The organism is Pseudomonas sp. XWY-1, assembly GCF_002953115.1.
GTDB classification, from domain to species: Bacteria; Pseudomonadota; Gammaproteobacteria; order Pseudomonadales; family Pseudomonadaceae; genus Aquipseudomonas; species Aquipseudomonas alloputida.
In genome coordinates this window covers 5,067,234-5,124,904 of sequence record NZ_CP026332.1, presented here as the reverse complement: position 1 = coordinate 5,124,904, position 57,671 = coordinate 5,067,234, and the positions used below count along the sequence as shown (strand labels likewise).

The following is a 57,671-nucleotide window of genomic DNA, read 5'->3' as shown; positions in this document are numbered from 1 at the left end:
CTGGGTGACGGCAAAGCTCAGGCCGGCGACCAGGGCGGCAGGCCAGGTTTCCTTCACGCCACGCAGGCCATCCATCATGAACACCAGCCAGAACGGCACGAACAGCGACAGCAGCGGCAGCTGGCGGCCGGTCATGGCGCCGATGTGGAAGGCGTCGATACCTGTGACCTGGCCGGCCACGATGATCGGGATGCCCAGGGCGCCGAAGGCCACTGGCGCGGTGTTGGCGATCAGGCACAAGCCGGCAGCGTACAGCGGGTTGAAGCCCAGGCCCACCAGCAGTGCGGCAGTGATGGCCACCGGTGCGCCAAAGCCTGCCGCACCTTCGAGGAAGGCGCCGAAGCAGAAGCCGATCAGCAGCACTTGCAGGCGCTGGTCGTCGGTAATCGACAGCACCGAGCTGCGGATCACTTCGAACTGGCCGCTCTTGACCGTGAGTTTGTACAGGAACACCGCGGCAACGATGATCCAGGCAATTGGCCAGAGGCCATAGAGGAAGCCGTAACCCGCGGCGGCGAGGGCCATGTCGACAGGCATCTGGAAGGCGAAGATCGCCACCAGGATCGACAGCGCGAGGGTGATGCTGCCCGCTACGTGGCCCTTGAGGCGGAACACGGCGAGGGCCAGGAAGAAGAACACGATAGGGATGACCGCCGCCAGTGCGGACAGGCCAAGACTACCAAGCGGGCTATAGAGTTGTTGCCAGGTTTGCATATGGGGTGGCCCCTAATTGTTGTTGGTCAGGCACTGGCATTGGATAATTGGTAAGACCAATTTACAATGGCTGGACGCTAGGTTAAAAGCGCTGCCGTGGGTGTGTCAATTTGTCCTGTGCAAAACTTTGGTCGCGTACCGATGAGCGGGCATCTGATGTGCTGGGAAAATCGCGGCTTGATGGGTGTTTGCGTGGCCTGGATCGGCGAGAATAGACACCCCCTGAAATTTGCCGGGGGTTTGTGGAGAGCATGTGATGGTTTTTGATCAGGTACGCCAACGGCGCCTGTCCGACGACATTGTCGATCGGCTGGAAGGGATGATTCTGGAAGGCACGCTGACCTCGGGGCAGCGGCTGCCGGCCGAGCGCGTCCTGGCCGAGCAGTTTGGTGTGTCCCGCCCGTCACTGCGTGAGGCGATCCAGAAGCTGGTGGCCAAGGGGCTGCTGGTCAGCCGTCAGGGCGGGGGCAATTTTGTGGCGGAGTCGTTGGGGTCCACCTTCAGCGACCCGTTGCTGCAGTTGCTCGAGCACAGTGCCGAAGCGCAGCGTGACCTGCTCGAGTTCCGCCATACCCTGGAGGCGTCCTGCGCCTATTACGCTGCCCAGCGTGCCACCGAGCCGGACCGGGCACGGTTGAAGGCGGCCTTCGATGCGCTGCAGGACTGCTATGCCAGGGTCGATGAGGTGACCCGTGCGGAGGAGGGCGCGGCTGATGCGCGCTTCCATCTGGCGATCGCTGAGGCCAGCCATAACGCGGTGTTGCTGCACACCATCCGGGGGTTGTTCGACCTGCTCAAGCGTAACGTGGTGACCAACATCGGCGGCATGTACCAGCAGCGCACCGAAACCCGGGACATGCTGATCAGCCAGCACCGGGAACTGTACCTGGCGATTGTCGAGGGTAGGGCGGAGGATGCGCGAGAGGTGTCCAGCCGGCACATTTTGTATGTGCAGGAGGTGCTGCATGAGGCGCACGAAGAAGCGCAGCGGGTGGCGCGGGCAGAGCGGCGCAGCGGGCGCTGAAACTTTTATGGGCAGTACCGGCCTCTTCGCGGGCAAGCCCGCTCCCACAGGATAGGCGCCGGGCTTGAATCTGGTGCCCTTCCTGTGGGGCGGGCGTGCCCGCGAAGAGGTCGCTCCCACAGGATAGGCGCCGGGCTTGAATCTGGTGCCCTTCCTGTGGGGCGGGCGTGCCCGCGAAGAGGTCGCTCCCACAGGATAGGCGCCGGGCTTGAATCTGGTGCCATTCCTGTGGGGCGGGCGTGCCCGCGAAGAGGCCGCTCCCACAGGATAGGCGCCGGGCTTGAATCTGGTGCCATTCCTGTGGGAGCGGGCTTGCCCGCGAAGAGGCCGGAACAGGCTGAAGAGTCGTTACTCTTCCTTGCCCTTGTTCCGCACAGCCCGCTGCAGCTCGCGGTTGGAATCGCGTTCGCGCATGGTGTCGCGCTTGTCGAATTCCTTCTTGCCCTTGCCCAGTGCGATTTCGCACTTGATCAGGTGCTTGCTCCAGTACAGCGCCAAAGCCACACAGGTGTAGCCTTTTTGCGCCACGGCCGCTTCCACGCGCTCGAGCTCGCGCTTGTTCAGCAGCAGCTTGCGGGTGCGTGTAGGGTCGGCGATGACGTGGGTGCTGGCCGTGGTCAGCGGGGTGATGTGGCTGCCGAACAGCCAGGCCTCACCGTCCTTGAGCAGCACGTAGCTGTCAGTCAGGTGCGCCTTGCCGGCTCGCAGGCTTTTTACTTCCCAGCCGGACAGGACCAGCCCGGCCTCGAACTTGTGTTCGATGAAGTAATCGTGTCGCGCTTTCTTGTTTTGCGCGATGGTCCCGGTCGGATGTTTTTTTTGCTTAGCCATAGGGGCGGCATTATAGGCAAGTCCGCGCGTCGTCCGCTATGGGATTTCGGTGTGCTTGAGCCACTGGAATGAATACCGGACAATACAAACCCTGTCATACGCACAGAACCTGTTTTCGGCACGCTGCGAAGCGCCGCCACCCAGCCTTGGAAGTGACGCCTGGATGACTACCCATATTCAACGCTCCGCCCTGCTGCCATACCCCGCCCAGGCGCTTTACGATCTGGTCAACGATGTGGCCAGCTACCCTGAGTTTTTACCGTGGTGCTCGGCCTCGACGGTGATCGAAACCAGCGATACACACATGCGTGCCAAGCTCGAAGTGGCCAAGGGTGGCATGAGCCAGCACTTCGTGACGCGTAATGTGCTGGTGCCGGGGCAGTCCATCGAAATGAACCTCGAAGAAGGGCCGTTCACCCAGCTGCATGGTGTTTGGGTGTTCAAGGCGCTGGGTGAAAAAGCCTGCAAGATCAGCCTGGACCTGTCCTTCGATTACGCTGGGCCGATTGTGCGCGCCACGTTGGGCCCGCTGTTCAATCAGGCGGCCAACACACTGGTCGATGCGTTCTGTCAGCGTGCCAAGCAATTGAATGCCTGACGGATAAGGCGCAAACAAAAAGCCCGGACCAGGTCCGGGCTTTTTTGCATCTGCTGTTCCCGCTTAGCGGGTTTCCAGCGGTGCCGGGGTCGGGACCGGGGTGGTCTCGATGGTGTCGATCTCGCGCTGGATGGACTCTTCGGTCGAACCAGGCTTGGCCGGTTTTTCTTCAGGTTGCGCTGCCGGCTGCTCGGTCTGGCCTGGCTCGGTGGCCGGGCTGACGGTGGTATCGCTGCTGCCGCCGAGGATTTCCTGATCGCGGCTGACGCCTGGCATGAAGTCGCCAGACAGGCTGACCAGTTGATCGCTTTCGTTGAAAAATACACTCATGCGTTCTTGCTGGCGCTTACCGCCACCAGGCTGCAGGCTGTACAGGTAATCCCAACGATTGGTGTTGAAGGTGTCCTGAATAAGCGGGTTGCCCATGATAAACCTTACTTGCCGGCGGGTCATTCCCGGGCGTAATTGGTCTATCATGTCTTGCGTGACGACATTGCCCTGCTGGATGTCGATTTTGTAAACCCCGGGAAACGAGCAACCGGCGAGTGCGAGCAGTCCCACTAGGGTGAGGCTGGTTAGCAAGAGCTTGGTGTTTTGCATCGGTGGGCGACTTCCACTATCTTGGCTGGACAACGTAAACCCCGATCATACCCGTATTAAGAGAAGCTGCGAAGCAGCATCGGCGAGAAAGCTGACCATGGTTGAAAATAGCGAATTGCGCAAAGCCGGTCTCAAGGTGACCCTGCCTCGAGTCAAGATCCTTCAGATGCTCGACTCTACCGAGCAGCGTCACATGAGTGCAGAGGATGTCTACAAGGCGCTGATGGAGGCTGGCGAGGATGTAGGCCTGGCCACCGTCTATCGCGTGCTGACCCAGTTCGAGGCGGCGGGTCTGGTGGTTCGCCACAACTTCGACGGCGGTCATGCAGTGTTCGAGCTGGCCGATGGCGGTCACCACGACCACATGGTGAACGTGGATACCAGTGAAGTCATCGAATTCATGGATGCCGAAATCGAGAAGCGCCAGCGCGAAATCGTGGCCGAGCATGGCTTCGAGCTGGTGGACCACAATCTGGTCCTGTACGTGCGTAAGAAGAAGTAACGATTTTTCGTTATGGATAGCAAAGGCGACCTTCGGGTCGCCTTTGTGCTTTCTGGGGCTGAAAGATGTGTTGTCCGTGCCGGCCTCTTCGCGGGCGCGCCCGCTCCCACAGGTACACCTCAGGTTTCAGATCCTGTGATCACCCTGTGGGAGCGGGCGTGCCCGCGAATCGTCCTGGAAAAGCAAGGCTCAGGCCTTGCCGCTCACCACCATCTTGCGCGCATGCGCCAAAGATTCCTTGGTCAGGTCGATACCGCCGAGCATCCGCGCCACTTCTTCCACGCGCTCACGCTTGCCAAGGCTAGCCACGGCGGTGTGGGTAGTGTCGCTGTTGCGCACCTTGTGCACGAACAGATGGTGATGCCCCTGCGCCGCCACCTGCGGCAGGTGGGTCACGGTCAGTACCTGGCCGCGCTCGCCCAGGCGCCGCAGCAGTTGGCCGACGATTTCTGCCGTTGGCCCGCCAATGCCCACGTCGACTTCGTCGAACACCAGGGTAGGAATGCGCGAGGTCTGCGCGGTAATGACCTGGATCGCCAGGCTGATACGCGACAGTTCGCCACCCGACGCCACCTTCGCCAGGGCCTTGAGCGGCTGGCCAGGGTTGGCACTGACCAGCAGTTCGATCTGCTCCAGGCCATGGGGTGACAGTTCGGAGCCTTCGTTCGCTGTCAGTTCGATGCAGAAGCGCCCGCCAGGCATGCCCAGGCGCTGGATTTCCTGCTCCACCGCGCCTGCCAGCTGCTGCGCTGCTTGCTGGCGCAGGTCGCTGAGTTCGCGTGCCTTCTCTTTATAGTGCTGGGCGTAGGCGGCAAGCTCTTCGCCCAGCCGCTCGATCGACTCGTCACTGGCGTTAAGGCCTTCCAGCTCCTCCATCAGTTGCTGTTGCAGGTGGGGCAGTTCGGTGGGGTGCACCCGGTGTTTGCGCGCCAGGGTGTAGATGGTGTCCAGGCGCTCCTCCAGGGCTTGCAGGCGCATCGGGTCGGCGTCGAAGTTGTCGAGGAAGCGGTTGAGTTCGCCCACGGCTTCCTCGACCTGAATCTGCGCGCTGGCGATCAGGTTGGCCGCTTCGCTCAGCGCCTTGGGCGAGTTGGTGGCGGCACCCAGGCGGTTGAGGCTGGAGGTGAGGGCGCTCAGCACATTGCCCGAATCACTCTCGCTGCACTGGTCGATGACCTGGCGGCAGATGCCGAACAGGGCTTCGGCGCTGGTCAGGTTCTTGTGTTCCTGCTCCAGCTGCTCCAGTTCGTGCTCGCCCAGGCCGAGGTTGTCCAGTTCTTCCAACTGGTAACTGAGCAACTGGTGGCGGGCGCGCTGCTCGTCGCCCGAGTTGGACAGGCGCTCCAGCTCCAGGCGGGTCTGGTTCCAGCGCTTGGCTGCAAGCTGTACCTGGCGGGCCAGGTCGACGGCGCCGGCATACTCGTCAAGCAGGCGACGGTGGGTGTCGGTCTTGAGCAGGGACTGGTGCTCGTGCTGGCTGTGGATATCGATCAGCAGTTCGCCCAGCGCCTTGAGGTCGCCGAGGGGGCAGGGCGTGCCGTTGATGTAACCGCGGCTGCGGCCTTCGGCGGTAATCACCCGGCGCAAGATGCACAGGCCTTCGTTGTCCAGGTCGCGCTCGGCCAGCCAGGCGTGCGCTTCGGGAATGTCCACCAGGTCGAAGGTGGCCAGGATGTCCGCCTTGTCGGTGCCGGGGCGCACCACGCCGCTGTCGGCACGGTCGCCCAGGGCAAGGCCGAGGGCGTCGAGCATGATCGATTTGCCGGCGCCGGTCTCGCCAGTGATGACGGACATGCCACGGGCGATTTCGAGGTCGAGGTGCTCGACGATGGCGTAGTTGTGAATGGACAGGTGCACCAGCATGGGGTCGGCTCCCGGAAATCAGGTCTGGTTATTTATACAGTACTTTTTTCGGGCCTGCCAATGCCCCTTCGCAGATTCTGTTGCAGCCTTGAAAACCACCTTGCCCCTTGAACCTGGTTTTTCCGGCCCCATATAGCCGACATCCAAGGCGAGCCTGGCTCGCAGTCCACAAAATTGCGCAGGAGAGACCCCATGGCTGATGAGCAGCTGAACGAGAAAGACCTTAACGTGGAAGAAACCGGTGCAGGCAATGCAGCTGATACCCGTGTTCTGGAGCTCGAGGAACAGCTGGCCGCAGCCAAGGACCAGGCGCTGCGCGCCGTTGCCGACCTGCAGAACGTACGCCGTCGTGCCGAGCAGGATGTGGAGAAAGCCCACAAGTTCGCCCTGGAGAAGTTCTCCAGCGACTTGCTGCCGGTGATCGACAGCCTGGAACTGGCCCTGGCTCACTCCAGTGCCGACGATGAGCACGTCAAGCAGATCCGCGAGGGTGTCGAGCTGACCCTGAAGATGTTCCAGGACACCCTCAAGCGCTACAACCTTGAAGCCGTCGACCCGCACGGCCAGCCGTTCAACCCTGAGCACCACCAGGCCATGGCCATGCAGGAAAACGCCGAGGTCGAGCCAAACAGCGTGTTGAACGTGTTCCAGAAGGGTTACCTGCTGAACGGCCGCCTGCTGCGCCCCGCCATGGTGGTGGTCAGCAAAGCGCCGAGCGCGGCGCAACCCTCGATCAATGAAAAGGCTTGAAATCCTTCGGGGCATCCCCATCTAGGTGTCAAGCCTTCAAGTATTACCGCAGTTGGCCAAAGTAGTCGCTGCTACCAAATTCAAGTTTCGGGAGAGTTAACATGGGTAAAATCATCGGTATCGACCTGGGGACCACCAACTCGTGCGTCTCCATTCTGGAAAACGGTAACGTCAAAGTCATCGAAAACGCCGAAGGTGCGCGTACTACCCCTTCGATCGTGGCCTACGCCAACGATGGCGAAATCCTGGTTGGCCAGTCGGCCAAGCGCCAGGCGGTCACCAACCCGCACAACACCCTGTTCGCAGTGAAGCGCCTGATTGGCCGCCGCTTCGAAGAAGATGTCGTGCAGAAAGACATCAAGCTGGTGCCGTACAAGATCGTCAAGGCGAACAACGGTGACGCCTGGGTCGAGGCTGCTGGCAAGGAAATGGCTCCGCCGCAGATCAGCGCCGAAGTCCTGAAGAAAATGAAAAAGACCGCCGAAGACTACCTCGGCGAGCCAGTCACCGAAGCGGTCATCACCGTTCCGGCCTACTTCAACGACAGCCAGCGTCAGGCGACCAAAGACGCCGGCCGCATCGCTGGCCTGGACGTAAAACGCATCATCAACGAGCCGACTGCCGCTGCACTGGCTTACGGTATGGACAAGGCCAAGGGCGACCACACCGTCATCGTTTATGACCTGGGTGGTGGTACCTTCGACGTTTCGGTCATCGAAATCGCCGAAGTCGACGGTGAGCACCAGTTCGAAGTACTGGCTACCAACGGCGACACCTTCCTGGGTGGCGAAGACTTCGACATGCGCCTGATCGACTACCTTGTCGACGAGTTCAAGAAAGAGTCGGGCATGGACCTGAAGAACGATCCTCTGGCCCTGCAGCGTCTGAAAGAAGCCGCAGAAAAAGCCAAGATCGAGCTGTCGTCCGCTCAGTCGACCGACGTCAACCTGCCGTACATCACTGCAGATGCCACCGGTCCTAAGCACCTGAACGTGAAGATCTCCCGCGCCAAGCTGGAGTCGCTGGTCGAAGACCTGGTCAAGCGTACCATCGAGCCTTGCCGCATCGCCCTGAAAGACGCCGGCATCGACGCCAGCAAGATCGACGACGTGATCCTGGTCGGTGGTCAGACCCGCATGCCGCTGGTGCAGAAAGAAGTGGCCGACTTCTTCGGTAAAGAAGCGCGCAAGGACGTCAACCCGGACGAAGCGGTTGCCATGGGTGCTGCCATCCAGGGTGCGGTACTGGCCGGTGACGTGAAAGACGTACTGCTGCTGGACGTCAGCCCGCTGACCCTGGGTATCGAAACCATGGGCGGCGTGATGACCGCGCTGATCGAGAAGAACACCACCATCCCGACCAAGAAGTCGCAGGTGTTCTCGACTGCCGACGACAACCAGAGCGCCGTGACCATTCACGTGCTGCAAGGTGAGCGTAAGCAGGCTGCGCAGAACAAGTCGCTGGGCAAGTTCGACCTGGCTGACATTCCGCCAGCACCGCGCGGCGTGCCGCAAATCGAAGTGACCTTCGACATCGACGCCAACGGCATCCTGCACGTAGGTGCGAAAGACAAGGCCACCGGCAAGACTCAGTCGATCGTGATCAAGGCCAACTCCGGCCTGTCGGACGAAGAGATCGAGCGCATGGTGCGTGACGCCGAGGCCAACGCCGAGGAAGACCGCAAGTTCGAAGAGCTGGCTGCTGCCCGTAACCAGGGTGACGCGCTGGTACACTCGACCCGCAAGATGGTCGCTGATGCAGGTGACAAGGTTACCGCTGAAGAGAAAACCGCCATCGAGGCCGCCGTTGTTGCCCTGGAAGCCGCTGTCAAAGGCGACGACAAGGCTGCCATCGACGCCAAGGTTGAAGAGCTGTCCAAGGTCTCTGCCCCGGTTGCCCAGAAGATGTACGCCGAGCAGTCGGCTGAACAGCCTCAGGGTGGCGCGCAGCAGGCCGAGCCGGAAGCCAAGCACGATGACGTGGTTGACGCCGAGTTCGAAGAAGTGAAAGACAACAACAAGCAGTAATCCCTGCATGTTGTCGGCCAGTTCCCCGTCGTTTGCCGGTGAGCTGGTAGGATGTCGCCGCGCGGGGGCTTGCTCCCGCGTTGGCGTATCTGGAATTCGAGAATTTTTACAGCATCTGTCAGTGGCTCTTAATGGGTAGCAGGCGGGTGCTGATGGCGTGGCGCAGATGCCACACGCCCAACAAGGTGCAAATGACCTATGTCCAAGCGTGATTATTATGAGGTCCTGGGTGTCGAGCGCGGCGCCACTGAAGCGGACCTCAAGAAGGCTTACCGCCGTTTGGCGATGAAATATCACCCGGACCGCAACCCGGGCGATAAAGAATCGGAAGACAAGTTCAAGGAGGCCAACGAGGCCTACGAAGTGCTGTCAGACGCGAGCAAGCGTGCGGCCTTCGACCAGTATGGCCATGCAGGTGTCGACCCAAGCATGGGTGGCGGTGGTGCCGGCTTTGGTGGTGCCAACTTCTCCGACATCTTCGGCGATGTGTTCAGCGACTTCTTCGGCGGCGGTGGTCGCGGTGGTGGTCGAGGCGGTGCCCAGCGCGGCAGCGACCTGCGCTACACCCTGGAGCTGAACCTGGAAGAAGCGGTGCGTGGCACCACGGTCAGTATCCGCGTGCCCACCCTGGTCAACTGCCAGCCGTGCGACGGTTCCGGTGCCAAGAAGGGGTCGACCCCGTCGACCTGCCCGACCTGTGGCGGCATCGGCCAGGTGCGCATGCAGCAAGGCTTCTTCTCGGTGCAGCAGACCTGCCCGCGCTGCCATGGCCAAGGCAAGATCATTACCGACCCGTGCACTTCGTGCCATGGTGAAGGTCGTGTCGAGGAATACAAGACGCTGTCGGTCAAGGTGCCGGCAGGTGTCGATACCGGCGACCGCATCCGTCTGTCGGGTGAGGGCGAGGCCGGTACTCATGGTGGCCCGACTGGCGACCTGTACGTGGTGATCAGCGTGCGTGAGCACGAGATTTTCCAGCGCGACGGCAAGCATTTGTACTGTGAAGTGCCGATCAGCTATACCGATGCTGCCTTGGGTGGCGAGCTGGAAGTGCCGACCCTGGATGGTCGCGTGAAGCTGAAGATTCCGGAAGGCACCCAGACCGGCAAGCAGTTCCGTCTGCGTGGCAAGGGCGTTGCCCCGGTGCGTGGTGGTGGTGCGGGTGACCTGCTGTGCCGTGTGGCCGTAGAAACCCCGGTCAATCTCAGTCGCCGTCAGCGCGAGCTGCTCGAAGAGCTGCGTGATTCGCTGGAAGGTGACAGTTCCCACTCGCCCAAGGCCAGCGGCTGGTTCGATGGTGTGAAGCGCTTCTTCGGCGATCTTTGACAAGGAACAGGTTATGCGACGTATTGCAGTGATGGGCGCGGCGGGTCGGATGGGCAAAACCCTCATCGAAGCCGTGCAACAAACCCCGGGCGCGGGGCTGACTGCGGCGATCGATCGCCCTGACAGCTCGTTGGTCGGGGCTGATGCCGGAGAGCTGGCGGCACTTGGCCGAATTGGCGTGCTGTTGTCCGACGACCTGGCCAAGGTTGCCGACGAGTTCGATGTGCTGATCGATTTCACTCATCCCTCGGTGACCCTGAAAAACCTCGCGTTCTGCCGCAAGCATGGCAAGGCGATGATCATCGGCACGACCGGTTTTACAGTCGAAGAGAAGCAGTTGTTGGCTGAGGCTGGCAAGGACATTCCAATCGTGTTCGCCGCCAACTTCAGCGTGGGTGTCAACCTTAGCCTCAAGCTGCTGGATATGGCTGCGCGGGTGCTGGGCGATGATGTCGATATCGAAATCATCGAGGCGCACCACCGGCACAAGGTCGATGCGCCGTCGGGTACTGCACTGCGCATGGGTGAAGTGGTTGCCAATGCGCTGGGCCGTGATCTGCAGGAAGTGGCCGTGTATGGCCGTGAAGGGCAAACCGGCGCGCGTGATCGCAAAACCATCGGTTTCGCCACCGTGCGTGCCGGCGATGTGGTGGGCGATCACACCGTGTTGTTCGCTGCCGAAGGCGAGCGCCTGGAAATCACCCACAAGGCCTCCAGCCGCATGACCTTCGCCAAGGGTGCCGTGCGTGCGGCGCTGTGGCTGGACGGGCGTGAGCCGGGGCTGTACGACATGCAGGATGTGCTTGAGCTGCGTTAAGCCGTGAGTGTGGTGTGGGCTTCTTCGCGGGCTTGCCCGCTCCCACAGCTGCGGCGTTGCTCTTGGGCTGGTGCGATCCCTGTGGAAGCGCACCAGCCCGCGTAGAAGCCAAAACAGATGTCAGTCTGTCGCATTGATGTGTTTTAGAGACACATCCGCGGTAGACCGAAAACACACTTTTCTGTAAGCTACAGCTTTAGTGTGTCCACTAAAAGCGCGCAGCGAATTGAATTCAGCACATGAAAGCGGGGTGACGTGTCCATACGTCACTCCGCTTTTTTGCAACCTGCGATCGCCCTTTCATGCTTGATTTACGGGAGGTCTTCTTGACAAAGCCAGCCATACTCGCCCTTGCCGACGGCAGTATTTTCCGCGGTGAAGCCATCGGTGCCGACGGTCAGACCGTTGGTGAGGTGGTATTCAACACCGCTATGACCGGCTACCAGGAAATCCTTACAGACCCTTCCTACGCGCAGCAAATCGTTACCCTGACCTACCCGCACATCGGCAACACCGGTACTACCCCGGAAGACGCCGAGTCGAACCGCGTCTGGTCCGCTGGCCTGGTCATCCGTGACCTGCCGCTGCTGGCCAGCAACTGGCGTAACACCCAGTCGCTGCCTGAATACCTCAAGGCCAACAACGTCGTCGCCATCGCCGGCATCGACACCCGTCGCCTGACCCGTATCCTGCGTGAAAAGGGCGCCCAGAACGGCTGCATTCTGGCGGGTGACAACATCAGCGAAGAAGCTGCCATCGCTGCTGCCCGCGGCTTCCCGGGCCTGAAGGGCATGGACCTGGCCAAGGTCGTCTCCACCAAGGAACGTTACGAGTGGCGCTCCAGTGTGTGGGAGCTGAAAACCGACAGCCACCCGACCATCGACGCTGCCGACCTGCCGTACCACGTGGTTGCCTTCGACTATGGCGTCAAGCTGAACATCCTGCGCATGCTGGTGGCCCGCGGCTGCCGCGTGACCGTGGTACCAGCCCAGACCCCGGCCAGCGAAGTGCTGGCACTCAACCCGGACGGCGTGTTCCTGTCCAACGGCCCTGGTGACCCTGAGCCGTGCGACTACGCGATCCAGGCGATCAAGGAAATCCTCGAAACCGAGATTCCGGTATTCGGCATCTGTCTCGGCCACCAGCTGCTGGCCCTGGCTTCCGGCGCCAAGACCGTAAAAATGGGCCACGGCCACCACGGTGCCAACCACCCGGTCCAGGACCTGGATACCGGTGTGGTCATGATCACCAGCCAGAACCACGGCTTCGCCGTTGACGAGGCGACCCTGCCGGGTAACGTTCGCGCCATTCACAAGTCGCTGTTCGACGGCTCCCTGCAGGGTATCGAGCGTACCGACAAGAGCGCGTTCAGCTTCCAGGGCCACCCTGAAGCGAGCCCGGGCCCGACCGACGTCGCGCCTCTGTTCGATCGTTTCACCGATGCCATGGCCAAGCGCCGCTGAGCATCCTGCTTCAAGGCCCCGGGCCGGCACACGCCGCGCCCGGCAGCGCCTGACCCAGATTGTTCAAAGCGGCTTGCCGACTGACCCCGGATTTGAGTGACCACCATGCCAAAACGTACAGACATCAAAAGCATCCTGATTCTCGGCGCTGGCCCGATCGTGATCGGCCAGGCCTGCGAATTCGACTACTCCGGCGCCCAGGCCTGTAAAGCCCTGCGCGAGGAAGGTTTCCGCGTCATCCTGGTGAACTCCAACCCAGCCACCATCATGACCGACCCGGCCATGGCCGACGCCACCTACATCGAGCCGATCAAGTGGCAATCGGTGGCCAAGATCATCGAGAAAGAGCGCCCGGACGCCGTGCTGCCGACCATGGGTGGCCAGACCGCCCTGAACTGCGCCCTGGACCTGGAGCGCCACGGCGTTCTGGAGAAGTTCGGCGTGGAGATGATCGGTGCCAACGCTGACACCATCGACAAGGCCGAAGACCGTTCGCGCTTCGACAAGGCCATGAAGGACATCGGCCTGGAGTGCCCGCGCTCCGGTATCGCCCACAGCATGGAAGAGGCCAATGCGGTCCTCGAGAAGCTCGGCTTCCCATGCATCATTCGCCCGTCGTTCACCATGGGCGGCACCGGCGGCGGTATCGCTTACAACCGTGAAGAGTTCGAAGAAATCTGCACCCGTGGTCTGGACCTGTCGCCGACCAAAGAGCTGCTGATCGACGAATCGCTGATCGGCTGGAAGGAATACGAGATGGAGGTGGTCCGCGACAAGAAGGACAACTGCATCATCGTCTGCTCGATCGAAAACTTCGACCCGATGGGTGTGCACACCGGTGACTCGATCACTGTTGCCCCGGCACAGACCCTGACCGACAAGGAATACCAGATCATGCGCAACGCCTCGCTGGCGGTGCTGCGTGAAATCGGTGTGGAAACCGGCGGTTCCAACGTCCAGTTCGGCATTTGCCCGAACACCGGCCGCATGGTCGTCATCGAGATGAACCCGCGCGTGTCGCGTTCGTCCGCCCTGGCCTCCAAGGCCACCGGCTTCCCGATCGCCAAGATCGCCGCCAAGCTGGCCATTGGTTACACCCTCGACGAGCTGCAGAACGACATCACTGGCGGTCGCACCCCGGCGTCCTTCGAGCCGTCGATCGACTACGTCGTCACCAAGCTGCCACGCTTCGCCTTCGAGAAATTCCCGAAAGCCGACGCCCGCCTGACCACCCAGATGAAATCCGTGGGTGAAGTCATGGCCATCGGCCGTACTTTCCAGGAGTCCCTGCAGAAAGCCCTGCGCGGCCTGGAAGTCGGCGCCTGCGGCCTCGACCCGAAAGTCGACCTGGCCAGCCCGGAAGCCGCCAGCATCCTCAAGCGCGAACTGACCGTGCCGGGTGCCGAGCGTATCTGGTATGTGGCTGACGCCATGCGTTCGGGTATGACCTGCGAAGAAATCTTCAATCTGACCGGCATCGACATGTGGTTCCTGGTGCAGATGGAAGACCTGATCAAGGAAGAAGAGAAGGTCAAGACCTTGGCCCTGTCGGCAATCGACAAGGACTACATGCTGCGCCTCAAGCGCAAGGGCTTCTCGGACCAGCGCCTGGCAGTACTGCTGGGTATCACCGACAAGAACCTGCGTCGCCACCGCCACAAGCTGGAAGTGTTCCCGGTGTACAAGCGCGTCGACACCTGCGCCGCCGAGTTCGCCACCGACACCGCCTACCTGTACTCCACCTACGAGGAAGAGTGCGAGGCCAATCCGTCGACCCGCGACAAGATCATGATCCTGGGTGGCGGCCCGAACCGTATCGGCCAAGGTATCGAGTTCGACTACTGCTGCGTACACGCCGCCCTGGCGCTGCGTGAAGACGGTTACGAGACCATCATGGTCAACTGCAACCCGGAAACCGTCTCCACCGACTACGACACTTCCGACCGCCTGTACTTCGAGCCGTTGACCCTGGAAGACGTGCTGGAAGTCTGCCGCGTCGAGAAGCCGAAGGGCGTGATCGTTCACTACGGCGGCCAGACCCCGCTGAAGCTGGCCCGCGCTCTGGAAGAAGCTGGCGTGCCGATCATCGGTACCAGCCCTGACGCCATCGACCGCGCCGAAGACCGTGAGCGCTTCCAGCAGATGGTTCAGCGCCTGAGCCTGCTGCAGCCGCCAAACGCCACTGTGCGCAGCGAAGAAGAAGCCATCCGTGCTGCCGGCAGCATTGGCTACCCGCTGGTCGTGCGTCCGTCCTACGTGCTGGGCGGCCGTGCCATGGAGATCGTCTACGAGCTGGACGAGCTCAAGCGCTACCTGCGTGAAGCGGTACAAGTGTCGAACGACAGCCCGGTACTGCTCGACCACTTCCTCAACTGCGCCATCGAGATGGACGTGGATGCGGTGTGCGACGGCACCGACGTGGTCATCGGCGCGATCATGCAGCACATCGAGCAGGCCGGCGTACACTCCGGCGACTCGGCGTGCTCGCTGCCACCTTACTCGCTGAGCAAGGAAGTGCAGGACGAAGTCCGCGTTCAGGTCAAGAAAATGGCGCTGGAGCTGGGCGTAGTCGGCCTGATGAACGTGCAGCTGGCCCTGCAGGGCGACAAGATCTACGTGATCGAAGTCAACCCGCGTGCCTCGCGTACCGTACCGTTCGTGTCCAAGTGCATCGGCACGTCCCTGGCGATGATCGCAGCCCGTGTCATGGCGGGTAAAACCCTGAAAGAGCTGGGCTTCACCCAGGAAATCATCCCGAACTTCTACAGCGTGAAGGAAGCCGTCTTCCCGTTCGCCAAGTTCCCAGGGGTTGACCCGATCCTCGGCCCTGAGATGAAATCGACCGGTGAAGTCATGGGTGTCGGTGACAGCTTCGGTGAAGCCTTCGCCAAAGCCCAGATGGGGGCCAGCGAAGTGCTGCCGACTGGCGGTACCGCGTTCATCAGCGTGCGCGACGACGACAAGCCACAAGTGGCCGGCGTTGCCCGCGACCTGATCGCCCTGGGCTTCGAAGTGGTTGCCACTGCCGGCACCGCCAAGGTTATCGAGGCGGCTGGCCTGAAAGTGCGCCGTGTGAACAAAGTGACCGAAGGTCGCCCTCACGTGGTCGACATGATCAAGAACGACGAAGTGTCGCTGATCATCAACACCACCGAAGGTCGCCAGTCGATCGCCGACTCCTACTCGATTCGTCGCAATGCGCTGCAGCACAAGATTTACTGCACCACTACCATTGCGGCTGGTGAAGCCATCTGCGAAGCGCTGAAATTCGGTCCGGAAAAGACCGTTCGTCGCTTGCAGGATCTGCATGCAGGACTGAAAGCATGAGCATTACCAAATACCCGATGACCGTCCAGGGCGCTCGCGCCCTGGAAGAAGAGCACCTGTTCCTGAGCAAGACCGAGCGCCCGCGCCTGAGTCAGGCCATTGGTGAAGCACGTGAGCTGGGTGACCTCAAGGAAAACGCCGAATACCATGCCGCCCGTGAGGAGCAGGGCATGGTCGAAGCGCGTATCCGTGATATCGAAGGCCGTCTGCAGAATTCGGTGGTCATCGATGTGACCACCATCCCTCACACCGGCAAGGTGATTTTCGGTACCACCGTGGTACTGGCCAACACCGAAACCGATGAAGAGGTGACCTACCAGATCGTTGGCGAGGATGAAGCTGACGTTAAGCAGGGCAAGCTGTCGAGCGGCGCACCCATTGCCCGTGCCATCATCGGCAAGGAAGAAGGTGATACTGTCGTCGTCAAGACGCCTAGTGGCACGGTCGAGTACGAGATTGTCGAAGTCAAGCACATCTGACCGACGCCTGCGGGCGCCGTCCCTCGAGGGGATCCTCTGGCAACTGGCCCAGGTTTTCTGGGTCGGTGGCCTGTGGGTGTTCCATGTAGGGCTGGTGCCTGCGCTCAAGGTCAGTGGCCTGGCCCCGCTGCTGGTGCAGGATATCGCCGGGCAGATCGACCGCTGGTTGATCGGCGTGGCGTTGCTTGGCTTGTTGACCCAGCTGGCAGTGCTGGCGAGGGTGGACGGCCTGGCGGCCTGGTGGCGGCAGTTCCGCGGCCAGATGCTGTTGCTCGGCTTCGGTGCCTGCGTGGGGTATTACACCTTGCGCTACGGTATTTCCGTGGGCGAGCGCTGGCAGATGTTCTGCTTCCTGGTGCTGGGTTTTTCCGGCATCGTGCTGGTGGCCCAGCCGGTACCGGTCAGGGCGCGGTCACCGCGCCACTGATCGGAGCTACCGTTACTTGTAACGGTGGATGTTGGACAGCTGCTTGTTCGGCTGTGGGTTCTTGCGGTAGATCAGGGCTTTCTTGCCGATGGTCTGCACCAGCTCGGCACGGCCGGCCTTGCACAGCTCGGCGATGGTCTCGGCGCGTTCTTCGCGGTCTTCCGAGCGAATCTCGACCTTGATCAGCTCATGGTCGACCAGAGCGCGCTCCAGTTCGGCGATCACGCCTTCATTCAAACCGTTGCCAGCAACGATCAGGACCGGCTTCAGGTCATGACCAATGGACTTGTATTGCTTCTTCTGCTCGTTATTGAGCGGCATAATCTGACCCTTTCCGTCTGATTCTGTAAAATTGACCGGCATTTTACCCGAGGGCCACCGGCTCCGCCCAGTCAATCACGACGCATATCATCGAGGTGCCCCGTGGTACAACGTTCCAAAAGCAGCGCAAACTGGCTGCGAGAGCATTTCAACGACCCTTTTGTGAAGCAGGCGCAGAAGGATGGGTATCGCTCGCGTGCGAGCTACAAACTGCTGGAGATCCAGGAGAAGGACCGCCTTATCCGCCCAGGCATGAGCGTGATCGACCTCGGCGCGGCCCCTGGTGGCTGGTCTCAGGTGACCAGTCGTCTGATTGGTGGCCAGGGTCGCCTGATCGCTTCCGACATTCTGGAAATGGACTCGATCGCCGACGTGACCTTCATTCAGGGGGACTTCACCCACGACGAAGTGCTGCAGCGCATTCTCGAAGCGGTCGGCGATTCGCATGTAGACCTTGTGATTTCCGACATGGCCCCCAATATGAGTGGTACGCCCGCGGTGGACATTCCGCGTGCCATGTTCCTCTGCGAGCTGGCCCTCGATCTGGCGACCCGCGTACTCAAGCCCGGGGGCGACTTCCTGATCAAGATTTTCCAGGGCGAAGGTTTTGACGTGTACCTGAAGGACGTGCGCAGCAAGTTCGACAAGGTGCAAATGCGCAAGCCATCGTCGTCACGGGACCGTTCCCGCGAGCAATACCTGTTGGGCAGGGGCTTCAAAGGGTAATGAAAGGTGTGAAGCGGGGTGGTCGATAGTTAATTCCAATCGGCCACTGCGTCAGGATCGTCCGAACTTCGTGTAGTCTAGCTTTCACAAAGGGTTACAGACGGTGCCTGCGGCTGCGTAGGTAATGTAGTAAGTTAGGGCGATGAATATCATGCGAGGCACGGCTGCGTCGTGCGCCGGCCTCAGAGGGTAGCTAATTGAACGACATGGCAAAGAATCTGATCCTGTGGTTGATCATCGCAGCTGTCCTGGTGACAGTGATGAACAACTTCTCCAGCCCTAACGAGCCGCAGACCCTCAACTACTCCGACTTCATCCAGCAGGTCAAGGATGGCAAGGTCGAGCGTGTGACCGTCGATGGCTACATCATTACTGGCAAGCGCACCGATGGCGACAACTTCAAGACTGTGCGCCCGGCCATCACCGACAATGGTCTGATCGGCGATCTGGTCGACAACCACGTGGTCGTCGAAGGCAAGCAGCCTGAGCAACAGAGCATCTGGACGCAGTTGCTGGTGGCGAGCTTCCCGATCCTGGTGATCATTGCCGTGTTCATGTTCTTCATGCGCCAGATGCAAGGGGGCGCGGGCGGCAAGGGCGGGCCGATGAGCTTCGGCAAGAGCAAGGCGCGCCTGCTGTCCGAAGACCAGGTCAAGACCACGCTGGCTGACGTTGCGGGCTGCGACGAGGCCAAGGAAGAGGTTGGCGAGCTGGTCGAGTTCCTGCGCGATCCGGGCAAGTTCCAGCGCCTGGGTGGCCGTATCCCGCGCGGTGTGCTGATGGTCGGCCCACCCGGTACCGGTAAGACCCTGCTGGCCAAGGCTATCGCGGGCGAGGCGAAAGTACCGTTCTTCACCATTTCCGGTTCGGACTTCGTGGAAATGTTCGTGGGTGTCGGTGCCAGCCGTGTGCGCGACATGTTCGAGCAGGCCAAGAAGCACGCCCCGTGCATCATCTTCATCGACGAAATCGACGCCGTTGGTCGCCATCGTGGCGCCGGCATGGGCGGCGGTCACGACGAGCGTGAGCAAACCCTCAACCAGTTGCTGGTGGAGATGGACGGCTTCGAGATGAACGATGGCATCATCGTCATCGCCGCCACCAACCGTCCGGATGTGCTCGACCCTGCGCTGCTGCGCCCCGGCCGCTTCGACCGCCAGGTGGTGGTTGGCCTGCCGGACATTCGTGGTCGTGAGCAGATCCTCAAGGTGCACATGCGCAAGGTGCCGATCGGCGAGAACGTCAACCCGGCGGTCATCGCGCGGGGTACCCCAGGCTTCTCCGGCGCCGACCTGGCCAACCTGGTCAACGAGGCTTCGCTGTTTGCCGCGCGTTCCAACAAGCGCCTGGTCGAAATGAAAGAGTTCGAGCTGGCCAAGGACAAGATCATGATGGGCGCTGAGCGCAAGACCATGGTCATGTCCGAAAAGGAAAAGAGAAACACGGCCTATCACGAGGCTGGCCACGCCATTGTCGGTCGCCTGGTGCCTGAGCACGACCCGGTCTACAAGGTTTCGATCATCCCGCGTGGTCGTGCCTTGGGTGTGACCATGTTCCTGCCGGAAGAAGACCGCTACAGCCTCTCCAAGCGTGCGCTGATCAGCCAGATCTGCTCGCTGTATGGCGGCCGTATCGCCGAGGAGATGACCTTGGGCTTCGATGGCGTGACCACCGGCGCGTCCAACGACATCATGCGCGCCAGCCAGCTCGCTCGTAACATGGTGACCAAATGGGGCCTGTCCGAGAAGCTCGGCCCGCTGATGTATGCAGAGGAAGAGGGCGAGGTGTTCCTCGGCCGCAGTGCCGGTAGCCAGCATGCCAGCGTGTCCGGCGAGACTGCCAAATTGATCGACTCCGAGGTGCGCAGCATCATCGATCAGTGCTATGCCACTGCCAAGCAGTTGCTGATCGACAACCGCGACAAGCTCGAGGCGATGACCGAAGCGCTGATGAAGTACGAGACCATCGATGCCGATCAGATTGACGACATCATGGCTGGGCGCACACCTCGTGAGCCACGTGATTGGGACGATGACAAGCACTCGGGCACGCCTGCGGCCCAGGATGAGCGTCCGGAATCGCCAATCGGCGGCCCAGCGGCTGAACACTAAGGGCATCTATGAGCTCAGTGCAGTACCCCACCCGGTTGCCTTGCGGCAGCCGGGTTCTTGATTTGTCGCATACCCATGTCATGGGTATTCTCAATATCACCCCCGATTCCTTCTCCGATGGCGGTCGCTTCAGTCAGCGCGACGAGGCCCTGCGCCACGCCGAAGCGATGGTTGCCGCCGGCGCAACGCTGATCGATATCGGTGGCGAGTCCACGCGCCCGGGTGCGCGTGCAGTCTCGGTGACCGAGGAGCTGGAGCGTGTGGCGCCAATGGTCGAGGCCATCAACAGTCGCCTCGACGTGGTCATTTCGGTCGATACCTCCACGCCTGCTGTCATGCGTGAAGCCGCGCGCCTGGGGGCCGGGCTGATCAACGACGTGCGGGCCCTGGAGCGCGATGGCGCCCTGGACGCTGCGGCGGATACCGGTCTGCCGGTGTGCCTCATGCACATGCGTGGCGAGCCAGGCAACATGCAGGACGATCCGCAGTACCAGGACGTGACCGCCGACGTCACCCGTTATCTTGAACAGCGGATGGCCGCCTGCGCAGCAGCGGGCATCGACGCTGATAGAATCATCCTTGACCCAGGCTTCGGTTTCGCCAAGACGCTGGCGCACAATCTGAGCCTGTTCAAGCACATGGAAGCGCTCTATCGCCTTGGGCGCCCACTGCTGGTGGGCGTTTCACGAAAGAGCATGATCGGCCTGACGCTGGAACGTCCGGTCGGCGAGCGCTTGTACGGCAGCCTTGCGCTGGCGGCGTTGGCCATGACCAAAGGGGCGAGCATCCTTCGGGTACATGACGTGGCCGAAACCGTTGATGTGGTACGCATGATCGCTGCGGTGCAAAACGCCGAATAAGAACATTGGAGTCCCTATGAGCAGAAAATACTTTGGTACCGACGGCATTCGTGGCCGCGTCGGCGAATACCCGATCACGCCTGACTTCATGCTGAAGCTTGGCTGGGCGGCCGGCATGGCCTTCCGCAAGCAAGGCCATTGCCGCGTGCTGGTGGGCAAGGACACGCGTATCTCCGGCTACATGTTCGAGTCCGCACTCGAAGCCGGCCTGTCCGCGGCAGGTGCCGATGTGATGCTGCTCGGGCCGATGCCGACACCGGCCATCGCTTACCTCACGCGTACCTTCCACGCCGAAGCCGGTATCGTCATCAGTGCCTCGCACAACCCGCACGATGACAACGGCATCAAGTTCTTCTCGGGCCAGGGCACCAAGCTGCCGGACGAGGTCGAGCTGATGATCGAAGAGCTGCTCGACCAACCGATGACCGTTGTCGAGTCGGGCAAGTTGGGCAAGGTTTCGCGTATCAACGATGCCGCCGGCCGCTACATCGAATTCTGCAAGAGCAGCGTGCCGAGCAGCACCAGCTTCGACGGCCTCAAGCTGGTGGTCGACTGCGCCCATGGTGCTACCTACAAGGTTGCGCCCAGCGTATTCCGTGAGCTGGGTGCCGACGTGACCGTGCTGCATGCGCAACCGGACGGCCTGAACATCAACGAAGGTTGCGGCTCGACACACATCGAATCGCTGCAGGCCGCTGTACTGGTCGGGCATGCCGATCTCGGCATTGCCTTTGACGGTGACGGCGATCGCGTGCTGATGGTCGACCACACGGGCGCCATCGTCGACGGTGACGAGCTGCTGTTCATCATTGCTCGCGACCTGCAGGAACATGGCAAGCTGCAAGGCGGGGTGGTCGGTACGCTGATGAGTAACCTGGGCCTGGAGCTGGCGCTCAAGGACCTGGACATCCCGTTTGTGCGGGCCAAGGTCGGCGACCGTTACGTCATGGCCGAGCTGTTGGAGCGTGAATGGCTGGTCGGCGGTGAAAACTCCGGTCACGTCGTGTGCTGCAACCACACCACAACGGGCGACGCGATCATTGCCGCGCTGCAGGTGTTGATGGCGCTCAAGCGCCGGGGCGAAACCCTGGCCCAGGCCCGTCAGGCCCTGCGCAAGTGCCCGCAGGTGCTGATCAATGTGCGCTTTGGCGCCAGCAAGGTCGACCCGCTGGAGCACCCCGCCGTCAAGGAAGCCAGTGCCAAGGTTACCGAAGCGCTGGCGGGGCGGGGTCGTGTGCTGTTGCGCAAGTCCGGTACCGAGCCGTTGGTGCGGGTCATGGTTGAGGGCGAAGACGAAAGCCAGGTGCGGGCCCATGCTGAAGCACTGGCCAAACTGGTCGGCGAAGTTTGTGTCTGAAGGCGCTTGCCAGCGCAGATCTGGTTGGGTAAGATCTGCGCCCACTTTGACCGACGAGGTAAAGCATGCGTCGCCCTATGGTAGCTGGTAACTGGAAAATGCACGGTACCCGCGCTAGCGTCGCTGAGCTGACCAAAGGCTTGAGTAATCTCGCCTTGCCGAGCGGAGTGGAAGTCGCCGTATTTCCACCGGCCTTGTTCATCAATCAGGTGATTGATGGCCTGGCAGGTAAAGAAATTACTGTCGGCGCACAGAATTCTGCTGTACAACCCGAACAGGGTGCGCTGACCGGGGAAGTTGCTCCCGAGCAGCTGGTTGAAGCAGGTTGCAAGTTGGTGTTGATTGGCCATTCGGAGCGTCGCCAGATTATTGGTGAAACCGACGAAGTGCTCAATCGCAAGTTTGCAGCAGCCCAGGCCAAAGGCTTGAAGCCAGTGCTTTGCATAGGGGAAACCCTTGAGGAGCGCGAGGCTGGCAAGACGCTCGAAGTTGTCGGGCGTCAACTAAGCAGTATCATCGAAGCATTCGGTGTTAAGGCTTTTGCCGATGCAGTAATTGCCTATGAGCCTGTATGGGCCATCGGTACGGGCCTTACGGCCACGCCACAGCAGGCCCAGGATGTGCACGCCGCCATCCGCGGCCAGTTGGCGGCAGAAGATGCTGAAGTGGCTGCGAAGGTGCAGTTGCTATACGGCGGCAGCGTGAAGGCGGCCAATGCGGCCGAACTGTTCGGCATGCCGGATATCGATGGGGGTCTCATTGGTGGGGCTTCCCTGAACGCAGACGAATTCGGTGCAATTTGTCGCGCCGCAGGAAACTGAACAAATGCTGGAAACAGTCATCGTTGTTTTTCATCTGTTGGCAGCGCTGTCGCTTGTAGTGCTGGTTCTGTTGCAACAGGGTAAAGGTGCTGAAGCAGGTGCATCTTTCGGCGCGGGGGCCTCAAACACCGTGTTCGGGAGCCAAGGCTCTGCAACGTTCCTAAGTAAATTAACTGCTATACTCGCTGCCACTTTCTTTTTGACAGCACTTGGGTTAGGATACTTCGCGAAGCAACAAGCTCACCAGCTTAGCCAAGCAGGTCTTCCAGATCCAGCAGTGCTAGAAGTGAAAGAGCCGCAAAAACCGGCAGTTAATGATGATGTACCGGTGCTCCAACAGCAGAAGAGCGAAACCACCAATAATACGGGTGATGTACCTCCTCCGGCTCAAGAGCAGAAGTAACGGGTTTCAAGTAGTAGTATTGCCGAGGTGGTGGAATTGGTAGACACGCAACCTTGAGGTGGTTGTGCCCATAGGGTGTAGGGGTTCGAGTCCCCTTCTCGGTACCAATTAAAGCTTGAGAGCCCGCTTTAGCGGGCTTTCTTGTAGGTGAATGTTTGGATTTGACCCTCAACAGGGTTCGGTCTTATACTTTTGCCCCAGCTTTGTCGCGGGGTGGAGCAGCTTGGTAGCTCGTCGGGCTCATAACCCGAAGGTCGTTGGTTCAAATCCAGCCCCCGCAACCAGCTTCAGCGGAGCCCCTTTTCAGGGGCTTTTTGCTAACCGAACAGTTTCGGCGTCGTTGTCCTACGGCGCTTTCAGGGATGGGCGCTTCGCCCATTTTTTATTTGCACAGCATGCACGAGGGGGTTCAGGTGTCGAGCAAGCTAGAACAGTTGCAGGCCTTGTTGGCCCCGGTTGTCGAGGGTCTGGGCTATCAGTGCTGGGGGATCGAATACGTTTCCCAGGGTAAGCATTCGGTACTGCGCATCTACATCGACAAGGAAGGCGGTATTCTGGTGGACGACTGCGAAGCAGTCAGCCGTCAGGCCAGCGCAATCCTCGATGTGGAAGATCCAATCAGCAGTGAGTACACCCTCGAGGTGTCTTCTCCAGGCATGGATCGCCCACTGTTCACGCTGGAACAGTTTGCCTCGCATGCCGGCGAACAAGTGAAGATCAAGCTGCGCTCACCCTTCGAGGGTCGTCGTAACTTCCAGGGCCTTCTCCGCGGTGTGGAGGAGCAGGATGTGGTGGTCCAAGTGGACAACCAGGAGTTCCTGTTACCGATCGACTCGATCGACAAGGCCAATATTATTCCCAGTTTTGACTGAGACGTGCCGGGCCCGGCGGACTATCCGGGCCCAATGGCTTGCGCAAGGCGAGGCGTACGATGAGCAAAGAAGTACTGCTGGTTGTTGAATCGGTATCCAACGAAAAAGGTGTACCGCCCGGCGTCATTTTCGAAGCGCTGGAAGTGGCCCTGGCCACTGCAACCAAAAAACGTTTTGAAGACGAAGTCGACCTACGTGTGGAAATCAACCGCCACACCGGTAGCTACGAGACTTTCCGTCGCTGGACCGTGGTCGACGAAGCCGATCTTGATGATCCGGCGATCGAGACCTGGCTGGACAAGATCAAGGACACCCACCCTGAAGCCAAGGTTGGTGACGTGATCGAAGAGAAGATCGAGTCCATCGAGTTCGGTCGTATTGCCGCCCAGACCGCCAAGCAGGTCATCGTGCAGAAGGTCCGTGAGGCCGAGCGTGCCCAGGTGGTCGATGCCTACCGTGAGCGCGTTGGCGAGATCATCTCCGGTACCGTGAAAAAGGTTACCCGCGACAACGTCATCGTTGACCTGGGCAACAACGCCGAGGCCTTGTTGGCTCGCGAAGACATCATTCCGCGCGAAACCTTCCGTGTTGGCGTGCGCCTGCGTGCGCTGCTCAAGGAAATTCGCACCGAAAACCGTGGCCCACAGCTGATTCTGTCGCGCACCGCGCCGCAGATGCTGATCGAGCTTTTCCGCATTGAAGTGCCGGAAATTGCCGAGGGCCTCATCGAAGTCATGGCTGCTTCCCGTGATCCGGGTTCGCGAGCCAAGATTGCCGTCCGCTCCAAGGACAAGCGTATCGATCCGCAAGGTGCCTGTATCGGCATGCGTGGTTCGCGCGTCCAGGCCGTATCCGGGGAGTTGGGTGGTGAGCGTGTGGATATCGTCCTGTGGGACGATAACCCGGCGCAGTTCGTCATCAACGCCATGTCGCCGGCTGAAGTCGCGGCGATCATCGTTGATGAAGATGCCCATGCCATGGACATCGCCGTCGCCGAGGACAACCTGGCCCAGGCCATTGGCCGTGGCGGTCAGAACGTTCGCCTGGCCAGTCAGTTGACCGGCTGGACCCTGAACGTGATGACCGAGAAGGACATCCAGGCCAAGCAACAGGCCGAAACCGGTGACATCCTGCGCAATTTCATCGAGGAACTGGAAGTCGACGAGGAGCTGGCCCAAGTGCTGGTCGACGAAGGCTTCACCAGCCTTGAAGAAATTGCCTACGTACCGTTGGAAGAAATGCTCAACATCGATGGCTTTGACGAAGACATCGTCAATGAGCTCCGCGCTCGAGCCAAGGACCGTTTGTTGACCAAGGCCATCGCTACCGAAGAAAAACTGGCAGACGCCCACCCGGCCGAAGACCTGCTCTCCCTTGAGGGCATGGACAAAGACCTGGCGGCTGAACTGGCGGTGCGCGGCGTGGTTAACCGCGAAGACCTGGCCGAGCAGTCGATCGACGATCTGCTCGACATCGACGGCATCGACGAAGAGCGTGCCGGCAAGTTGATCATGGCCGCCCGAGCCCACTGGTTCGAGTAATTAGGCGCGGCCTGAGGAGAGAAGTGCATGACGCAAGTCACGGTGAAAGAACTGGCCCAAGAGGTCGAGGCACCGGTAGAGCGCCTGCTGCAGCAGATGCGTGAGGCAGGTCTGCCGCACACCGACGCCGGTCAGGTAGTGACCGACAATGAGAAGCAGACCTTGCTGACTCATTTGAAAAGCAGCCACAAGAGCAAGGCGGAAGAGCCGCGCAAGATTACCTTGCAGCGCAAAACCACCAGCACCCTGCGTGTCGCCGGTAGCAAGAGCATCAGCGTAGAAGTACGCAAGAAGAAAGTTTTCGTTCAGCGCAGCCCTGAAGAAATCCAGGCTGAGCAGAAGCGTGAGCTGGATGAGCGCCGCGCGGCTGAAAATGCCGCTCGCGACAAGGTCGAGGCCGAAGTTCGCCAGCGCAACGAAGAGCAGGCTCGCCGTCAGGCCGCCGGCTCCGCAGCCGCCGCCCCTGCGCCTGCTGCCAAGCCAGAGCCGGCTCCTGCCGCTGCTCCGGTCGCTGCTCCGGCCCCGGTAGTCGCAGACGCCCCGGCCTCTGAAGACGCCGCGGCCCGTGCTGCCGAGCGCAAGAAAGACGAGACCCGTCGCAACGAAAGCCGTACCCGTGATGACGACCGTCGTCGTGGCGAGGCACCTCGCGTGTCGATCAAGGTCAAGGTCAAGGAGAAGGAAAAGGCGCCGACTCCGCGTGCCGCTCCGCGCACTACCGACGAAGAGAGTGATGGCGCTCGTCGTGGTCGTGGTGGCAAGAGCAAGCTGAAAAAGCGTAATCAGCACGGCTTCCAGAACCCGACTGGCCCCGTCATCCGTGACGTGACCATCGGCGAGACCATCACGGTCTCCGAGCTGGCCAACCAGATGTCCGTCAAGGGCGCTGAAGTGGTCAAGTTCATGTTCAAGATGGGGACCCCGGTTACCATCAACCAGGTGCTCGACCAGGAAACCGCTCAGCTGATCGCCGAAGAGCTGGGCCACAAGGTCACTCTGGTCAGCGATACCGCCCTGGAAGACTCCCTGGCCGAATCGCTGAAGTTCGAAGGCCAGACCGAGTCGCGTGCGCCGGTGGTTACCGTCATGGGTCACGTTGACCATGGTAAGACCTCGCTGCTCGACTACATCCGTCGTGCCAAGGTTGCCGCTGGCGAGGCCGGTGGTATCACCCAGCACATCGGTGCCTACCACGTGGAAACCGACCGCGGCATGGTCACCTTCCTCGATACCCCAGGTCACGCTGCGTTTACCCAGATGCGTGCCCGTGGTGCCAAGGCAACCGACATTGTCATCCTGGTGGTGGCGGCGGACGACGGTGTGATGCCACAAACCCGCGAAGCCGTTCAGCATGCCAAGGCAGCCGGTGTTCCGCTGGTCGTTGCGGTGAACAAGATCGACAAGCCAGGTGCTGACCTCGATCGCATCCGTAACGAGCTGTCCGTCGAAGGCGTTACCTCTGAGGACTGGGGTGGTGACACGCCGTTCGTCAAGGTTTCGGCGAAGATGGGTACCGGTGTCGACGAGCTGCTCGAAGCCGTTCTGCTGCAGGCCGAGATCCTCGAACTGACCGCTACCCCAACCGCGCCAGGTCGTGGTGTGGTCGTCGAATCGCGCCTGGACAAGGGCCGTGGCCCGGTGGCGACCATCCTGGTTCAGGACGGTACCCTGCGTCAGGGCGACATGGTCCTGTGCGGTTCCAACTATGGCCGCGTTCGCGCCATGCTCGACGAGAACGGCAAGCCTGTGAAGGAAGCTGGCCCGTCGATCCCGGTCGAGATCCTCGGCCTGGACGGTACTCCGGAAGCCGGTGACGAGCTGTCCGTGGTTGCCGACGAGAAGAAAGCCCGTGAAGTTGCCCTGTTCCGTCAAGGCAAGTATCGCGAGGTCAAGCTGGCCCGTGCTCACGCCGGCAAGCTGGAAAACATCTTCGAGACCATGGGTCAGGAAGAGAAGAAAACCCTCAACATCGTTCTCAAGACCGATGTGCGTGGTTCTCTGGAAGCGCTGCAGGGTTCGCTCGGCGGCCTGGGCAACGACGAAGTGCAAGTGCGTGTGATTGGTGGTGGCGTCGGTGGTATCACCGAGAGCGACGCCAACCTGGCGCTGGCTTCGAATGCAGTACTGTTCGGCTTCAACGTGCGTGCCGATGCCGGTGCGCGCAAGATCGTCGAGCAGGAAGGTCTGGATATGCGTTATTACAACGTGATCTACGACATCATCGAAGACGTCAAGAAGGCCCTGACCGGCATGCTCGGCAGCGATGTTCGCGAGAACATCCTGGGTGTCGCCGAAGTGCGTGACGTGTTCCGTTCGCCGAAGTTCGGCGCCATCGCTGGCTGTATGGTCATCGAGGGTACCGTGTACCGCAACCGTCCGATTCGCGTACTGCGTGATGACGTTGTGATCTTCGAAGGCGAGCTGGAATCGCTGCGTCGCTTCAAGGACGATGCTTCCGAAGTCCGTTCGGGCATGGAGTGCGGTATTGGCGTCAAGAGCTACAACGACGTCAAGGTCGGCGACAAGATCGAAGTCTTCGAGAAAGTCCAGGTGGCTCGTACCCTTTAAGGGCGAGCGAGCCGCAAGCGCCTGCTACAGGGCGGCTTGCGGTACCTCTTCAGGTAGCGCCCGGTCAGGCATTCGTCTGTCCGGGCGTTTGCCGCTTTAAGTTACAGGTAGCAAGAATGGCCAAAGAATATAGCCGTACCCAACGTATTGGCGATCAGATGCAGCGCGAGCTGGCCGAGCTGATCCGTCGCGAAGTCAAGGATCCGCGTGTCGGTCTGGTGACTATCACCGCCGTGGACGTGAGCCGTGACCTGGGCCATGCCAAGGTGTTCATCACCGTCATGGGCGAGGAAACCCCGGATGCCGTGCAGCAGTCGCTCAAGGCATTGAATAGCGCCGCCAGCTTCCTGCGTCTGCACCTGGGGCGTTCGATGCAACTGCGCAGCGTGCCGCAGCTGCACTTCCATTTCGATGAAAGTGTCAGCCGTGGTGTGCACCTGTCGGCGCTGATCGAGCGTGCAGTGGCCGAAGACCGCCTGCACAAGGATGCCGACGAGTCGGACACCAAGGAGTAAGCGGTGGCCCAGGTCAAACGTATCCGCCGCAATGTCAGCGGCATCATCCTGCTCGACAAGCCGCTGGGCTTCACTTCCAATGCCGCCTTGCAGAAAGTGCGTTGGCTGCTGAACGCGGAAAAGGCCGGCCATACCGGTAGCCTCGACCCGCTGGCGACCGGCGTGTTGCCGCTGTGCTTCGGTGAAGCGACCAAGTTTTCGCAGTACTTGCTGGATTCCGACAAGGGCTACGAAACCGTCATGCAGATGGGGCAGACTACCAACACCGGCGATGCCGAGGGTGAGGTGCTGCAGACCCGCGAGGTGACCGTTGGTCGCGCCGACATCGAGGCACTGCTGCCACGTTTTCGCGGCCCGATCAGCCAGATACCGCCTATGTACTCGGCGCTCAAGCGTGACGGCCAGCCGTTGTACAAGCTGGCACGTGCAGGAGAGGTAGTGGAGCGCGAGGCGCGTTCTGTTACTATTAACCGCTTGGAGTTGCTCGAGTGCGAAGGCACCCGTGCACGGCTGAGCGTAGGATGCAGCAAAGGCACCTATATCCGCACGCTGGTGGAGGATATCGGTGAAGCCCTTGGTTGCGGCGCCTATGTCGCCGAGCTGCGCAGGACCCAGGCAGGGCCCTTTGCGCTGGCACAGACGGTCACCCTCGAGGAACTCGAACAGGCCCATGCCGAAGGTGGCAACGAAGCGCTCGACCGCTTCCTGATGCCATCGGACAGCGGGCTGCAGGACTGGCCGTTGGTCAGCCTGTCGGAACACAGTGCGTTCTACTGGCTGCATGGCCAGGCGGTACGCGCGCCGGACGCGCCACAATTTGGCATGGTTCGGGTACAGGATCACAATGCACGCTTCATCGGTATCGGTGAAGTGAGCGAAGACGGGCGCATTGCGCCGCGTCGGCTGATTCGGTCGGAATGACCGAAACCGCGGGGTCAGGCAGTTGCCGAGCCCCACGGCATCAAGGGTGGCTGTCAGTAGGCACGGTCACACCTTTTTTATTAATACAGGGATTTGTCCCTGGCCTATTGGACCCCGCATGCGGGATCCGTTATCAGGAGAAGCCACATGGCCCTCAGCGTTGAAGAAAAAGCTCAGATCGTTGCCGAATATCAGCAAGCCGCCGGCGATACCGGTAGCCCGGAAGTGCAGGTTGCTCTGCTGACCGCCAACATCAACAAGCTGCAAGGCCACTTCAAGGCCAACGACAAAGACCACCACTCCCGTCGTGGTCTGATCCGTATGGTCAACCAGCGTCGTAAGCTGCTGGATTACCTGAAGGGCAAAGACACCACTCGTTACAGCGCCCTGATCGGTCGCCTGGGCCTGCGTCGCTAATAGCGGCCTGGTCAGTGGTGTGCGTGGGGTGTCGCAGGCTTCGGCAGGGCTGTTTTGCAGCGCTGCCGTTGGGCACTTCACGCGTATCTCCGAGGTTGGCAGCCTGGCAATGCTGAGCGGTTTTTCCGCTTGGTGCCAGGCTCCCAGCCTCGTGTTGTATCTGGACGGTCAATGGGGCCGATTCCCCGTTCTGCCCAAGAATTCGCAAGAAACCAGTTCCCCCAAGAGCCACTGAAAAAGGTAGGAAACCGTGAACCCGGTAATCAAGACTTTCCAGTTCGGTCAATCGACCGTCACTCTCGAAACGGGCCGTATTGCCCGTCAGGCAACCGGCGCCGTGCTGGTTACCGTCGACAACGACGTCACCGTGCTGGTGACTGTGGTAGGCGCCAAACAGGCTGATCCAGGCAAGGGTTTCTTCCCGCTGTCGGTTCACTACCAGGAAAAGACCTACGCCGCTGGCAAGATCCCAGGTGGCTTCTTCAAGCGTGAAGGCCGTCCTTCCGAGAAAGAGACGCTGACCTCGCGCCTGATCGACCGTCCGATCCGTCCGCTGTTCCCGGAAGGCTTCATGAACGAAGTGCAGGTCGTCTGCACCGTGGTTTCCACCAGCAAGAAGACCGACCCGGACATCGCTGCGATGATCGGTACCTCGGCTGCCCTGGCCATTTCCGGTATTCCGTTCGAAGGCCCGATCGGCGCTGCCCGCGTTGCCTTCCACGAAAGCACTGGCTACCTGCTGAACCCGACCTATGAGCAACTGGCTGCCTCGAGCCTGGACATGGTCGTTGCCGGTACCTCCGACGCTGTACTGATGGTTGAGTCGGAAGCTCAAGAGCTGACCGAAGACCAGATGCTGGGTGCCGTACTGTTCGCCCACGACGAATTCCAGGCTGTTATCCAGGCTGTCAAAGAGCTGGCTGCCGAAGCTGGCAAGCCGACTTGGGACTGGAAACCTGCCGTTGCCAACACCGAGCTGTTCAATGCTATCCGCGCCGAGTTCGGCGAAGCGGTTTCGCAGGGTTACACCATCACCGTCAAAGCCGACCGCTACGCGCGTTTGGGTGAGCTGCGTGACCAGGCGGTTGCCAAGTTCTCCGGTGAAGAAGGCCAGCCTTCGGCTTCCGAAGTAAAAGAGATCTTCGGCGAAATCGAATACCGCACCGTTCGCGAAAACATCGTCAACGGCAAGCCACGTATCGACGGCCGCGACACCAAGACTGTACGCCCGCTGAACATCGAAGTGGGTGTACTGCCGAAAACTCACGGTTCGGCACTGTTCACCCGTGGCGAAACCCAGGCCCTGGTCGTTGCGACCCTGGGTACTGCCCGTGATGCCCAGCTGCTGGACACCCTCGAAGGCGAGAAGAAAGACCCCTTCATGCTGCACTACAACTTCCCACCGTTCTCGGTAGGTGAGTGTGGCCGCATGGGCGGTGCTGGCCGTCGCGAAATCGGCCACGGCCGTCTGGCCCGCCGTTCGGTTCAGGCCATGCTGCCTGCTGCTGACGTGTTCCCGTACACCATCCGTGTGGTTTCGGAAATCACCGAATCCAACGGTTCCAGCTCCATGGCTTCGGTCTGCGGTGCATCCCTGGCCCTGATGGACGCCGGTGTGCCGATGAAGGCGCCGGTTGCCGGTATCGCCATGGGCCTGGTCAAGGAAGGCGACAAGTTCGCAGTCCTGACTGACATCCTGGGTGACGAAGACCACCTGGGCGACATGGACTTCAAGGTAGCCGGTACCGCCAAGGGCGTCACCGCGCTGCAGATGGACATCAAGATCAACGGCATCACCGAAGAGATCATGGAAATCGCCCTGGGCCAAGCCCTGGAAGCGCGCCTGAACATCCTCGGCCAGATGAACCAGGTCATTGGCCAGTCGCGTACCGAACTGTCGGCCAACGCCCCGACCATGATCGCGATGAAGATCGACACCGACAAGATCCGCGACGTCATCGGTAAAGGCGGCGCCACCATTCGCGCCATCTGCGAAGAGACCAAGGCTTCGATCGACATCGAAGACGACGGCTCGATCAAGATCTTCGGCGAAACCAAGGAAGCGGCGGATGCTGCCAAGCAGCGCATCCTGGGCATCACCGCTGAGGCCGAGATCGGCAAGATCTACGTCGGCAAGGTTGAGCGCATTGTCGACTTCGGCGCCTTCGTCAACATCCTGCCTGGCAAGGACGGTTTGGTGCACATCTCCATGCTGAGCGATGCTCGCGTCGAGAAAGTCACCGACATCCTCAAGGAAGGCCAGGAAGTTGAAGTGCTGGTACTGGACGTGGACAACCGCGGCCGTATCAAGCTGTCGATCAAGGACGTCGCTGCGGCCAAGGCCTCGGGCGTCTAAGCGACCGTCACGCTATAGAGAAAGGGCCCTTCGGGGCCCTTTTTTCAGGTTCTTCACGGATTGCCGGGAAAGTCATTCTTGATCTTCATGAAAAAGAATTCGCTGTCCCGGTAACCGTAAGCCATCCGCTTGATCACCTTGATCCGGTTGTTGATGCCTTCCAGCTGGCCCGTATGCATCGGCCATCGCACCCTGCTCAAGATGCCGCGCCAGTATCCCTTCAGGCGTTTAGCAAACTGCTTCAGTGCCGGTATCGCGCTTTCATCAGCCAGACGCAGCCACTGCTTCCAGGCTGATCGCCAACCCCAGGCGGTGGTGGGCGACCACAGCGCTTTTAACTCTGCTTTCATCAGATAAACCGTCATCAGCGATTGGTTAGCCGACAGCAGATCCCTCAGGTGCACCTGTTGATCTTTTCGCTTGAGATTTTCCGGATTACGCAGCAGTAGCCAGCGTGCTTGCTTGATCACCCTGCGCGCGGGTTTGTCATGGCGCAGACGGTTGGCTTCGTCGACCCGTACCCGGTCAATCACCTCGCGCCCATACTTGGCGACTACATGAAACAGGTCGTAGACCACGCGTGCCTGAGGGCAGTGTTGGCGTACCTCCAGGTCAAATGCGGTGTTCATGTCCATCGCCACTGCTTCGATCCGCGCACAGCCTTCTGGCCCCAACTCCTCAAAGAAGGGCCTGACAGCCGCTCTGCTACGTCCTTCGCCAATCCACAGAACCCGGCGGGTATCGGCGTCCAGCACCACGCTGGCGTAGCGATGGCCTTTGAACAGGGCGAACTCGTCCATCACCAGGCGCCTGGGCTGGGCCTTTGGTAGCTTCTCTAGAGCGGCTTGTAGAGCTCGTCGCTCCAGCAAGCGCACACTGTCCCAATGCAAGTCAAACAGCTCAGCGACGTGCAGGGTAGGCAGCCGCTGGCAAGCCTGGATCACGGCCTCGGCCAAGCGCTGGGTCATACGCGAATAGCGATCAAGCCAGCTGACTGACTCCATCCGCTTGCCGCATGCGCGACACCCAACGCGCCGCAGTTCCACATTCAACCGTACCGCATGGCCAAGAATGGGGAGATCACGGATCGAACGCTGGCAGTATTCGTGGATGGCGGTGCTGGGCTGATGGCAGCCGCTGCAGGTGGGGAACCTAGTGGGCTGCGGAATCAGGTCGATCAGCAGATCGTCGCCGTCAGGCCTGATGGCAATGACAGAAAAGCCCTCCCAAAAGGGCAGAAACGTATTAATATCGTGCACAAGAACGCCGGTTTGTTGATGTGTTTGCTCGCACGAACATCATCCATCAAACCGGCGTTCTTGTTTCTGTCTTTCCCGGGATTCCGTGAAGAACCTTTTTTCATGGGGACGGGAACCTTTTGCGGACTTGCATCTTGCATGCAGGTTTACCGCGCTGATTGCAAAATGCACGACCACCGAAGTGATAGATATTTGCTAACTTATTGATTTAAAAGGAAATAACAGAAGCAGCAAAGCTGGCACAGCCCGTGCAACTACCTTCATACCTGACGCCAGGACATACGGCGCAGACCTTTCGAAAAACAGGAGTGACCCACATGAAGAAGTTCGCCATTGCTGCCGCTACTGCTACCGCTCTGACCCTGACCATGGCTAACGGTGCATTCGCCGCTGAGCCAACCCAGGCTCCAGTCATGTTGGCGGCCAACACCGTCGACAACGCCAAGCAAGAAGGCTCCGACACTTGGATCACTACCAAGGTCAAAGCTGATCTGCTGACTGAAAAAGGCATCCCAGGCAGCGACATCAAAGTCGAGACCAGCCAAGGTGTTGTTTCGCTGTCTTCTGATGTGAAGGTTACCGAATCGCAGAAAGCAGAAGCGGTGCGCATTACCAAGAACATCAAAGGCGTCAAGAGCGTAATGTCTGACGGCCTGAAAGCCGAATAAGGAATGTCCCGTCGGCCAAATGGATTTGGCCACTTTCATCGAAGCCCTGGCCCGTGCCAGGGCTTTTTCTTGCGCTCAATACACCGGGTTGCGCGCGATCACATCGCTTTCGAAGCATTCCTGCTCAAGGATCAGAGGCTCCACCAATGGGCGGCTGTCGCGAAAATGTGCGGTCTGGGTATGCGCTTCATACGCAGCATCATCGCGGTAGATTTCGTACAGGTAGATCACCTCCGGATCAACCCGGTCCTGCGACACATCGAACACCAGACAGCCAGGCTCACTCGCCACGGAAGCTGCAGCATTGACCTTGATTGCACTCAGGAAAGCTTCGGCGCATCCAGGCTTCACTCGGGTCTTGATGAACAGGCTATACACAAATCTCTCCTTTTGTTTTAAATTCAATAATGAATTGTATACAAAAATGGAGCTTTGCCAATGTCCGAATTGCCTGCACGCCCTGGCCGCCTGAATGGCTTGCGCCACATCGCCCTGCTGGTGCCTAACCTGGAAGAGTGTGAACGCTTCTACGTCGATGTGCTGGGCATGGAAGTGCTGAATCGCGCCAATGAGGACCTGGTGTACCTCACTTGCGGTAACGACAACCTGTCATTGGGGCGTGGGGCAGGGGCGGCCAACGGGTTGCAGACCCTGGATCACTACGGGTTCATTGTCGACAGCGTGGAGGAGTTGGAAGCCTGGTACCAGTACTTCAAGGCTCATGGCGTGACCTTGCTCGACCGGCCGTTCAACCATGGTGACGGCGCACGCAGCTTCCACCTGCTGGACCCGGCCGGGAACAAGGTTCAACCGCTGTATCACCCGGCGGTGTCGGGGCAGCGGTTGGTTTGAAGCCCGTACTGGCCTCTTCGCGGGCACGCTCGTTCCCACAGGTATTGCGCAGGCCTGTGGGGGCGGGCGTGCTTGCGAAGAGGCCAGGCCTGCCGGAGGGGATTACTCGGCATCCAGATGCATCGGCGTAATCACCCGCCCATCGCTTTCAGGCTGCCCCAGGCTGGTGTCGATGAAGTACACCCGGTCATCTTCAAGCTTGCCCTTGTCCACGAGGTAGTCCTTGATGCTGCTGGCCCGCTCCTGGCCCAATGTACGCAGCAAGGCGGTACTCTCAGCCCAAGACTTGATCACCGCGGCGCGCAGCTTGGCGGTACGCTCGTCACGGCTCAGTTGCTCCCATTCTGCTGGCGGCTGCTGTTTCAGGCGGGTGCGGTAAATGCCTTCGAGCATCGCGGGCTTGTCGCTGTCGTCCACCACCAGCATCGAGGCATTGGCCGGCACCTTGTCACCCCGTCGCTGCAGGATCTTGTACCAGGTGGCCTGGTACTCACGCTCAAGGCGCTGTTGGGCAATCAGCGGGCCATCGCTGGCCTGGGCGCTGGTGCCTTCGATTTCCAGGCGCAGTTCCGGGCGCTCTTTCAGCGCGGATGCCAGCTTGTCCAGGGACGACTGGGCCTCGCTGCTGAGTTCGCTGGAACCGGGGGCGAACGCCACGTTGCCAAGGTCTTCCGAGCTGCCGCCGCTGATCAGCCCGCCAATGAATTTGAATGGCGCCTGCGCCGCGCGCAGCACCAGGTTGCGCAGGGTTTGCCAAACAATCGGCATCACGCTGAATTGCGGGTTGTTGAGGTCGCCAGACACCGGCAGTTCGATCGAGATCTTGCCCTCGGTATCCTTCAGCAATGCCACCGCCAGGCGGATCGGCAGGTCGACCGCATCCGGGCTGTCGACTTTCTCGCCCAGCTGCAGTTGTTCCACTACTACCTTGTTCTCGGCCTTGAGCTGGCCGTTGGTGATCAAGTAGTGCAGGTCCAGGTTCAGCCGCCCTTTGCGGATGCGGAAACCGGCGAACTTGCCGGAGTAGGGCGTCAGCGTGGTCAGTTCGACGCGCTTGAAGCTGGTGGCAATGTCCAGGCTGGCCAGTGGGTTGAACGGGTTGAGTGCGCCCTTGATGGTGACCGGTGCGTAGCGGTCTACCTTGCCCTTGACGTCGACCTTGGCCGGCTGTGGCTTGCGGTTGTCGATGGTGCCGATCTGGCCGTTGAGTTGCTGGATGGCCGTGGCGAAGTTGGGGGTAAGCGACAGGTCGGCAAAGTTGGCCGAGCCGTCGTTAATGTCAATCTGCCCGATATGGATGCCAAGCGGCTTGTTGCTGCTGGCCGTGGTCGGCTTGGGCTGGCTGCTCGCCGGGGCGTCGGCCGGTTGCGGGATCAGCAGGTCATTGACATTGGTGGTGCGGTCTTCGTTGATGATGAAGCGTGCATAGGGCTGCAGCAGGGTCACCTTGTCGATCGACAGAGCATCGCCGTGCACGTAGGACAAGCCGTCGACGTTCACCTGCTGCCATTTGACGAAGTCGCGGCTCTTGATGGTGTCGAGGGTGTGCAACTGGCTGACCTGCGCCTTGCCGGTCACATTGAAGGCCAGCGGCGCGGTGTTCTTCAAATCGACCTTGAGGTCGCTCGAGAGCATGCCGCTGCGCAGCTCCAGCAGGATGAACGGGCTGATGTAGGCCTGGGCCACACGCAGGTCGATGTCGCGGGTGCTCACATCCAGCTTTGCCCATATCGGTGCCAGGTTGACCTGGCCTGCGGCCTGCAGCTTGCCTTGCTTGCCCACACCGGTATCGAGTTTGAGGGTGAAGGGCGACTGGTTGAGGCTGTCGAAACCTTGCAGGTCGGCGTTGAGAGGGCCAATGTCCAAGGCTACCGGTTCCTTCTGGCTGCGATCTGCCAGATGCACCAGGTAGTTGCGCAACTGCACGTCCTTGAGCAGCACTTGCCAAGGCTTGCTTGGCTCTTTGGCAGCTTTCTCTTCAGGCGTAGGTTCCGCGGCAGCCGGCTCGGCCTTTTCCTTCGGCGTGGCCTTGGCGGGTTGGCTGGCGAACAGCTTCTGCCAGTCGAGCTGGCCATCTTTTTCCAGCGCCGCCCAGGTTTCGAGCTTTTCGCTGCGGACCTTGCCCACGGTGACCTGCTGCTTGACCAGATCGATGGAGGTTTCGCTAACCTCCAGGCTGGCCAGACGTGCCAACGGTCGGCCATCCGGCGCCTTGATGGCGAATGGCGCGATGCGCACGGAGAGGTTATCCAGCAGCAGCTCGGTCTGTTTGGCGAGGTTGAGCTTGTAATGCGTATCGAGGCTTACCACGCCGTCTTCCAGCACCAGTGGCACGGCATCGCGCACGTAGGGCCAGAACAGCTTCATCTTGCCGTCAGTGACCTTCAGTGTGCCTTCGGAGGCGATCGGCGACAGGCTCAGGGTGCCCTTCCAGTCGATGCGTCCGCCGTGCGGGCCGCTGGCCACCAAGGTCATGTCGGCATTGTCGTTGGGCAGGGTGCTGAGGTTTTTCAGCTCCAGATTCATGTTGTCGTAGAGGAATTCGATCGGCTCGCTGGGGCGCAGGTCCTCGAAGTGCAGGTAGCCTTCGACGAGTTTGATGCTGCCAATACGCAGCGGGAACGGGTCGCTGGGCGGCTCTTCGGGTTTGGCTTCGCTGGCCGGTAGTTTGAACAACCCGGTCAGGTTGAGGGTACCGTCCTTGGCGAACAGCACTTCATTGCGCGGCTTGTCGAGTTCCACCGCTTCCAGATGCAGGGCTTTGGTCCACAGGCTGTCGAGCGAGGCGTTAGCGTAAAGACGCTCGAAGCCGACCTGCTCCTTGCCCGGCTCGCCGATCTGCAGGCCCCACAGCGTCAGCTCGAGGCTGAAGGGGTTGAGTTCGATCCGTTCGAGGTGAGCCGGCACGGTGGCGTATTGGGCCAACTGCTGGTTGGCAATGCGCAGTGCGACACCAGGAAGAATGAGAAAGCCAAGCAGGCTATACAGGGCTACCAAGGCCACGATTGCGCCAGCGGCGCGAGTCAATCCTTTGTACATGTGTCGCTTCGTCAGTCTAAGCAGGAGTGCTTGGAGTATGGCACGTTAAATCAGTTCCGCAGGGGGCACCCTTTGCGCTCAATCAATGCCCATGCGCCGTTTGGCTCGGTGTGCCGAACCGTCGCGCATTGCCCAGCGCAGTACCGGCGCGGTGCGTCGCAGGCCCAGGCGAATCAGGCGCTGTTGCAGAGGCCCGTGCTGCAGGCCGAGCAGGGCCTGGGCCCAGCCGGGCAGCAAGTCGATACCCGCGTGCAGCATCAGTTTGCCAACCGGCTGTGCCAGGCGGCTGGGGGCAGGGGCGTCGAGCAGGATTCGTATCACCTCATGGCTGCGCGCATCACAATGCAGCTGCGGGCGTATGTGTTGCAGATAGTCTTCAACTTGCTGACACGAGCGCGGCACGTCACGGGCGCCAAGGCGCTCGGCGATCAGGGCGATTTCGTTGTAATAGGCATCCTGCTCGGCGCGTGGCAGGCGTGGGTTGCGGTAACGCAGGTGGGCAGCGAGGAAACGGCTGACCTCCGCTACATGCACCCAGGTCAACAGATCCGGGTCGCTGGCCGCATAGGGGCGGCCATCTGGTGCCGTGCCGATGACCTGCAGGTGAATGGTGCGCACTTTGTCGATCAGCCACTCGGCATCGCCCGTGGCGCCGAAGGTGGTGCCGGAAATGAACTGGCTGGTGCGGCGCAAGCGGCCGAGCAGGTCTTCACGAAAGTTGGAGTGGTCCCACACACCGGCCAGGGCCAGGGGATGCAACAACTGCAGCATCAGCGCGCTGATGCCACCGACCAGCATGCTCGGGAAGTCGCCATGGACGCGCCAGCTGATGCTGTGCGGGCCGAACAGGCCGGGGTCGCCCTTGGGCGATTCCAGGTCGAGCTGGCCGAGGGCCAGCCCGGTGAGGCTCATGACCTGGGTTTCGATGCGGCGACGAAGGGCTTCCATGGCGACCTGCTGTGCAGGGCGGCCATGATTGCTGGCCGCCGGTTACTGGTTGAGGCGTTTGTCGATCAGGCCCTGTACCACGCTTGGGTCGGCCAGGGTCGAGGTATCGCCCAGGTTTTCCAGCTCATTGCAGGCGATTTTGCGTAGTATACGCCGCATGATCTTGCCTGAGCGCGTCTTGGGTAGCGCTGGCGCCCACTGAATCAGCTCAGGCTTGGCGAAGCTGCCGATTTCCTTGCTGACCAGGGCCAGCAGCTCGGCCTTGAGCGTGTCATCTGGTGTCACGCCATTCATGGTCGTGACGAAGGCGTAGACGCCTTGGCCCTTGAGGTCGTGGGGGTAGCCGACCACCGCGGCTTCGGCCACGCTGTCATGCAGCACCAGTGCGCTTTCCACTTCAGCGGTGCCGATGCGGTGCCCGGACACGTTGATCACATCGTCGATGCGCCCGGTGATCCAGTAGTCGCCATCGGCATCGCGACGGGCACCGTCGCCAGTGAAGTAGTAGCCGGGCAAGGGCTTGAAGTAGGTGTCGACCATCCGTTGGTGGTCGCCGTAGACGCTGCGGATCTGCCCGGGCCAGCTGGCTTTGATCGCCAGCACGCCGGCGCCGGGGCCTTCGATCAGTTTGCCTTTTTCGTCCAGCAGCACCGGTTGCACGCCGAACATCGGCTGGGTGGCGCAGCCGGGTTTGAGTGACTGTGTGCCGGGCAGTGGGGTGAGCATGATGCCGCCGGTTTCGGTCTGCCACCAGGTATCCACAATCGGGCAGCGCTTTTGCCCGACCTCCTCGAAGTACCATTCCCAGGCTTCCGGGTTGATCGGCTCGCCGACGCTGCCCAGCAGACGCAGGCTTTTGCGTGAGGTGCTCTGCAGTGGCGCGGAGCCCTCACGCATCAGTGCGCGCAGGGCGGTCGGGGCGGTATAGAAGATGTTCACCTGATGCTTGTCCACCACCTGCCAGAAGCGCGAGGTATCCGGGTAGTTGGGCACGCCTTCGAACATCAGCGAGATTGCGCCATTGGCCAGCGGGCCATAGACGATGTAGCTGTGGCCGGTCACCCAGCCGACATCGGCGGTGCACCAGAACACCTCGCCGTCACGATAATCGAACACCACCTTGAAGGTCATCGTTGCCTGCAGCAGGTAGCCGCCGGTGGTATGCAGCACCCCTTTGGGTTTGCCGGTGCTGCCGGAGGTGTAGAGGATGAACAGCGGGTCTTCGGCCTCCATCGGTTCTGGGGGACAGTCGTCGCCGGCATCCTTCGTCGCTTCGTGATACCAGAGGTCGCGGCCCTCGGTCCAGGCAATATCGCCGCCAGTGCGGCGCACCACCAACACGCTACTGACCGCTGGGCAGCTGGCCAGGGCCTTGTCGACGTTCTGTTTCAGCGGGATGCGTTTGCCGCCACGCACGCCTTCATCGGCGGTGATCACGGTGCGGCAGTCGGCATCGAGAATGCGGTCTCGCAAGGCATCGGGGGAGAAACCGCCGAACACCACCGAGTGGATGGCGCCGATGCGGGTGCAGGCGAGCATGGCGAAGGCGGCCTCGGGAATCATTGGCATGTAGATGCACACCCGGTCGCCTTTCTTCACACCGCGCGCTTTCATTGCATTGGCCAGGCGGCAGACCTGACGGTGCAGTTCGCGGTAGGTGATGGCCTTGGAGTCCTTGGGATCGTCGCCTTCCCACAGCAGGGCCGTTTGCTCGCCGCGCTGGGCCAGGTGACGGTCGATGCAGTTGTAGCTGACGTTGAGTTGCGCACCGTCGAACCAGCGGGCCTTGCCGGTATGCAGGTCGCATTGCTGCACGCTTGACCACGGTTTGATCCAGTCCAGGCGTTTGGCCTGTTCGGCCCAGAAGGTGTCTGGGTCTTCGACCGACTGGCGGTAGAGGCGGCGGTAGTCTTCGGGGGTGAGGGCGGCGGACTGGCTGACGGCCAGGGCCTGGGGGTATTTGCGGATATCGAACATGGCGGGTGGTCCTGCTCTTGTAAGGGGCGATGGACTGCAACGGCTATTCGATAGGACAGTGTAGCTGGGAGCGGTGTTCAACCTGGGCCGGCCTCTTCGCGGGTAAACCCGCTCCTACGAGGTAACGCGTTGCCTGGTAGGCGGGTTTACCCGCGAAGAGGCCGGCACAAGCTTCGGATCAACCGCGGTGGCGGCCGCGGAAGTAGTTGATCAGGCCTTGGGTGGAACCGTCTTCGGCGCTGTCTTCCAGGCTGCCGACCAAGCGCTGGTAAACGCCCTTGCCCAGTTCCTTGCCAAGCTCGACGCCCCACTGGTCGAAGGCGTTGATACCCCAGATAACGCTCTGTACGAACACCTTGTGCTCGTACATGGCCACCAGCGCGCCCAGCCGGCGCGGACTGATGCGCTCGACCACCAATGTGTTGCTCGGGCGGTTACCCGGGATCACCTTGTGCGGGGCCAGCTTTTCGATGTCTGCTTCGTTGAGGCCTTTAGCGCGCAATTCGGCTTCGGCTTCCTCGCGGGTTTTGCCCAGCATCAGCGCCTGGCTCTGCGACAGGCAGTTGGCGTACAGCCACTGGTGGTGGTCGGCCACCGGGTTGAAGCTCACCACCGGCACGATGAAATCGGCCGGAATCAACTGGGTGCCCTGGTGCAGCAACTGGTGGTAGGCATGCTGGCCGTTGCAGCCCACGCCGCCCCAGATCACCGGCCCGGTGTCGGTCTTCACCGGGGTACCGTCTTGCAGCACGCTCTTGCCGTTGGATTCCATGTCCAGCTGCTGCAGGTGCTTGGTGATGTTGCGCAGGTAGTGGTCGTACGGCAGGATCGCGTGGCTGTTCGCGTCCCAGAAGTTGCCATACCACACGCCCAGCAGGGCCAGTAGCACCGGCATGTTCTTGTCGAACGGTGCGGTCTGGAAGTGCTGGTCCATGGTGTAGGCACCGGACAGCAGTTCCTTGAAGTTGGCAGTGCCGATGGCCAGGGCGATCGGCAGGCCGATGGCCGACCACAGCGAGTAGCGCCCACCTACCCAGTCCCACATCGGGAAGATGTTTTCTTCGCGGATACCGAACGCTACAGCAGCGGCCTTGTTGCTGGATACGGCAATGAAGTGGCGGTACAGCTCGGCTTCCGAGCCGCCTTGGGCCAGGTACCAGGTCCGCGCGGCCATGGCGTTTTTCAGCGTCTCGAGGGTGTTGAACGACTTCGACGAGACGATGAACAGGGTGGTTTCGGCGCGCAGGTTGGCCGACAGCTCGTGGAACTCGCTGCCGTCGATATTGGCCAGGTAGTGGCAGCGCACGCCGCGCTGGGCGTAGGGTAGCAGCGCTTCGGAAACCAGCTCGGGGCCGAGGAACGAACCGCCAATGCCAATGTTGACCACGTCGGTGATCGGCTTTTCGCTGTAGCCGCGCCACAGGCCATCGTGAATGCGACCAACCAGTTCGGTAATCTGGTTGAGCACCTTGTGCACTTCCGGCATGACGTTCACGCCGTTGACACTGAGTTTGTCACCTACAGGCCGGCGCAAGGCGGTGTGCAGCACCGGGCGGCCTTCGGAGGCATTGATGATCTCACCACCGAACATCGACTTGATGGCGTCCTGCAGGCCCACTTCATTGGCCAGGTTGACCAGCAGATCGCGGCTTTGCTCGGTGATCAGGTTTTTCGAGTAGTCGAGGAACAGGCCGCAAGCGCTGAGGGAAAACTGGTCGAAGCGCTTGGCATCGGCGGCGAAGGCTTCGCGCATGCTGAAGCTTTGCATGGCGTCGCGGTGTTTCTGAAGCGCCTGCCAGGCGGGCAGGGCCGTCACATCGTGGGGTGTACGGTAATACGCCATTGCGCGGGGTTCCCTTGGTGCGTGGTGAGGGCTTGGACACGGCAGTCGTTGCCGGGTTCAGGCTGGCACCATTATAGGCAAAGGCCACGTGCTGGGAATGGGTATGGCAGGGGGATTTTGGTGGGGCATTGCAAGCAAGCTCGCCCCTACAGATAAACGCGCAGGAGCGGGCTTGCCCGCGAATGGGCTGCAAGGCAGCCCAAGACCGTTATGCGGTCTTCTCTTCCAAATGCAGGTAGAGATTGTCGATCAACCGTGTGTTACCCAGGTAAGCCGCCGCAATCACCACCAGGTCTCGATCATCGATCACTGCCGGGCGCAAACTTACGGCATGGCGTACTTCCAGGTAATCCGGACGGAAACCCGCTGCGCTCAGTTGCGCCTGGCCTTCAGCGACCAGCGCGGCAAAATCCCGCTGGCCACGGCCGATGCCCGCTGCAATGTGCTGCAGTGTGCGGTACAGCGCTGGCGCAGCAGTACGCTGCTCTGGCGTGAGGTAGCCATTGCGCGACGACAGCGCCAAGCCATCTTCGGCACGCACGGTGGGTTCGCCGATGATCTGGATCGGCATGTTCAGGTCGCGCACCATGGCGCGGATCACCGCCAACTGCTGATAGTCCTTCTCGCCGAACACGGCAAGGTCTGGCTGGACCATGTTGAACAGCTTGTTCACCACGGTGGCCACACCCTCGAAATGCCCAGGCCGGCTGGCGCCGCACAGGCCTTCGGAAAGCTGGGGCACGCTGACGCGGGTTTGCACGCTCATGCCGTCGGGGTACATCTCTTCCACCGTGGGCGCGAACAGCAGGTTGCAGCCGGCCTGCACCAGGCGCTCCTGGTCGGCTGCCAGGGTGCGTGGGTATTTGTCGAGGTCTTCGTTGGCGCCGAACTGCAGCGGGTTGACGAAGATACTGGCGACCACGAAATCGGCGCGCTGGGCAGCCTTGGCCACCAAGGCCGCATGGCCGCTGTGCAGGTTGCCCATGGTCGGCACGAAACCGATGCGTTTGCCCTCACCGCGCGCGCGGGCCACTGCCGCGCGCAGTTCGCGGACGGTCTTGACTGTATTCATGCACTGAACCCGTGTTCGCTGCCTGGGAAACTGACTTGCTTGACCGCCTCGACGTAAGCGACGAGGGCGCTATGGATATCCGGCTGGCCCTGCATGAAGTTCTTCACGAACTTCGGTACCCGGCCGCTCAGCGACAGGCCGAGCATGTCGTGCAGTACCAGTACCTGGCCATCGGTGGCGCTGCCGGCGCCAATGCCGATTACCGGGATGCCAACGGCATTGGTGATTTCCGCCGCCAGTTCGCTGGGTACGCACTCGAGCAGCAGCATGGCCGCACCGGCCTGTTCCAGGGCAATGGCGTCGGCGCGCATCTGCCGGGCCTGGGCCTCCTGGCGGCCCTGCACTTTGTAGCCGCCCAACACGTTGACGGTTTGCGGGGTCAGGCCCATGTGCGCGCACACCGGCACACCACGTTCGGCCAGCAAGCGGATGGTTTCGGCCAGCCAGGCTGCGCCTTCGATCTTGACCATGTGGGCGCCGGCCTGCATCAGTGTGGCGCTGTTGGCAAAGGCCTGCTCGGGGGTGGCGTGGGCCATGAACGGCAGGTCGGTGAGGATCAGCGCGCCGTCGTTGCCGCGTTTGACGCTGGCGGTGTGGTAGGCCATCTCCGCTGTGGTGACCGGCAAGGTGCTGTCGTGGCCCTGCAGGACCATCCCCAGCGAGTCGCCCACCAGCAACACTTCAACGCCGGCCTGGCTGGCGGCCTTGGCGAAGGTCGCGTCGTAGCAGGTCAGCATGGTGATTTTTTCACCCTTGGCCTTGAGGCCGTTAAGGGTGGTAAGGGTTACTTCAGGCATGTAGGAAATTCCTCGTTCAGGCGCTGTAAAAAACGACTGCATTCAACGCGTGTAGTCATCTTCCGGAGCGGCACATCATCGCGCGTGATGTTCGGGCACAGGTCCGTCCGGGCCTAAATACGGGTATGCGGCACTTTGGTGCCACACGGGACGCCTATAGTCGTGAGCGAGGTGTGGGAAGTCAATCACCCTGTTACCGCATTGTTACGATCAGGGTGTTACTGGCGTTACCGAGGTGGCGATGCAGGCTGGAACGCCCGGTCTACAGGCGTTCCAGGCCGACGAACGGGCATTCGTCGAGCAGTTGCGCGAGGGCGCGGCCATCGGCCAGGCGGAAATCCCCCGGTACCAGTTCGGCCAACGGATACAGCACGAACGGGCGGGCATGCATGTGGTAATGCGGCACTTTCAGGCGTGGCTGGTCGAGTACCTGGTCACCGAACAGCAGGATGTCCAGGTCCAGCGTGCGTGGGCCCCAGCGCTCTTTGCGCACGCGGCCCTGGTCGTTTTCGATGGCCTGCAGCGCATCGAGCAATGCCAGTGGTGCCAGGGCGGTGTCCAGGGCGGCGACAGCATTGGTGTAGCGCGGTTGGCCGGGCAGCAGCGAATCGCTGGTGTACAGGGCCGAGGCGGCTACCAGGCGCGTGGCTTCGACCTGGTCCAGCGCCTGAAAGGCGCTACGCAGCTGCTCGGCAGGTGCGTCCAGGTTGCTGCCCAGACCTACGTAGGCGCGAATGGTCACTCGAACGCCTCGTCGCCACTGCGCTTGCGTTTGCTGCTGCTGCGCTTGCGCTTGCGCGGGCCGGCGCTTTCATCACGGCTGCCAAGCTCGCGGATCATCTCGCGGCGCTCGCTGTCGTTTGCGTCCTGGTAATCGGTCCACCACTGGCCCAGGTCGTCGGTTTCTTCCCCGGCGCTTTCACGCAGCAGCAGGAAGTCGTAACCGGCGCGGAAACGCGGGTTGTCCAGCAGCATGTCGGCGCGCTTGCCGCTGCGGCGCGGCAGGCGCTCCTGCATGTCCCAGATCTCGCGGATCGGCAGGGTAAAACGCTTGGGGATGGCAATGCGCGCGCACTGCTCGGCGATCAGGTCGTGGGCCGCACCGTTCATGGCCGGGATCGGCGGCACGCCCTGGTTCTGCAGGTGCAGCACACGGGCCGGCAGGGCTGGCCAGAGCAAAGCAGCAAACAGGAAGGCTGGCGTCACCGGCTTGCCCTGCTTCACGCGCAGGTCGGTGTTGTTCAATGCCTGGCTGATCAGCGTGTGGGTGTAGGTCGGCCGCTCGTCCAGCGCGTGGGCACTGGCCGGGAACAGCGGTTCGAACAACTCCAGGTCAACCAGCATTTCGAAGGCGATGGCACCTTGGCCGCTGAGGAACAGCTTGAGGCATTCCTCGAACAGGCGCGCGGGTGGAATCTCGCGCAGCATCGGGGCCAGGCCGCGAATCGGCAGGTAAGTGTGCTTTTCGATGCCAAAGTCGAGCTTGGCGGCAAAGCGCACCGCGCGCAGCATGCGCACCGGGTCTTCCTGGTAGCGGTGGGTCGGGTCTCCGATCAGCCGCAGCAGGCGATTGCGCACGTCGTGCACACCGTTGGCGTAATCGAGAATGCGCTCGCTGACCGGATCGTAGTACAGGGCGTTGATGGTGAAGTCGCGGCGTTGCGCGTCCTCTTCCAGGGTGCCGTACACGTTGTCTCGCAGAATGCGGCCACTGGCGTTATGCGACGAACGGTGGGCATCGCCCTGGTCGTCCTCGGAGTGGTGGGCGCGGAAGGTGGCGACTTCAATGATCTCACGGCCGAAATGCACATGGACCAATTTGAAGCGACGACCAATGATGCGGGCGTTGCGGAACTCGGCACGGACCTGTTCGGGGGTGGCGCTGGTGGCGACGTCGAAGTCCTTGGGCGTGATGCCCAGCATCAGGTCGCGGACACAGCCACCGACCAGGTAAGCCTGGTAGCCGGCGCTTTGCAGCCGCTCCACGATGTTCACCGCATGACGGCTGAACTGGTGGCGCTGCAGCGAGTGCTGGCTCTTGTTGATCACCTCGGGCGTGGTGCGCCTGTGGTGCGGGCCCGGTACGGGCGGGCGGAAAGACTGGAACAGCTTCTTCAGCATGGGATGCACTGTGTGAAGGAATGTTCGGCCAAGAATAGGAGAATGGCCGCATGATGGGCGGGGATTCTAGCATTTACTCGGGGAATGGTGTAGGCGGGTAGCAGGATGCCTGCCAGAAGGGTAGAAACGACAAGGGGAGCCTAAGCTCCCCAAGAAGTCGTTGCGTGCTCTTATTGTTTTTTTGCTGGGCTTCTTGTTTTTGTTGAGTGCCCTGCCCACAAATCTCGAAACTTGTGGACGACCCCCAAACCGGGGGTAAAGAGCAAACGGATTGCTTTGGCCGCTGATGACACGTTGATCTGTCGATCCAACCAGTTCAGGCGCTGCTTTTAGTGCAGTTTTTGTTGTTCTCTGCCTGGTTGTGGGGCAAGCCCCAAACACGCATCCTCTCCAAAAGAATCAGTTAGCTGCGCCTCCGCCATCTTGTTTTTATTGTGCGTGAGCCGTTTCGTCTTGTTCTTATTCTGAGTTGCAGTGCTTGTTATTGTTCTTGTACCAAACATATAGCAGGTGCCGTGCCAACTTTTCAAAACTCAATAAAATCAAGGGGTTGAGCGGGTTCTGCAGTTTTTGGCAGGTCGAAAATGTCGCAATTTCGTTACCGTACGCCTCGGGGACTGTTACGGCGGAAAGCTTGGGTAACAGATTTTTACGGGAGGTGAGGTGTTACCTGGGGGGCGCGCCGTGACACGTTCAGCGCCTGTGAGACCGAGCGCCGCCCGCGCGGCGCTTCGCGGCTAAAGCCGCTCCTACATTTGTTCGGGCCAATTTTTTCTGTGGGATTTGCGCGCGAGCGCCTTGGCGCATGGCTCGAGATTGCGTCGTACAACAAGGCGGTCGCGCGCGTGTGGCGCAGGAGGGACTGGCCCGAAACAAATGTAGGAGCGGCTTTAGCCGCGAAGCGCCGCGCGGGCGGCGCTCGATCTCACCGACGCCGCATAGGCTGCGGCGTGCGGTGCGCAGGTGGATTATTCGCTGGTAGCGTTGCTCTTGCGCCGTGGGATGCCCAGGCGCTGACGGCGTTCCCACAGGCACTTGCGGCTGACGCCGAGCTTGCGTGCCAGTTCGGTCTCGGTCATGTGGTCCTGGTGTTCAAGCACGAAGTGCTGGAAGTAGTCTTCCAGCGACAGGTCTTCGGTCGGCTCGTGGCTGGCATTGCCCGCGTTGGCCACCACCAGGGCATTGTCGAGGATGTCGTCCTCTTCCAGGTCGCTCAGCTCGATGTCGATGCCCAGCAGCTCGGCGGAAATTTCTGCGCTCTCGCTGAGGATCACCGCGCGCTCCACGGCGTTTTCCAGTTCACGCACGTTACCGGGCCAGCTGTAGTGACGAATGGCTTGCTCGGCCTCGGCCGAGAAGTGCAGGTCGTCGCGGCCGATGCGAGCGCTCTGGCGGGCGAGGAAGACGTTGGCGATCTCGTTGACGTCGCTGCCCCGCTCACGCAAGGCCGGCAGCTTCAGGGCGATGACGTGCAGTCGGTAATACAAGTCTTCACGGAACTGGCCGGCCTTGGCCAGGTTTTTCAGGTCGCGGTGGGTCGCGGCGATCAGGCGCACATCGACCTTTTGCGACTGCACCGAACCTACGCGGCGTATCTCGCCTTCCTGCAGCACACGCAGCAGTCGAGCCTGGGCTTCGAGCGGCAGTTCGCCAATTTCATCGAGGAACAGCGTACCGCCATCGGCGGCCTCCACCAAGCCGGCGCGCCCGGCGCTGGCGCCGGTGAACGCGCCTTTTTCGTGGCCGAACAGTTCGGATTCGATCAGCGTTTCGGGGATGGCCGCGCAGTTCACCGAGATCATCGGTGCCTTGGCCCGGCGAGACAGGTTGTGCAGGGCGCGGGCCACCAGCTCTTTACCGGTGCCCGACTCGCCCTGGATCAGCACATTGGAGTCGGTAGGCGCGACCTTGCGGATCTTGCTGTACATGTCCTGCATGGGCTGGCACGAGCCGATGATGCCGATCTCGCCATTGGCCGTTGCCGCGCTGCCTTTGTCGGGCGCTGTAGCCTTGCCATTGCTGGCGCGTGGCTCGGCAGGCGATGCAGCAGCGGGGGCGTTCTGCCGGTCACGCAGAATACGCGCTACTGCCTGCAGCATCTCGTCGTGGTCGAAGGGCTTGGCGATGTAGTCCACCGCGCCCATTTTCATCGAGTCCACCGCTGAGCGCAGGCTGGCGTAACTGGTCATGATCAGTACCGGGGTGCCCTGGCCGAGCTTGATCAGCTCGGTGCCGGGCGCGCCTGGCAGGCGCAGGTCGCTGACGATGAGGTCGAAAGTGGCAATGCTGAAGCGTTCCTGGGCTTCCTGCACCGAGCCGGCCTCGCTGACCTGGTACTGGTTCCGCTCAAGCAGGCGGCGCAGGGCCGAGCGGATGATGGTTTCGTCTTCGACGATCAGAATGTGCGGCATTGATTCAATTCTCTCGACGGTCTCGAATTTCAGGGGACGTCGCTACGACATGCCGGGGCAGGGTCACGCGGATCCGGGTGCCACGTTGCCGTTCGATATCGGCCGGGCTGTCGATGGTGATTTGCCCATAATGCTCTTCCACGATGGAATAGACCAGAGCGAGCCCCAGTCCGGTTCCTTCGCCCGGGTCCTTGGTGGTGAAGAAGGGTTCGAACAGGCGGTCCATGATGTTCTTCGGAATCCCGCTGCCTTCGTCTTCGACGATCAGGTCGACGGTGTGCTCGTTAACCTCGCTGCGCACGCGCACGGCGCTGCCGGGCGGCGAGGCATCGCGGGCGTTGGAGAGCAGGTTGATCAGCACCTGGGCCAGGCGCTGCGGGTCACCTTCGGCCCAATGGTCCGGGTCGCAAAGGTTGAAGAACTGTACTTCGAAATTGCGCCGGTTCAACGCCAGCAGACCGATGGCATCTTGTGCCACTTCAGCCAGGCACACGGGCTCCTCGCTGTTCTGGTGGCTGCCGCCGGCATGGGCGAAGCTCATCAGCGACTGGACGATGCGCGATACGCGCTTGGTCTGGTCAAGGATCTGGCTGGACAACTCGATGATTTCGCCATCGTCTTCGCGTTCCTCGCGCAGGTTTTGCGCCAGGCAGGCGATGCCGGTGATCGGGTTGCCGATCTCGTGGGCCACGCCGGCGGCCAGGCGGCCGATGCTGGCCAGGCGCTCGGAGTGCACCAGCTTGTCTTCCAGTGCCTGGGTTTCGGTAAGGTCTTCCACCAGCAGTACCAGCCCGCTGTTACCGGGGGCCAGTGGCTCGTCGATGGCTGCCTTGTGCAGGTTCAGCCAGCGCGGCTGGCCGTCCAGCGCCAGGCGCTGCTTGTGCAGGTGCTCGTCGGGCACGTTGATGAAGCCTTGCAGCAGGCCGCGCCAAGGCTCGTCGATGGTGACCAGGCGCGAGCCGACCACATGCTTGGCGGCGATGCCGGTGAGCTCTTCCATGGCCTTGTTCCACATCAGGATTTCCTGGTCCTTGGCCAGTGAGCAGACGCCCATGGGCAATTCCTGCAGGGTCTGGCGATGGTAGCGGCGCAAGGCATCGAGTTCGGCGGCCAGCCCGGTCAGGCGCGAGTGGTAGTCTTCCAGGCGGCTTTCGATGAAGTGGATGTCTTCGGTCACGTAGTTTTCGTTACCGGACTTGTACGGCAGGAAAGTCTCGACCATGTCCTGAGCCACGCTCGGTCCCATCAGGCCGGACAGGTTGGCTTCGATGCGGTCGCGCAGGCGGCGCAGGGCATAGGGGCGGCGTTCGTCGAACGGCAGGTAGAGGTCGCGCAGTGCTTGCTCGACTTCCTTTTGCGCGGCCTTGGCGCCCAGCGGCTTGGCCAGCTGGGTGGCGAATTCCTGCGGCGAGGCGGCGTGCAGCTCGCGGCGCTGTGGGCGGCGCACGTTATCCACGGCACAGGCTTCTGCCGCGCTGACTTCTTCGGTGCTGGCGTTGGTGAACAGTGAGATCAGGGTGAACAGCAGCACGTTGGCCGCCAGCGAGGCGATGGCTGCCATGTGCCAGCTGGTATCGTCCAGCACATAGATCATGTCCAGCAGCGGGATGTAGAAGCCCTGCAAGTTGCCGAGAAGCGGCAGCAGCATGGTCACCATCCACACCAGGGTGCCGGCCAGCAGCCCGGCGATGAAACCGCGGCGGTTGGCGGTTGGCCAGTAGAGTACCGACAGCACTCCGGGCAGGAACTGCAAGGTGGCGACGAAGGCGACGATGCCCAGGTTGGCCAGGCTCTGGTGGTAGTTCTGGCTCAGGTAGAACATGAAGCCGGCGGTGATGATGGCGACGATCAGTGCACGGCGGGTCCACTTCAGCCAACGGTAGATGTTGCCCTCGGCCGGCGGCTGGTAAAGCGGCAGCACCAGGTGGTTCAGGGCCATGCCCGACAGCGCCAGGGTGGTGACGATGATCAGGCCGCTGGCTGCCGACAGGCCGCCAATGTAGGCCAGCAGTGCCAATTCCTGGTTGTTGGCGGCGATGCCCAGGCCCAGGGTGAAGTACTCGGGGTTGGTGCTGGCGCCCAGGCGCAGGCCGGCCCACAGCACCAGCGGCACGGCAAGACTCATCAGCAGCAGGAACAGCGGCAGGCCCCAGCTGGCGCTGACCAGCGAGCGCGGGTTGAGGTTTTCGGTAAAGGCCATGTGGTACATGTGCGGCATGACGATGGCCGAGGCGAAGAACACCAGCAGCAGGGTGCGCCATGGGCCTTCCTGCAGTGGGGTGTGCAGGGCGGCGAGGGCGGTCTGGTTCTGCAGCAGCCAGACTTCCAGCTCGTGCGGGCCGCCGAATACGCCATACAAGGCATACAGGCCGATACCGCCCAGGGCCAGCAGCTTGATCACCGACTCGAAGGCGATGGCGAATACCAACCCCTCATGTTTCTCGCGCGTGGCGATGTGCCGCGAGCCGAAGAAGATGGTGAACAGAATGATCAGCGTGCAAAAGGCAAAGGCCACCCGGGCCTTGACCGGTTCACCGGTAAGGATGCTGATCGAATCGGCCACCGCCTGGATCTGCAAGGCCAGCAATGGCAGCACGCCAATCAGCATGATGATGGTGGTCAAGGCCCCGGCCCAGGTACTGCGGAAGCGGAAGGCCAGCAGGTCGGCCAGCGATGACAGCTGATAGGTGCGGGTGATCTTGAGGATCGGGTAGAGCAGCACCGGCGCTAGCAGGAATGCGCCAGACACCCCCAGGTAACAGGCAAGGAAACCGTAGCCGTACTGGTAGGCCAGGCCAACCGAGCCATAGAAGGCCCAGGCACTGGCGTAGACGCCCAGCGACAGGGTGTAGGTAAGTGGGTGGCGAATGATCGAACGCGGGATCAGCCCGCGCTCGCTGATCCAGGCCACGCCGAAAAGCACCATGAGGTACCCGGCGCTGATCAGGATCATCTGGGTCAGGCTAAAGCTCATCGGCATCTCGTTGGCTCTGCAGGATGAAGGTGACGACGATCAGGATCAGCCAGAGCAGGTAGGGGCGGTACCAGGCTCCGGTCGGTTCGATCCACCAGTCCATGATGGCCGGGGAGAACAGGTAGATCCCCACGACCAGAAGCAGGACCAAACGATAGATGTACATGCTGGCCTCGATGGTTGGGCGCTACGGGCTTGAACTTATTATTGGCGCAAATGGCAGGGGGGATGCTAGCGGGAATCCACAGCGTTCGCCAAGGGTTTGAATTTACTGGGCTTTTGTTTTTGAGAGGTGGAATGAATGTGCCGGCCTCTTCGCGGGTGAACCCGCTCCTACAGGTAAAGCGTTGCCTCTAGGTTTATTGAGGACCCTGTGGGAGCGGGCGCGCCCGCGAAGAGACTGGTAAAGTTTCAGCGCAGATCAGCCTCTGGCACGGTGGTCCGCTGCGCGATCGCTTCCGGCCGCCATTGCGTGCGCGCGACTGCCAGCACCTCTGCCGGCGTCGCCAACAGCAGTTCCGGGTCTGTCTCCTGCCCCAGCGCCCGCAATGCCCGCAGCAGCAGAGGGGTAGCATGCTCCGCCTGCAGTGGCGGCGAACGGTACGACTTGCCCAGCTTGTGCCCATCCGGCTGCACGATCAGCGGAATATGCAGGTAACGCGGCTGTGAGAAGCCCAGCAGTTCCTGCAGGTACAGCTGGCGCGGGGTGTTGTCGAGCAGGTCGGCACCACGCACGATGTCGGTAACACCCTGCCAGGCATCGTCCAGCACCACGGCCAGCTGGTAGGCGTACAGCCCGTCACGACGCTGGATGACGAAGTCGCCCACCTCACGCCCCAGGTGTTGCTGGTACTCACCCTGCACTCGGTCGGTAAAGCGGTAGATCAGCTCCGGCACCCGCAAGCGGATGGCTGCCCCTTCACGGGCATGCCCGGCGTTGCGGCAAAAGCCTGGGTAGATGCCGTTGTAGCTTTCCAGCTGCTTGCGCGAGCAGGTGCATGCGTACGCCAGGCCCATGTTGAACAGGCGGTCTACCACGGCAGCATAGGCATCGTGGCGCTGGCTCTGGAATACCACCTCGCCATCCCAGTGCAGGCCGTAACGTTCCAGCGTCTGAAGGATGGCATCGCGGGCGCCGGGCATCTCCCGGGGCGGGTCGGTGTCTTCCATGCGCAGCAGCCAGCGGCCGTTGACGGCGCGGGCATCGAGCCAGGAGGCGAGGGCGGCGACCAGCGAGCCGAAGTGCAGGAAGCCGCTGGGGGTGGGGGCGAAGCGCCCGATGTAGCTGGAGTCGGTCATGGTCAGGCTGGGCATATAAATGAAACGGGGCGCATGATGCGCCCCGTTCAGGTGGAAGAAAGATCAGCCTTTGCCGACCGTTTTTTCCTTTTTCTCGGCAATTTCCTTGCAGTCGAAGCACAGGTCGGCGGTAGGGCGGGCTTCCAGGCGGCGCAGGCCGATCTCGATGCCGCACGACTCGCACCAGCCGTACTCTTCGTCCTGAATCTTCTGCAGGGTTTTATCGATTTTCTTGATCAACTTGCGCTCGCGGTCGCGGTTGCGCAGTTCGAGGGCGAATTCCTCTTCCTGGGATGCGCGGTCTGCGGGATCTGCAAAGTTGGCTGCTTCTTCTTTCATATGGTCAACGGTCTTGTCGACGCCGACCATCAGCTCTTGCTTCCAGCCAGTGAGGATCTTGGTGAAGTGCTTGCGCATGGGTTCACCCATGTACTCCTCACCCTTGGTCTCCTGATAGGGTGCAACCCCATAAAGATTCTGGTTGGCTTTTTGCTTTTCTAGGGTGGACATGAATAGACCGCCTCTCACTCATCTGATCCAATGCGCAGGATGCTCCATCTCCGGCGACCGCCGGCCCTGCGACTGCGAGCCGCCGAACTTACCAGATAGATCGGGGGTGCGCTACCCCGCCCGATCCTGCTAGTTGACACCGGCCTGAGCGGTACGTTCGGTGGTGTGCAGAGGTAGAATCTCCAGTTTAGACCCAATTGAGAGAAGGTCATGGCCCAACCCTACAGTGCGCGCAGCCGCGCCATCGAACCTTTCCACGTCATGGCGCTGCTGGCCCGGGCCAACGAGCTGCAGGCGGCCGGGCACGACGTGATCCACCTGGAAATCGGCGAGCCGGACTTCACCACGGCCGCACCCATCGTCGCGGCTGGCCAGGCCGCGCTGGCCGCCGGGCACACTCGCTACACCGCCGCACGCGGTCTGCCGGCACTGCGTGAGGCAATTGCCGGTTTTTATGGGCAGCGCTATGGCCTGAACATCGACCCGGAACGCATCCTTATTACCCCAGGTGGCTCCGGCGCGCTGCTGCTGGCCAGCAGCCTGCTGGTGGACCCGGGCAAGCATTGGCTGCTGGCCGATCCGGGTTACCCGTGCAATCGCCACTTCCTGCGCCTGGTCGAGGGCGGGGCCCAATTGGTGCCGGTGGGCCCGGATGTGAACTATCAGCTGACTGCCGATCTGGTTGAGCGCTACTGGGACAAGGACACCGTCGGAGCCCTGGTCGCTTCGCCGGCCAACCCGACCGGTACCGTGCTGGGGCGCGAGGCGTTGGCCTGCCTGGCCAGAACCACCCACGAGCGGCATGGCCATCTGGTGGTGGACGAGATCTACCACGGCCTCACCTATGGCATGGACGCGCCGAGCGTGCTGGAAGTCGACGACTCGGCATTCGTCCTGAATAGTTTTTCCAAGTATTTCGGCATGACCGGTTGGCGCCTTGGCTGGCTGGTGGCCCCGCCCGGCGCGGTCGCCGACCTGGAGAAACTGGCGCAGAACCTGTACATCAGTGCGCCGAGCATGGCGCAGCATGCCGCGCTGGCCTGTTTCCAGCCCGAGGCGCTGGCCATTTTCGAGGAGCGCCGCGCCGAATTCGCCCGCCGTCGCGACTACCTGCTGCCCGCCCTGCGTGAACTGGGCTTCCGCATTGCCGTCGAGCCGCAAGGTGCGTTCTACCTGTATGCCGATATCAGCGCTTTTGGCGGGGACGCGTTCGCATTCTGCCGGCACTTCCTGGAAACCCAGCACGTGGCGTTCACGCCGGGCCTGGACTTCGGTCGCCACCTGGCCGGGCACCATGTGCGCTTCGCTTACACCCAGAGCCTGCCGCGCCTGGAAGAAGCGGTGCAGCGTATTGCCCGTGGCCTGCAGAGCTGGCAAGGCTGATGCGTTTCTCTCCTTCACTCGAGCAGGGGCGCCTGTTGCGTCGCTACAAGCGCTTTCTGGCCGATATCGAACTGGCCAGCGGCGAGCAGATGACTATCCACTGCCCGAATACCGGCTCCATGCTCAACTGCATGCGTGAAGGTGGGCAGGTGTGGTTCAGCCGCTCCAACGACCCCAAGCGCAAGCTGCCAGGGACCTGGGAAATCAGCGAAACCCCCCAGGGGCGGTTGGCCTGCGTGAATACCGGGCGGGCCAATGCGTTGGTCGAAGAGGCCCTGCGCGCCGGCACAATCACTGAACTGGCCGGTTTCACTGCACTCAAGCGCGAAGTGGCCTATGGCGAGGAAGGCAGCCGTATCGACTTTCGCCTGGAATTCGAGGGTGCCCCGGCCTATGTCGAGGTCAAGAGTGTGACGCTGGGCTACCCCGACACTGCAGTTGCGGCCTTCCCTGATGCGGTGACTCAACGCGGTGCGAAACACCTGCGTGAGCTGGCAAAGCTGGCCCGGCAGGGCGTGCGGGCCGTGCAGCTGTATTGCGTGAACCTGACCGGTATCGACGCTGTGCGCCCGGCTGAAGAAATCGATACGGCCTACGCCCAAGCGCTGCGCGCTGCCGTAGCGGACGGGGTGGAGGTGCTGGCCTATGGCACTCGGCTGGACGCCGAGGGTATCGTCATCGATCGCCGCTTGCCGGTGCTGCTTACCCCTTGAACCAGATGCCCTGGCTGTCTTCGTGGCAGCCCAGGGGCTGCAGTTGCTCACCCTCGCAGGGCCCTGCCACGCATTCGCCGCTTTCTATCAGGAACAGCGCACCGTGATGAGCGCAGTGGATGAGGCTGGCGCTGTCATCCAGAAACGCGTCCTCTGCCCAGTTCAGCGGGATGTCCCGGTGCGGGCAGCGGTTGCGGTACAGGTACACCTGGCCTTGGCGACGCACGCCGAACAGTTCGAGGCCGTCTACGCTGAAGGCGCGGCTTTGGCCCTCGGCCAGGCCGAGGGATGTACAAAGGAAGTGCATGGCAAGGATGCCCCGTGAAACACGTGATGGCTTGACGCTCCAATGCGAATAATTATCAAATTGATCGCATTCGCTGCGCCCGGCTGCCTATGGTGCGCAGTTCCGCCGCTCGCCACAAGGCGTGTAGCCCGTCTTCAGAAGGAACCCGATGATGCGCCGTCCAGCTGCTTTTCTCGCTCTGTGTGCAAGCCTTGTGCTCTCTACCCAAGCCTTGGCAGCCGAGCTGCCGCAACGCTGGGTCAGCGCGGGTGGCGCCTTGAGTGAGTGGATAACCGCATTGGGAGGTGAAGCGCGCCTGGTCGGTGTGGACACTACCAGTCAGCACCCGGCCTCGTTGAAAGCCTTGCCCAGTGTGGGGTATCAGCGGCAACTGTCGGCCGAAGGCATCCTCAGCCTGCGCCCGGATGTGCTGGTGGGCACCGAGGAAATGGGGCCGCCACCGGTACTGGCGCAAATCCGCAAGGCCGGCGTGCGGGTCGAGTTGTTCTCCAGCAAGGCCGAGCTGCCGGCAGTGGATGAAAACCTCAGGCACCTGGGGCAGTTGCTCGGTGCAGAGCAGCAAGCGTCCGCGCTTGCAGCGGACTACCGCCAGCGGCTCGATGCGTTGCATGCCAACGTCAAGCTGGCCCAGGCCGGGCAGCAGGCTCCTGGGGTGTTGCTGCTGGTCGGCCATGCCGGGGCCAAGCCGCTGATCGCCGGGCAAGGCACTGCCGGTGACTGGCTGCTGGAACATGCGGGTGGGCGTAACCTGGCCGCGCACCCAGGCTACAAGAACTTCTCCAACGAAGCCTTGGCGGCGCTTGACCCGGATGTGATCGTGTTTTCCGACCGGGCGCTGGCCGATGAGCAGGCCTTGCAGGCGCTGTTGAAAGAAAACCCCGCGCTGGCTGCCTCGCGGGCCGTGCGTGAGAAACGCCTGGTCTCACTGGACCCAACGCTGCTGGTCGGCGGGCTCGGGCCT

At 61.5% G+C, this 57,671-nt stretch carries 50 protein-coding genes and 2 tRNA genes (2 of these 52 cut by a window edge); 31 read left to right on the top strand and 21 right to left on the bottom strand.

Annotated features, from left to right (window positions below):
* A protein-coding gene (locus tag PRJ_RS23975; RefSeq protein WP_010955372.1) for a lactate permease LctP family transporter crosses the window boundary here: on the bottom strand, positions 1-714 show its beginning. 957 nt of this gene lie to the left of the window's left edge; 714 of the gene's 1,671 nt are visible here — the first part of the coding sequence; it begins with the start codon at positions 712-714; its stop codon lies beyond the left edge, outside the window.
* A gap of 256 nt (positions 715-970) precedes the next feature.
* Here PRJ_RS23975 and PRJ_RS23970 point away from each other — a divergent pair, with 256 nt between their 5' ends.
* Positions 971-1,738, top strand: a complete 768-nt coding sequence (locus tag PRJ_RS23970; protein WP_010955371.1) for an FCD domain-containing protein — start codon at positions 971-973, stop codon at positions 1,736-1,738.
* Between the two features lie 348 nt (positions 1,739-2,086).
* Here the strand turns inward: PRJ_RS23970 and smpB are convergent, their stop codons facing one another.
* Positions 2,087-2,569: an SsrA-binding protein SmpB gene (gene smpB / locus PRJ_RS23965; protein ID WP_003249914.1), complete on the bottom strand. Its 483-nt coding sequence runs from the start codon at positions 2,567-2,569 to the stop codon at positions 2,087-2,089.
* A 163-nt stretch (positions 2,570-2,732) separates the two neighbouring features.
* On the opposite strand from smpB, the gene PRJ_RS23960 reads away from it, so the two are divergent.
* Positions 2,733-3,167 carry a type II toxin-antitoxin system RatA family toxin gene (locus PRJ_RS23960; RefSeq protein ID WP_014592414.1) on the top strand — a complete coding sequence of 145 codons (435 nt, stop codon included), beginning with the start codon at positions 2,733-2,735 and terminating at the stop codon, positions 3,165-3,167.
* Between the two features lie 63 nt (positions 3,168-3,230).
* Here PRJ_RS23960 and PRJ_RS23955 read toward each other — a convergent pair whose 3' ends face one another.
* A complete protein-coding gene (locus PRJ_RS23955) occupies positions 3,231-3,767 on the bottom strand; it encodes an outer membrane protein assembly factor BamE (protein WP_010955369.1) in 537 nt (178 codons plus the stop codon).
* Between the two features lie 97 nt (positions 3,768-3,864).
* Here PRJ_RS23955 and fur point away from each other — a divergent pair, with 97 nt between their 5' ends.
* Entirely contained in the window at positions 3,865-4,269 is a 405-nt protein-coding gene (gene fur, locus PRJ_RS23950; protein WP_003249922.1) for a ferric iron uptake transcriptional regulator, read from the top strand.
* A gap of 189 nt (positions 4,270-4,458) precedes the next feature.
* Here fur and recN read toward each other — a convergent pair whose 3' ends face one another.
* Entirely contained in the window at positions 4,459-6,132 is a 1,674-nt protein-coding gene (gene recN / locus PRJ_RS23945; protein WP_104962589.1) for a DNA repair protein RecN, read from the bottom strand.
* 192 nt (positions 6,133-6,324) lie between these two features.
* On the opposite strand from recN, the gene grpE reads away from it, so the two are divergent.
* The 8 genes from grpE (at position 6,325) to PRJ_RS23905 (ending at position 16,748) form a co-directional block, all read left to right on the top strand.
* On the top strand, positions 6,325-6,882 hold the full coding sequence (gene grpE, locus PRJ_RS23940) for a nucleotide exchange factor GrpE (RefSeq protein ID WP_010955367.1): 558 nt from the start codon (positions 6,325-6,327) through the stop codon (positions 6,880-6,882).
* Positions 6,883-6,983: 101 nt separating this feature from the next.
* Entirely contained in the window at positions 6,984-8,909 is a 1,926-nt protein-coding gene (gene dnaK / locus PRJ_RS23935; RefSeq protein WP_010955366.1) for a molecular chaperone DnaK, read from the top strand.
* A 198-nt stretch (positions 8,910-9,107) separates the two neighbouring features.
* Positions 9,108-10,235 (top strand): molecular chaperone DnaJ, encoded by a 1,128-nt coding sequence (gene dnaJ / locus PRJ_RS23930; protein ID WP_010955365.1) that lies wholly within the window; start codon positions 9,108-9,110, stop codon positions 10,233-10,235.
* 13 nt (positions 10,236-10,248) lie between these two features.
* Positions 10,249-11,052 carry a 4-hydroxy-tetrahydrodipicolinate reductase gene (gene dapB, locus PRJ_RS23925; protein WP_003249933.1) on the top strand — a complete coding sequence of 268 codons (804 nt, stop codon included), beginning with the start codon at positions 10,249-10,251 and terminating at the stop codon, positions 11,050-11,052.
* A 326-nt stretch (positions 11,053-11,378) separates the two neighbouring features.
* Positions 11,379-12,515 (top strand): glutamine-hydrolyzing carbamoyl-phosphate synthase small subunit, encoded by a 1,137-nt coding sequence (gene carA, locus PRJ_RS23920; RefSeq protein ID WP_104962588.1) that lies wholly within the window; start codon positions 11,379-11,381, stop codon positions 12,513-12,515.
* Between the two features lie 105 nt (positions 12,516-12,620).
* Complete coding sequence (carB, locus tag PRJ_RS23915) at positions 12,621-15,842, top strand: carbamoyl-phosphate synthase large subunit (RefSeq protein WP_010955363.1); 3,222 nt, start codon at positions 12,621-12,623, stop codon at positions 15,840-15,842.
* A gap of 2 nt (positions 15,843-15,844) precedes the next feature.
* Positions 15,845-16,321: a transcription elongation factor GreA gene (gene greA, locus PRJ_RS23910; RefSeq protein WP_024717413.1), complete on the top strand. Its 477-nt coding sequence runs from the start codon at positions 15,845-15,847 to the stop codon at positions 16,319-16,321.
* Positions 16,299-16,748, top strand: a complete 450-nt coding sequence (locus PRJ_RS23905) for a hypothetical protein (protein WP_012053750.1) — start codon at positions 16,299-16,301, stop codon at positions 16,746-16,748. The genes greA and PRJ_RS23905 overlap by 23 nt, the downstream gene beginning before the upstream one ends.
* Before the next feature lie 12 nt (positions 16,749-16,760).
* Here PRJ_RS23905 and yhbY read toward each other — a convergent pair whose 3' ends face one another.
* Entirely contained in the window at positions 16,761-17,069 is a 309-nt protein-coding gene (yhbY, locus tag PRJ_RS23900; RefSeq protein WP_003249945.1) for a ribosome assembly RNA-binding protein YhbY, read from the bottom strand.
* 102 nt (positions 17,070-17,171) lie between these two features.
* Between yhbY and rlmE the strand changes: the two genes are divergently transcribed.
* The 15 genes from rlmE (at position 17,172) to pnp (ending at position 32,537) form a co-directional block, all read left to right on the top strand.
* Entirely contained in the window at positions 17,172-17,795 is a 624-nt protein-coding gene (rlmE, locus tag PRJ_RS23895; protein ID WP_003249947.1) for a 23S rRNA (uridine(2552)-2'-O)-methyltransferase RlmE, read from the top strand.
* A 206-nt stretch (positions 17,796-18,001) separates the two neighbouring features.
* Positions 18,002-19,906, top strand: coding sequence for an ATP-dependent zinc metalloprotease FtsH (ftsH, locus tag PRJ_RS23890; protein ID WP_012053749.1), 1,905 nt, complete (start codon positions 18,002-18,004; stop codon positions 19,904-19,906).
* A gap of 8 nt (positions 19,907-19,914) precedes the next feature.
* Positions 19,915-20,766: a dihydropteroate synthase gene (gene folP / locus PRJ_RS23885; protein WP_010955359.1), complete on the top strand. Its 852-nt coding sequence runs from the start codon at positions 19,915-19,917 to the stop codon at positions 20,764-20,766.
* Positions 20,767-20,782: 16 nt separating this feature from the next.
* Complete coding sequence (gene glmM / locus PRJ_RS23880; protein ID WP_014592408.1) at positions 20,783-22,123, top strand: phosphoglucosamine mutase; 1,341 nt, start codon at positions 20,783-20,785, stop codon at positions 22,121-22,123.
* A 65-nt stretch (positions 22,124-22,188) separates the two neighbouring features.
* Positions 22,189-22,944 (top strand): triose-phosphate isomerase, encoded by a 756-nt coding sequence (gene tpiA / locus PRJ_RS23875; RefSeq protein ID WP_003249956.1) that lies wholly within the window; start codon positions 22,189-22,191, stop codon positions 22,942-22,944.
* A 4-nt stretch (positions 22,945-22,948) separates the two neighbouring features.
* Positions 22,949-23,347: a preprotein translocase subunit SecG gene (secG, locus tag PRJ_RS23870; protein ID WP_020193781.1), complete on the top strand. Its 399-nt coding sequence runs from the start codon at positions 22,949-22,951 to the stop codon at positions 23,345-23,347.
* Positions 23,348-23,368: 21 nt separating this feature from the next.
* Positions 23,369-23,454 (top strand) — tRNA-Leu (locus PRJ_RS23865).
* Between the two features lie 100 nt (positions 23,455-23,554).
* Positions 23,555-23,631: transfer RNA gene (locus PRJ_RS23860), tRNA-Met, on the top strand.
* Between the two features lie 129 nt (positions 23,632-23,760).
* Positions 23,761-24,219: a ribosome maturation factor RimP gene (rimP, locus tag PRJ_RS23855; RefSeq protein WP_003249960.1), complete on the top strand. Its 459-nt coding sequence runs from the start codon at positions 23,761-23,763 to the stop codon at positions 24,217-24,219.
* Positions 24,220-24,278: 59 nt separating this feature from the next.
* Positions 24,279-25,760, top strand: coding sequence for a transcription termination factor NusA (gene nusA, locus PRJ_RS23850; protein ID WP_003249963.1), 1,482 nt, complete (start codon positions 24,279-24,281; stop codon positions 25,758-25,760).
* Positions 25,761-25,787: 27 nt separating this feature from the next.
* Positions 25,788-28,328 carry a translation initiation factor IF-2 gene (infB, locus tag PRJ_RS23845; protein ID WP_003249965.1) on the top strand — a complete coding sequence of 847 codons (2,541 nt, stop codon included), beginning with the start codon at positions 25,788-25,790 and terminating at the stop codon, positions 28,326-28,328.
* A gap of 116 nt (positions 28,329-28,444) precedes the next feature.
* On the top strand, positions 28,445-28,843 hold the full coding sequence (rbfA, locus tag PRJ_RS23840) for a 30S ribosome-binding factor RbfA (protein WP_003249967.1): 399 nt from the start codon (positions 28,445-28,447) through the stop codon (positions 28,841-28,843).
* A 3-nt stretch (positions 28,844-28,846) separates the two neighbouring features.
* Positions 28,847-29,764 (top strand): tRNA pseudouridine(55) synthase TruB, encoded by a 918-nt coding sequence (truB, locus tag PRJ_RS23835; protein ID WP_104962587.1) that lies wholly within the window; start codon positions 28,847-28,849, stop codon positions 29,762-29,764.
* A 147-nt stretch (positions 29,765-29,911) separates the two neighbouring features.
* On the top strand, positions 29,912-30,181 hold the full coding sequence (rpsO, locus tag PRJ_RS23830; RefSeq protein WP_003249971.1) for a 30S ribosomal protein S15: 270 nt from the start codon (positions 29,912-29,914) through the stop codon (positions 30,179-30,181).
* 250 nt (positions 30,182-30,431) lie between these two features.
* The gene (pnp, locus tag PRJ_RS23820; protein WP_064493341.1) at positions 30,432-32,537 is read left to right on the top strand and encodes a polyribonucleotide nucleotidyltransferase; all 2,106 of its coding nucleotides are present in this window, start codon (positions 30,432-30,434) and stop codon (positions 32,535-32,537) included.
* Positions 32,538-32,590: 53 nt separating this feature from the next.
* Here the strand turns inward: pnp and PRJ_RS23815 are convergent, their stop codons facing one another.
* A complete protein-coding gene (locus PRJ_RS23815; RefSeq protein ID WP_104960601.1) occupies positions 32,591-33,796 on the bottom strand; it encodes an ISL3 family transposase in 1,206 nt (401 codons plus the stop codon).
* A 317-nt stretch (positions 33,797-34,113) separates the two neighbouring features.
* Between PRJ_RS23815 and PRJ_RS23810 the strand changes: the two genes are divergently transcribed.
* Positions 34,114-34,464: a BON domain-containing protein gene (locus tag PRJ_RS23810; RefSeq protein WP_003249976.1), complete on the top strand. Its 351-nt coding sequence runs from the start codon at positions 34,114-34,116 to the stop codon at positions 34,462-34,464.
* Between the two features lie 75 nt (positions 34,465-34,539).
* Here PRJ_RS23810 and PRJ_RS23805 read toward each other — a convergent pair whose 3' ends face one another.
* Complete coding sequence (locus tag PRJ_RS23805; protein WP_014592403.1) at positions 34,540-34,842, bottom strand: putative quinol monooxygenase; 303 nt, start codon at positions 34,840-34,842, stop codon at positions 34,540-34,542.
* Positions 34,843-34,902: 60 nt separating this feature from the next.
* Between PRJ_RS23805 and PRJ_RS23800 the strand changes: the two genes are divergently transcribed.
* Complete coding sequence (locus PRJ_RS23800) at positions 34,903-35,316, top strand: VOC family protein (RefSeq protein ID WP_010955354.1); 414 nt, start codon at positions 34,903-34,905, stop codon at positions 35,314-35,316.
* A gap of 102 nt (positions 35,317-35,418) precedes the next feature.
* On the opposite strand, the gene PRJ_RS23795 is transcribed toward PRJ_RS23800, so the two are convergent.
* From PRJ_RS23795 to dksA, 13 genes are all read right to left on the bottom strand, one after another.
* Entirely contained in the window at positions 35,419-38,355 is a 2,937-nt protein-coding gene (locus PRJ_RS23795) for a DUF748 domain-containing protein (RefSeq protein ID WP_104962586.1), read from the bottom strand.
* Positions 38,356-38,433: 78 nt separating this feature from the next.
* The gene (locus PRJ_RS23790) at positions 38,434-39,303 is read right to left on the bottom strand and encodes an oxygenase MpaB family protein (protein ID WP_104962585.1); all 870 of its coding nucleotides are present in this window, start codon (positions 39,301-39,303) and stop codon (positions 38,434-38,436) included.
* Between the two features lie 42 nt (positions 39,304-39,345).
* Positions 39,346-41,280, bottom strand: coding sequence for an acetate--CoA ligase (gene acs, locus PRJ_RS23785; RefSeq protein WP_104962584.1), 1,935 nt, complete (start codon positions 41,278-41,280; stop codon positions 39,346-39,348).
* A 178-nt stretch (positions 41,281-41,458) separates the two neighbouring features.
* Positions 41,459-43,123, bottom strand: coding sequence for a glucose-6-phosphate isomerase (pgi, locus tag PRJ_RS23780; protein ID WP_104887043.1), 1,665 nt, complete (start codon positions 43,121-43,123; stop codon positions 41,459-41,461).
* A 208-nt stretch (positions 43,124-43,331) separates the two neighbouring features.
* Positions 43,332-44,195: a pantoate--beta-alanine ligase gene (gene panC, locus PRJ_RS23775; RefSeq protein WP_104962583.1), complete on the bottom strand. Its 864-nt coding sequence runs from the start codon at positions 44,193-44,195 to the stop codon at positions 43,332-43,334.
* A complete protein-coding gene (gene panB / locus PRJ_RS23770; RefSeq protein WP_003249992.1) occupies positions 44,192-44,992 on the bottom strand; it encodes a 3-methyl-2-oxobutanoate hydroxymethyltransferase in 801 nt (266 codons plus the stop codon). The genes panC and panB overlap by 4 nt, the downstream gene beginning before the upstream one ends.
* Positions 44,993-45,254: 262 nt before the next feature.
* The gene (gene folK / locus PRJ_RS23765) at positions 45,255-45,734 is read right to left on the bottom strand and encodes a 2-amino-4-hydroxy-6-hydroxymethyldihydropteridine diphosphokinase (RefSeq protein WP_104887044.1); all 480 of its coding nucleotides are present in this window, start codon (positions 45,732-45,734) and stop codon (positions 45,255-45,257) included.
* Positions 45,731-47,113 (bottom strand): polynucleotide adenylyltransferase PcnB, encoded by a 1,383-nt coding sequence (locus PRJ_RS23760; protein ID WP_020191715.1) that lies wholly within the window; start codon positions 47,111-47,113, stop codon positions 45,731-45,733. Before PRJ_RS23760 ends, folK begins: the two co-directional genes overlap by 4 nt.
* A gap of 968 nt (positions 47,114-48,081) precedes the next feature.
* Positions 48,082-49,524: a sigma-54 dependent transcriptional regulator gene (locus PRJ_RS23755; protein ID WP_104962582.1), complete on the bottom strand. Its 1,443-nt coding sequence runs from the start codon at positions 49,522-49,524 to the stop codon at positions 48,082-48,084.
* Positions 49,525-49,528: 4 nt separating this feature from the next.
* Positions 49,529-52,504: a sensor histidine kinase gene (locus PRJ_RS23750; RefSeq protein WP_162497230.1), complete on the bottom strand. Its 2,976-nt coding sequence runs from the start codon at positions 52,502-52,504 to the stop codon at positions 49,529-49,531.
* A complete protein-coding gene (locus tag PRJ_RS23745) occupies positions 52,488-52,664 on the bottom strand; it encodes a hypothetical protein (RefSeq protein ID WP_003250005.1) in 177 nt (58 codons plus the stop codon). Before PRJ_RS23745 ends, PRJ_RS23750 begins: the two co-directional genes overlap by 17 nt.
* Before the next feature lie 245 nt (positions 52,665-52,909).
* A complete protein-coding gene (gene gluQRS / locus PRJ_RS23740; protein WP_033730627.1) occupies positions 52,910-53,797 on the bottom strand; it encodes a tRNA glutamyl-Q(34) synthetase GluQRS in 888 nt (295 codons plus the stop codon).
* A 63-nt stretch (positions 53,798-53,860) separates the two neighbouring features.
* Positions 53,861-54,307 carry an RNA polymerase-binding protein DksA gene (gene dksA, locus PRJ_RS23735; RefSeq protein ID WP_003250009.1) on the bottom strand — a complete coding sequence of 149 codons (447 nt, stop codon included), beginning with the start codon at positions 54,305-54,307 and terminating at the stop codon, positions 53,861-53,863.
* Positions 54,308-54,517: 210 nt separating this feature from the next.
* Here dksA and PRJ_RS23730 point away from each other — a divergent pair, with 210 nt between their 5' ends.
* Together PRJ_RS23730 and sfsA are read left to right on the top strand one after the other, a co-directional pair.
* Positions 54,518-55,690, top strand: a complete 1,173-nt coding sequence (locus tag PRJ_RS23730; protein WP_010955343.1) for a pyridoxal phosphate-dependent aminotransferase — start codon at positions 54,518-54,520, stop codon at positions 55,688-55,690.
* Positions 55,690-56,403 (top strand): DNA/RNA nuclease SfsA, encoded by a 714-nt coding sequence (gene sfsA / locus PRJ_RS23725; protein WP_004575787.1) that lies wholly within the window; start codon positions 55,690-55,692, stop codon positions 56,401-56,403. The genes PRJ_RS23730 and sfsA overlap by 1 nt, the downstream gene beginning before the upstream one ends.
* On the opposite strand, the gene PRJ_RS23720 is transcribed toward sfsA, so the two are convergent.
* Positions 56,393-56,710: a Rieske (2Fe-2S) protein gene (locus PRJ_RS23720; protein WP_014592391.1), complete on the bottom strand. Its 318-nt coding sequence runs from the start codon at positions 56,708-56,710 to the stop codon at positions 56,393-56,395. The two genes, sfsA and PRJ_RS23720, sit on opposite strands and share 11 nt — an antisense overlap.
* 148 nt (positions 56,711-56,858) lie before the next feature.
* Here PRJ_RS23720 and PRJ_RS23715 point away from each other — a divergent pair, with 148 nt between their 5' ends.
* On the top strand, positions 56,859-57,671 hold the 5' portion of the coding sequence (locus PRJ_RS23715) for a hemin ABC transporter substrate-binding protein (RefSeq protein WP_104962580.1). 72 nt of this gene lie beyond the right edge of the window; the window shows 813 of its 885 coding nt (coding positions 1-813); it begins with the start codon at positions 56,859-56,861; the stop codon falls past the right edge of the window.

Coding starts and splice junctions, on each gene's coding strand:
- PRJ_RS23970 (WP_010955371.1), top strand. CDS start 971: ATGGTTTTTGATCAGGTACGCCAACGGCGCCTGTCCGACGACATTGTC.
- smpB (WP_003249914.1), bottom strand. CDS start 2,569: ATGGCTAAGCAAAAAAAACATCCGACCGGGACCATCGCGCAAAACAAG.
- PRJ_RS23960 (WP_014592414.1), top strand. CDS start 2,733: ATGACTACCCATATTCAACGCTCCGCCCTGCTGCCATACCCCGCCCAG.
- PRJ_RS23955 (WP_010955369.1), bottom strand. CDS start 3,767: ATGCAAAACACCAAGCTCTTGCTAACCAGCCTCACCCTAGTGGGACTG.
- fur (WP_003249922.1), top strand. CDS start 3,865: ATGGTTGAAAATAGCGAATTGCGCAAAGCCGGTCTCAAGGTGACCCTG.
- recN (WP_104962589.1), bottom strand. CDS start 6,132: ATGCTGGTGCACCTGTCCATTCACAACTACGCCATCGTCGAGCACCTC.
- grpE (WP_010955367.1), top strand. CDS start 6,325: ATGGCTGATGAGCAGCTGAACGAGAAAGACCTTAACGTGGAAGAAACC.
- dnaK (WP_010955366.1), top strand. CDS start 6,984: ATGGGTAAAATCATCGGTATCGACCTGGGGACCACCAACTCGTGCGTC.
- dnaJ (WP_010955365.1), top strand. CDS start 9,108: ATGTCCAAGCGTGATTATTATGAGGTCCTGGGTGTCGAGCGCGGCGCC.
- dapB (WP_003249933.1), top strand. CDS start 10,249: ATGCGACGTATTGCAGTGATGGGCGCGGCGGGTCGGATGGGCAAAACC.
- carB (WP_010955363.1), top strand. CDS start 12,621: ATGCCAAAACGTACAGACATCAAAAGCATCCTGATTCTCGGCGCTGGC.
- yhbY (WP_003249945.1), bottom strand. CDS start 17,069: ATGCCGCTCAATAACGAGCAGAAGAAGCAATACAAGTCCATTGGTCAT.
- ftsH (WP_012053749.1), top strand. CDS start 18,002: ATGGCAAAGAATCTGATCCTGTGGTTGATCATCGCAGCTGTCCTGGTG.
- folP (WP_010955359.1), top strand. CDS start 19,915: ATGAGCTCAGTGCAGTACCCCACCCGGTTGCCTTGCGGCAGCCGGGTT.
- glmM (WP_014592408.1), top strand. CDS start 20,783: ATGAGCAGAAAATACTTTGGTACCGACGGCATTCGTGGCCGCGTCGGC.
- tpiA (WP_003249956.1), top strand. CDS start 22,189: ATGCGTCGCCCTATGGTAGCTGGTAACTGGAAAATGCACGGTACCCGC.
- secG (WP_020193781.1), top strand. CDS start 22,949: ATGCTGGAAACAGTCATCGTTGTTTTTCATCTGTTGGCAGCGCTGTCG.
- nusA (WP_003249963.1), top strand. CDS start 24,279: ATGAGCAAAGAAGTACTGCTGGTTGTTGAATCGGTATCCAACGAAAAA.
- infB (WP_003249965.1), top strand. CDS start 25,788: ATGACGCAAGTCACGGTGAAAGAACTGGCCCAAGAGGTCGAGGCACCG.
- rbfA (WP_003249967.1), top strand. CDS start 28,445: ATGGCCAAAGAATATAGCCGTACCCAACGTATTGGCGATCAGATGCAG.
- rpsO (WP_003249971.1), top strand. CDS start 29,912: ATGGCCCTCAGCGTTGAAGAAAAAGCTCAGATCGTTGCCGAATATCAG.
- PRJ_RS23810 (WP_003249976.1), top strand. CDS start 34,114: ATGAAGAAGTTCGCCATTGCTGCCGCTACTGCTACCGCTCTGACCCTG.
- PRJ_RS23800 (WP_010955354.1), top strand. CDS start 34,903: ATGTCCGAATTGCCTGCACGCCCTGGCCGCCTGAATGGCTTGCGCCAC.
- PRJ_RS23795 (WP_104962586.1), bottom strand. CDS start 38,355: ATGTACAAAGGATTGACTCGCGCCGCTGGCGCAATCGTGGCCTTGGTA.
- PRJ_RS23790 (WP_104962585.1), bottom strand. CDS start 39,303: ATGGAAGCCCTTCGTCGCCGCATCGAAACCCAGGTCATGAGCCTCACC.
- acs (WP_104962584.1), bottom strand. CDS start 41,280: ATGTTCGATATCCGCAAATACCCCCAGGCCCTGGCCGTCAGCCAGTCC.
- pgi (WP_104887043.1), bottom strand. CDS start 43,123: ATGGCGTATTACCGTACACCCCACGATGTGACGGCCCTGCCCGCCTGG.
- panC (WP_104962583.1), bottom strand. CDS start 44,195: ATGAATACAGTCAAGACCGTCCGCGAACTGCGCGCGGCAGTGGCCCGC.
- panB (WP_003249992.1), bottom strand. CDS start 44,992: ATGCCTGAAGTAACCCTTACCACCCTTAACGGCCTCAAGGCCAAGGGT.
- PRJ_RS23760 (WP_020191715.1), bottom strand. CDS start 47,113: ATGCTGAAGAAGCTGTTCCAGTCTTTCCGCCCGCCCGTACCGGGCCCG.
- PRJ_RS23755 (WP_104962582.1), bottom strand. CDS start 49,524: ATGCCGCACATTCTGATCGTCGAAGACGAAACCATCATCCGCTCGGCC.
- PRJ_RS23750 (WP_162497230.1), bottom strand. CDS start 52,504: ATGCCGATGAGCTTTAGCCTGACCCAGATGATCCTGATCAGCGCCGGG.
- PRJ_RS23745 (WP_003250005.1), bottom strand. CDS start 52,664: ATGTACATCTATCGTTTGGTCCTGCTTCTGGTCGTGGGGATCTACCTG.
- gluQRS (WP_033730627.1), bottom strand. CDS start 53,797: ATGACCGACTCCAGCTACATCGGGCGCTTCGCCCCCACCCCCAGCGGC.
- dksA (WP_003250009.1), bottom strand. CDS start 54,307: ATGTCCACCCTAGAAAAGCAAAAAGCCAACCAGAATCTTTATGGGGTT.
- PRJ_RS23730 (WP_010955343.1), top strand. CDS start 54,518: ATGGCCCAACCCTACAGTGCGCGCAGCCGCGCCATCGAACCTTTCCAC.
- sfsA (WP_004575787.1), top strand. CDS start 55,690: ATGCGTTTCTCTCCTTCACTCGAGCAGGGGCGCCTGTTGCGTCGCTAC.
- PRJ_RS23720 (WP_014592391.1), bottom strand. CDS start 56,710: ATGCACTTCCTTTGTACATCCCTCGGCCTGGCCGAGGGCCAAAGCCGC.